The organism is Gardnerella sp. KA00243, assembly GCF_049244105.1.
GTDB lineage: Bacteria > Actinomycetota > Actinomycetes > Actinomycetales > Bifidobacteriaceae > Bifidobacterium > Bifidobacterium leopoldii.
This window is the reverse complement of record NZ_CP058375.1, coordinates 288358-346028: the sequence shown is the minus strand read 5'-3', so window position 1 is coordinate 346028 and position 57671 is coordinate 288358. Positions and strand designations below refer to the sequence as shown.

Here is a 57671-nt window from a genome sequence, read left to right as displayed (position 1 = left end):
GCGCAAATTAAGTAATCTATCACCTATATTGCTTCCAACACTTATGTATGCACTAGAAATCATATTTCCACCCCCCAAAAAAATAATTCAATTTATAGTTAAAAGTATATATCATAAACAATTAGGACTAGCCAACTTTATAAATTCAAATAATAAATAAGCTAATATCAAAAATTTTTATAACAAAAATGTCGCTGTAAATTCAACACTCTTTAGGAGCAATTAAATCTACAACGACATTTTTCAATACGCTTTTGTCTAAAGTCTGTAAAAATATTTTAGATTCAAAAGTAGTATTTTTTAGTTATTTTATTTTTGACTTATCTATTTTGCTTGAGCTTTACTCAAAATTGTATCTGCAGAATGCTGCAACTTTTGCAACTCTTCTTCAGTCAAGTCAAGTTGGCACTGCTTCACAATACCTTCGCGACCAACGATTGCTGGGTAAGAAAGATAAGAATGGTATTCCTCTCGATAGTTCGAAACAGGCATTTGCTCCTTCGAATCCGAAAGAACAGCATGGACCAAACGAACTGCAGCAGCAGCAATACCGTAATTTGTATACTTCTTTCCGTAGAACACAGTGAAGCCGCCTTGACGAGTTTCTTCATCGACAGCATCTAAATCAATGTTCTTTTCTTTTGCAAACTCAACAATCGGCTGTTCAAGAACCTTAACTGTGGACCATGCGACGAACTGTGAATCACCATGCTCACCCAAGCTATAGCCCTTCACGGCTTTTGGATGCACTCCGAAGAATTTACCAACAGCGCGATGAAGACGTGCAGAATCAAGCAATGTTCCAGTGCCAATAACTTTTTCATAAGGGAGACCAGTTGTTTCTTTATAAAGCTGGCAAATAGCGTCGCAAGGATTCGTAATATCAATTAGAACACCATGGAAGCCAGAAGCTTTAATCTTTGCGCCAACTTCTTCAACTTGAACACGATTATGTTTAAGTTCTGCGAAACGATCAGGATTTGGGACGTCTAAAAGCTTAATATTGCCCATAGCGCTTACGATAACTTCAACATCTTTCAAAGCATCGTAATCATTGACAGTAATGTTTACATTAAAAGGCAAATTGTCCATTGAATCCTCAAAATCCAATGCATCAGCCTTAACCTTAGCTTCATTCTTGTCATATAAGTACAGCTCGTCGGCGTAACCACCAACAACAAGCTGATGAGCAACAGCTGCGCCAACATTTCCCATACCAATAACTGCTACTTTTCGCATAATGAAACATCTCCTTCTGTTTCGATTTTCTCACAAAAATATCACCATTATGCGGAGAATGAAAGTAAATTTAAGAAAAATTTTTTGCGTGTTGTGATTTTTTCAAAAATATTTAATAAAAAACGGTCAGCCGTAAACACGACTGACCGTTAAAACTCACAGACTCAAGAAGCCACTAAGTTACTTAAAACTAAAAGTTACTTCATATACTTCTTGCAAGCCTTGAATGCGCTGTAACCAGCATACTGAGCGGTAGAACCAAGCTCTTCCTCAATCTCAAGCAAGCGGTTGTACTTAGCAATACGCTCGCCACGAGCAGGAGCACCAGTCTTGATTTGACCGGTGTTCTTAGCAACAGCAAGATCAGAAATGGTGGTATCTGGGGTTTCACCAGAACGATGGGAAACCATAGAAGTGAAGCCGTTCTTAGTTGCAAGCTCAATAGCGTCGAGGGTTTCGGTAACGGAACCAATCTGGTTCAACTTCACGAGCAAGGAGTTAGCTGCACCAAGCTCAATACCCTTAGCCAAACGCTTTGGATTGGTGACGAGCAAGTCATCGCCAACGAACTGCAAACGATCACCAAGACGCTTGGTGATTTCTGCCCAATCATCCCAGCCTTCTTCCTGGAATGGATCTTCGATGGAAACGATTGGATACTCGTTGATGAGCTTCTCGTAGTAATCGAGCATGTAAGCAGATTCGCGCTCTTCGCCATCGAAACGATACTTACCAGTTTCCTTGTTGTAGAACTCAGAAGAAGCAACGTCAAGAGAAATACCAATCTGCTTGCCTGGCTCATAGCCAGCGGCTTCGATTGCATCCATGATGTACTTCAAGGAATCCTCGTTGGACTTCATCTTTGGAGCGAAGCCACCTTCGTCACCAAGACCAGTAGCCAAGCCTTCCTTCTTCAAAACATTCTTCAAGGTGTGATAAACCTCAACACCAGCGCGCAAAGCATCGCTGTAGGTCGCGAAACCGTAAGGAGAAATCATATACTCCTGAATATCGGTTGCGAAATCAGCGTGAGCACCACCGTTCATGATGTTCATGTTTGGAACTGGAAGAATGTGACCATTGGTGCCGCCAATGTAGCGGTACAACGGAAGCTGAGCAGACTCAGCAGCAGCGTAGAGAGCAGCGAGGGAAACGCCGAGAATTGCGTTAGCACCAAGCTTGCCCTTGTTTGGCGTGCCATCAAGCTCAATCATCGTCTCATCAAGAGCGCGCTGATCGGTGGCATCCATGCCAATAACCTTAGGTGCGATTACCTCGTTGACAGCCTTAACAGCTTCCAACGTGCCCTTGCCTTGATAACGGGACTTGTCGCCATCGCGACGTTCCCAAGCTTCAGCCTCACCAGTAGAAGCACCAGAAGGCACTAAACCAATACCCTGAGCGCCATCTTCGGTCTCCAAATAAACCTGAACAGTAGGATTTCCACGAGAATCCAAAATTTCGCGTGCATATACGCTTTCAATAGCTGCCACAACTACTCCTTTATACCTATGGGTTGTGATGACTCTTCCAAGATTAGTGCGTTTTATGGACGTTATATTGAGTACCAGCGTATTTATGCCGTGAACGTTCACAATATTTTGATTTAATTCGAGTCATATGAGCCAATTGTATATTTTTAAGCAATATCGTTTATAAATATCGATTTCAAATATACATGTCCATACCCTTGGGAGATAATGACCACAGACACGGGGTGCGCAACTACATCGTGCCAAACAACAATACATACAGTGTTGCGCTGAGAATACACTCGTTGAACCTGATATAGCTAAAACTATCGAAGGGATTGTCGCATGACTTACAGTTCGCCTAATAAAGCGAAAAACATATTGAAGATTGCATTTAAAGCGGTATCTTCGTGTAAAGTGTGGATTTCAACCATCCTCATTTTGGTTTTGTGGTTTTTTACAACTCTTTCTCCAATCGAAGACCGTTCTTTGCCATCCCCATATGAAGTAATACAAGCTTTTATTGATTTAAACAACGAAGGCATATTATTAAAATCCTTAGGAATAAGTATTTTACGAGTTCTTTTAGGACTTTTGTTAGGAATTATTTTTGCTGTTCCTGCAGGCATACTTGCGGGAGGCAGTAAGCTTGGCAATATTGTAGTTGATAAACCAAGCCACATGTTGAGGTCAATTCCATTCCCGGCTTTAGCTCCAATATTAATAATTTTCCTCGGAATAGATGAAACGATGAAAATAGCGCTTATAGCTGTTGGCGTTTTTGGACCTATGTACGTTAATATTCGCGACGGAGTGCGTAATATTGATCCGAAACTTCTCGAATTAGCACAGGTTTATCACGTTAAAAAATCTACTATTTTTATATCTATTTTGCTTCGCGGTACACTTCCAAGTTTTATGACAGGTTTGCGATTTGCAATATCTGTAGCATGGGTTGCATTAGTGACTTGCGAAACAGTCAATTCTTCTATTGGAATTGGATACATTCTTTCAAGAGCGCAAGAATTCTTTAGGCCAGATCAAATGATGGCATGCGTTATTATGTACGCAATTGCAGGTCTTGGATCTGAGCTTACTGCAAACATATTAGAGTATCTTCTTATACCCGAACGCAGATTAGATAGAAAATCACGCCAATAATCTAGTAGTATCAACATTTTTCTAAAGTTAACTACTTTTTAAAATGCATTAAATTGCTTTTTAAGAATCAGTCAATATTTAGAATCAACAACCAAATAATAACAACCAAACAAACAACAGATAAACAAAACAACAAACAAAAGGAGCTGTATATCATGGCTAATTTAAAAATGCGATTTTCTAAAAAGAGCATTATTGCATTAATCTGCGCTGCTTGTGCAACTGTATCTCTTGCAGCTTGCGGAAACTCACAAAAATCATCAAGCGCTTCTTCAAAAGAAGACGCTGGAACTATGAGAGTTGCTTATCTTTCTACAGCAAATTATTTAACTACTTTGAAAAATGAGAAATTCCTTCAAGACGAATTTGGCAAATCTAAGGTAGTTTACACTGGTCCTTACACTCCAGTCGATGGTCTTACTGCTGTTATGAGCGGAAATGCAGATGCTACAACTACTGGAACCGGACGCTTCATTGATTTGATTGCTGAAGGACAACCATGGGTAGCTTTTGCGCTCGAATATTACAATGGTGATTCTCAAGGAATCGTTGCATCCGCAAAAAGCGGCGTGAAAACACTAAAAGACTTATACGGAAAGAAAGTTGCTATTATTCACAACGGTGATACTGGCGATTACATGCTTCACCGCGCATTCGATAAAAGTGGTTTAGACGTTTCTAAAGTTAACAAAGTTGAGATGAGCCCTAAGAACTTCCAGGCAGCATTTACTTCTGGACAGATTGATGCAATTTCCTCATTCGATCAGAATCTTGCTGCAGCAATGACAACTCCAGGCGCAAAATTGCTTGTAAATGCTAAAAAGTACGGCAATATGAATGTTACTATTCACATTGTTTCTAAGAGCTTTGCCCAAAAGCATCCGGATCTTGTTAAGAAGATGTACAAGGCTCTTGTTCGCGAAGCAAAAAAGTCTCATAAAGAAAACAATGTTATTGGAAACGCTTACAAGCAGCTCGGAGCAAGCGAAACTATTATTAAGCAAATTAAAAAGTTTGACAATCCAACTATTCGCCCAATCGATGAAAAAGGTTTGAAAATGATGGAAACTCAGGCTAAAGAATACGTGAAATATGGTTTAATTAAGCAAGCTCCAAAGAATTTGAAAGATTCTGTAATGGATTGCACGAAGTAAATTAATCCATATATCTATAAAACACATATCAGTAAAAACAAAAAATTAAATATCAAAAATAAATAATATATAACTGATTAATCAAAATTAAAACAAAGTTATATAACATGCTTGTATAACAAAGTTATATAAATATTATATAAACATGATTTAGAGCAACGCAGTAGGAGTAAATATGAACACTCAAATAGAAGACTATGAGACTAAAGATAACTCTTACTGCGTTACTCTAGAACATATTGGCGTGACTTTTAAAAATAACGCTAAAATATTGCGAGATATAAATCTAAATATTAAAAAAGGTGAATTTGTATCTCTAATCGGACGCTCAGGATGCGGAAAAACCACTCTTCTTAAAGTTATTTCAGGATTAATCAAACCTGATTCTGGAACAATAAACGTCACACAACATCAAGCAATAGGTTTCCAAGATGCAAGATTAATACCATGGATAACAGTAAGTAAGAACGTAGTTTTCGGCATGCAAGGAAACAAATCAGAACTAAAATCTATTGCAGAAAAAGCTCTTAACGATATGCAACTTAATAATTGCGGTTCGAAATGGCCATCAGAACTTTCAGGTGGTCAAGCACAACGAGTCTCATTAGCTAGAGCTTTAGTTCATAATCCTGAATTACTACTTTTAGACGAGCCTTTCGGAGCATTAGACGCTTTAACTCGTTTAGACATGCAAGATTTGCTTGATAATCTAAGACAAAAACATGGCTGGACCACGATAATGGTCACGCATGATATTTCTGAAGCAGTAAGACTTTCTGACAGAATTCTTATGATTAAAGACGGAATCATTGAGAAAAACTGGAATATTGATCGAAGCCAACTTGATGCACAAAAGCGTCCAAATAATCACGTTGAAATAGAAGACGAGCTTAGAGAAGCGTTACAGTAAGAACGAAAAAAAATAATTGATAAAGGCAACTGCAAAATAGCGGCCGCCTTTATTTATAAAATAAACACAAGAAAATTTACCAAGCAACGTCATCAAGAAGCTGACGCACCCAGGAGAGTATTTCATGCTCATGCATTGAACCAGACCCGAGTGAAGATTCAAAAGGAGCTGGAACAATAAGCATATGAGTAAGAGGACGATACTGCAATCCTCTATAAATACGCTTCAAACGCATCATCACAGACTCTTTTGGATCGACGCCAACAACTCGCACTGATTTTCCTTGAGAGCTGATTTGCGTAATACCAATCTCGCGTGCTTTAAAACGCAAACGAGCAACATCACACAAAGACTCAAATTCTTCAGGCGGATTACCAAAGCGATCAAGAAGCTCATCGTGAAGTTCTTGCAAATCACTATTATCCTTAGCAGCAGCAAGCTTCCGGTACGCTTCCAAACGAAGCTTGTCAGAAGCAATATAATCAACTGGAAGAGAAGCTTCAACAGGAAGATCAATAGTTACACAAACAGGCTCAACTCTTTCAGGTTCCTTATATTTTTCAACAGCTTCAGAAACCATACGAACATACAAATCAAATCCAACACCCTCAATGTGGCCACTTTGCTCATCTCCAAGCAAATTTCCAGTTCCGCGCAATTCCAAATCTTTCATCGCAACATCAAAACCAGAACCAAGTGCAGTATGCTGAGCAATTGTTGAGAGTCTATCGTGAGATTGTTGCGTCATAGGCTTTGAAGGATCATACAAGAAGTAAGCGTAAGCACGCTCATGACCTCTACCTACTCGACCACGCAACTGATGCAACTGGCTTAAACCGAATCTATCTGCGTGGTCGACAATAAGTGTATTCGCATTAGAAATATCAAGACCTGTTTCAATAATCGTTGTACAAACAAGCACATCAATATCTCTATGCCAAAAATCACGAATAACAGCATCGAGCTGCTTCTCGCCCATTTTTCCATGAGCAATAGCAACACGGACATCTGGCACAAGCTCCTGAATCTTACTTGCAACAGAACTAATATCTTCAACACGATTATGGACGTAAAAAACTTGACCGCCACGTAACAATTCACGCTTAATGCACGCAGCAACTTGAGAATTATCATACGCACCAACGTATGTAAGCACTGGAAGCCTATCTTCTGGAGGAGTTGCGAGAGTAGACATTTCACGAATACCAGTTACAGCCATTTCAAGAGTTCTAGGAATTGGCGTTGCCGAAAGACTTAATACGTCAACGTTTGTGCGCAAAGCTTTGAGCGTTTCCTTATGTTCCACACCAAAACGCTGCTCTTCGTCAATAATAACCAAACCTAAATCTTTGAACTTTATACTAGGATTCAAAAGCTTATGCGTTCCAATAACAACGTCAATGCTTCCATCTTGCAATCCAGCTAAAGTTTCTTCAATCTCTTTAGAAGTTTGGAATCTACTCATTGCAGCAACTTTTACTGGGAATCCTTCAAATCGATTTGTAAAAGTCTCGTAATGCTGTTGAACAAGCAAGGTTGTTGGAACTAAAACAACAACTTGCTTAGAATCTTGCACTGCTTTGAAAGCTGCACGTAACGCAATTTCAGTTTTACCAAAACCAACATCTCCACAAATTAAGCGATCCATTGGGATTGGCTTTTCCATATCTGCTTTTACTTCGTCAATAGTTGTAAGCTGATCAGCAGTTTCTTGATAAGGAAATGCGTCTTCCAACTCTTTTTGCCAAGGTGTATCTTTACTAAATGCAAATCCGCGAGATTGCTGCCTTGCCGAATAAAGCTTAATAAGATTTTCAGCAATTTCATGAACATGCTTTTTAGCTTTTGCTTTAGTTTGAGCCCAGTCGGAACCTCCAAGTTTGTTAAGCTTTGGTATTTCGGCACCAATATATTTACTCACTAAATCAAGCTGATCTGTTGGAATAAACAGCTTATCGTTAGGAGCATTACGTTTGCTAGGAGCATATTCAATTACTAAATATTCGCGAGTTGCACTACCACCCGAAACAGCAATATTACGTTGTTTCATACCAACAAAACGTCCAATACCATGCTGTTCGTGCACAACGAAATCACCAGGCTTTAGTTCCATTAGGTCGATTGCTTTGCGCCTGCGTTTTGGAGTTTTTAGTTGAGCTGATGCAGAAGATTTACCTGTCAGATCACGCTCTGTAAGAATCGCGATACGCGCAACATTATCAATGAAGCCATCCGAAATACTTGAGCGCACTGTAGTAAATTCATGTACACCAGTCACATATATAGCGCGTCTCAAGCGTGCAAGAGTACCAGAAGCCGCAGCTGTAATAGTTACAGCAAAACCATTGTCAACAAGAGAAGTGATACCACCAGAAACTTTCGATTCATCTCCTCGAAACTCTTGTGGCGCCGATGCTGGCAAAGCAATATTTCCATAAATTTGATTGTCAACACCAAAAGATGTTAATTTCCATACATCATGATTAGACAATTCTAACGATGAAATCGTTTCATCAAAATCCAAGAAATTAGCTTGATCGAATGTTATTGGAGCTCCAGAACCGTGTCCAGAAGCAGCAACATGCCAACTAGCCGCTAAGAATTCGTTAGCTGTAGCAGTTACGTCATCTGCAGCTCTACGGCATTTTTCGGGATCAGATAGAATAATAACAGATTCCTTCGGAAGCATATTTTGCACTGATTCCATGCGATCCACTAGTGCAGGCAACAAAGACTCCATACCTTCTACAGGTATAGAATTTGCGATTGATTCAAGCATATCGTCAGCATTTGGAATTGCGCCAATAAGAGAACGCGCACGCTTGCAAATTTTTTCCGTAATCTGAAGCTCACGACAAGGCGTAGCCCAAATACTTGCAATATTATTGCCATAAGTGCGCTGATCAGAAGCATGAAATTGCTTTATAGTATCAATTTCATCACCAAAAAATTCAATTCTCACAGGATGTGTCATCGTTGGCGCAAAAACGTCAATAATTCCACCGCGAACAGCAAACTCTCCGCGTTCCATCACCAAATCAACACGAGTATATGCGTTTTCTACCAAACGTTTCACAGCATATTCAAGAGTTAATTCTTTTCCGCACTCAAATAACAGAGGATCTATATCACCAATGCCTTCAACTACAGGCTGAATAAGCGATCGCACAGGCATAACCAACACGCGAATCGGACCAAAAAGTGATGTGTTATTTTCAGGATGGCAAAGCCTACGAAACACTGCAATCCTGCTAGCAACAGTATCTGCTCTAGGCGAAAGCCTTTCATGAGGTAACGTTTCCCACGCTTCTAATTTAGCAACGTCTTGAGCATCACCATCGTACCAATCACGTACAGATGCAATAAAATCTTCAGCATCTCTACTCGATGGAACAATAACAACAACCGGCTTTTTCTTAGCTAATGCAGCAACAATAGCAGAACGAATGCCAATAGGAGAAGAAATTGTTAAATCTCCACTTATTGAATCTAAATCTTTACGATTTTTATTTGCACTTTCGCAACAATAATCAGATATCGCATCAAGATTATATTCAGATAAAGCTTTAAAAAGTGAATCCTTAGTTGATAAATCATTAAGAATATCTCTCAAGCTTATTACTGAAATATCATCAGTCTTATCATTCTTGTTGTTTTTGATATTAGACCTGCTATCAGCGGCCATTAAACTTCTCCTGCGTTGCTGCTAATCCATGGAAAATAATACTCTCTGCAGCATCAGCACCATCTGCTAAAAAGTTTGGAAGATCAGATTTTTGAGCTGCAGCAAAACCTCCAAGAACCCAATTGACAGTATTATCGTGCGCGTGAGCACCACGCTGTGCATGACCAACACCCATTCTCACTCGAGAATATTGAGGAGTACCAAGAGAGCGGTCTATAGAACGAATACCGTTATGTCCTCCAGCAGAACCTCCTGCTTTTACTTTAATGCGCCCAAAATCTAAATCCATATCATCGTGAATTATCACAATATGATCCGGTTCTATTTGATAATAGGAGCTTATAGAAGATACTGCAGCACCAGAATCGTTCATAAAAGTCAACGGTTTAGCAAGGAAAAACTTTGCTACGCGACCATCAAGATTCATAACACCTTTGCCAAGTTTAGCTAAACCTTTGTGATCCGAAAGAGATACTGACCAACGTTGTGCCAAAACGTCTGCAACCATAAAACCCATGTTGTGTCGAGTACCCTCATATTTTGTACCAGGATTTCCTAAGCCAGCAATAAGCCAAAAATCCGATGCCATGGCAGACCACTCCCCATTCAAATATTTAGCAAAACAACAAAACGGGCGCATCGATTATAGCTGAACGTAAAATTACAACTATTCGATACGCCCTTATATACTTCAGCCTATTCTATCAAGACTCAAGTCATTATGTTATTTATTTCAAAAATTCGTCAGTAGACAATTCTTTTGCTTGCGGAGTTTTATGAGTTACTTTGCCTTTAGAATCAGTGTAAGCACCTTCCTTACTTAAGAAGTTAAAGTAAGCTTGAGCGCCTTTAACATCAGTGGTTCCGAACACAAATTTTCCGCTCTTAATATCCGCGCGATTGCCCCAATATTGACCGTCAACAATCATCTTCATGCTACGCTTAACAAACTTTATGTCAAGATTAGCATCTTTTGCTTCTTTCACAAGAATTTCAGAAGCCTCATCAGGATGTTCATAAGCATATTCATATCCACGCTTTGCAGCTTTAACAAATGCTCGAACAAGCTTAGGGTCTTTAGCTACAGTACGCTTATTTGCAATTATTCCAATAGTATCTGGCTGACCTGGCACACCGTAGTCGCCCTCCATGAAGCAGCGAAGCTTTGGTCCAAACATTTCAGATTGTACACCTTCCCAAGTGCCGTAGAAGCCACCAAAATCAGCTTTGCCAGATTCAAGAGTTCTAAAAGTTGAAGTTCCAACAGTAACTTTGTCGAACTTACCCTGACCGCCATCGTGTTGAATCATCCTACGAATTACAGCATCACCTTCAGCTGAACCAAAAGTTGCAAAAGTACGACCATCAAAATCTTTTGGAGAATGAATCTTATTGTTCGAAGCAAGTGAACACCAAATAGCACTTGGCTTTTGCTGAACTTGCATAACTTGCTCAAGATTTGCTCCCTTTGTTGAAAAATCAGCAGCATTTGTCAAAGTACTAAGAGCAAAATCAGCAACACCACTATCAACTGCGTGTTCCGAACCAGTCTGAGCAACAGCAAGTATATTGACATCTAATCCGGCATCTTTAAACCATCCTTTATGCTTAGCAACATAAATACCAATATGATTAGTATCCGGTGCCCAAAATAGCATAAACGACACTTTACGAAGATTTGCATTCTTACTACTACTTGCAGATCCACATGCCGAGAAAGAAAATACGCAGCACGCAGAAAGAATAAACGCAAGAGTACGCTTTACAATACGCATATTCATGAGTTCCCTACTTTGTTTCTTGTACCGTTCTTCTGGGAAAGTGACACGAACTCGGCAGAAAACGGTAACAAAGGGCCTAGCCCGCGCCGTTCAATGCCCCTGAGCAGATTCAATCTGCTACAGTTTGCCACACATTGACTCACGAAACATTTAGATTATGCACGATTAAATAGACAAATAAAAAAATAATGTACACTATTAAATTCACAGAAGTTGTGCGCTTCTAATAGAATGTACATGCTATTTGTAGTTTTAAATAATTCGATTGGGGCAGCAATCGAAGTCCTTTAAAGAAAGGAATCGAGTTTTCATGACGCAATCGCGTTTTAAACGTATGCTAATTAAATATCTGCCAACTGTATTTTCTGTAATAGTTTTACTTGTTTTTTGGCAGTATGCATGCGAATATTATAAAATTTCGGAAAATTTGATTCCAACACCATCTTCAATTGTTCAATCAACAGCTGACGCTTTGCCAACTCTATTACCTGCAGCATTAATTACAACACAAGAAACAGTTATCGGTTTTTCTATTGCAATAGTAGTTGGAATTCTTTTAGGTGTTATTTTCCATGTTTGTAAGCTTGTTAAATCTGCTTTATTCCCTCTTTTATGCGCAGCGCAAACTATGCCATTAATTTCTATTGCGCCAATTTTTTTGATTTGGTTTGGTTTTGAAATATCGGGGAAAATTGTAATAGTAATGGTTTTCAGCATGTTCCCTATTGCTGTGCAAACTATACGAGGTCTTGACGCCGTTCCAAGTTTTTATACAGATGTTGCTTTAACTTGTGGAGCAAGTAGAACTTGGACTTTGTGGCATGTTAAATTAAGGGTTGCAGCTCGCCAAATTTTTGGTGGCATACGCATTAGTGCAGCTTATGTTTTTGGAACTGCTTCAACTGCAGAATATTTGGGAGCCAAAGATGGGCTAGGAATTTGGCTTCAATTCGCTTATAACTCATTTAGAACACCACTTATTTTTTCTGCAACAATAGTAATAATAATTCTTACTGCGCTTCTTATGTGCATTGTTAACGTTTGTGAAAGAATTATGATTGGTTCAGCAGACGAAGATGATGATCCAGATAACCAATTGTGAATTGCATTAAAACAGCGCATGTGAGTTACAAAAGTGACGAAAATAACGCAACATTCGCTACTTTTGTAACTCACAAACTGAGATATTAATGAAAACTTACTACTTACCTGATTCTTCTTTCATTGCTTCATTAATAGCATCGCTCAGCTCTTTTTGCGCCTTTCCGTAAGCTTCCCAGTTTCCGGATCGCATAGCAGAATCAGAATCTTTTAACGCTTGAGCTGCACGTTTAAGTGCTTCTTTAGCTTTTTGGCTCATAGAATGAGATTTTTCTGAATTCTTAGACTCACTTTCCTTAGAGCTACCTTCTTTAGAATCAGCATCCTTAGATTCATTACTTTCAGCAGCATTGTTTGAAGAAGAATTATTAGAAGCATCTCCAGCCAAAGCACCCGAGTTTCCGCCAAATACTTGATTAAGTGCTTCATCTAACGTATCTGCAAATCCAACTTGATCTCCAAACGCAACTAACACCTTCTTAAGCAAAGGATAGCTAGTAGAACCGCTAGATTGCACATAAACAGGCTCTACATAAACCAGTCCTCCACCAAGAGGTAATGTAATCAAATTGCCACGCTTAACTTTCGTTGAACCGGATTCAAGCAAATTCAATTCTTTAGAAACATTTGCATTAGCGTTGAAATTATTCTGAGCTTGGCCAGGTCCTGGAACATTAGATATCTTAGGTAATTCTTGCAAACGAATCTTACCATAATTTGAACCGATCTTTCCAGGAGTATCCCCCGCATCTGAATCAACAGACAAGAAACCAGTTAATATTTCACGAGTACTTTTACCTGCTGGAATATAAGTAGAAACAAGCGAAAATACTGGTTTCTTTGCGTCTCCAGTTTGCAAAGTCAAATAGTATGGAGGTTGCAAAATATCTTCTTTTTGTGCTTTTTGAGATTCAGTTGGATCAACAGGAATCTGCCAGAAGTCTTCTCCAGAGAAGAATTGACTTGCTGTATCCACATGGTACTTTGCTAATAAGTGACGTTGAACTTTAAACAAGCTTTCTGGGTAACGCAAATGCTTCATCAAATCACCAGAAATCTTAGAAATATCGTGATAGTGACCTGGGAAAATTGATCTCCAAGCTTTGATTACAGGGTCTTTCGTATCCCACACATACAAATCAACAGAACCATCATAAGCGTCAACTGTAGCTTTCACAGAATTACGGATGTAGTTTGCTCGCTGATTAGTCAATCCTTTAATAGAATGAGAAGTTGTTGTTGTGGAATCTTGAGTTACCTTACCAAAATCAGTCATCTGAGAATAAGGGTAAGAATCAGAAGTAGTATAGCCATCAACAATCCACTTAACGCGACCATCTACTACTGCAGGATAAACTCGACCATCCAAAGTTAAGTAAGGAGCAACCTTAGACACGCGTGTCTTAGGATCACGATCATACAAAATTTGAGATTCAGAAGTCACACGATCAGAGAAAAGAATCTGATCAGACCCAAACCTAATTGCATGCAAAAGTTTAGAGAAGAAATTGCCTAAACTTGGACCACCATTGCCATTAAAAGTAGTTAATGCACCTTGAGAACCAGTCGGATAATCAAACTCCCATGGAGCTGTCCCCTTTGGAGATCCAACGATAGAATACTCAGGAGCATTCGGAGAGAAATAAATACGTGGTTCATACTTTTGTGACTTAGTAAGTTTGCCTTGAGCAGGAATACCGTACTCCATGAATTGCGGCTGACCATCTGTAGTTACTTTATTTCCGTAGGCTGCAACAATTCCGTAGCCATGCGTATAAACTGTATGATCATTAACCCAGTTTCGATTATCGTTTCCAGCTAAATCGAGTTCACGTGCAGCGATAACTGTATCTTGACTTACACCGTCAATATCGTATTTATCAACTGAAAGCGTATCTGCGAAAGTGTAGTATTGCTTCGATTGCTGCAATTGGCGGAAAGTTGGAGACGTAACTTGTGGATCTAACAAACGAATTTGCGCAGTTGACTCTGCTTCTTTTGATAATGCACCTGATTTACCTTTAGAAGTAGCGTTATACGATTCTTTCTTTACATTATTTAGACCGTAAGCAAACTTTGTAGCATCGATATTACGCTGAATATAAGTAGCTTCCAATTCCTGAGCATTAGGAGCAACTTTAAATCGCTGCACAAGTGCCGGCCAGGCAAAAGATATAACAATTGAGCAAACAATCATAAAAGCTAAAGCAATAGTCGGAGTTTTCCAAGCTTTTACAGCAGTTTTAAAACGCACTGAAATTGGTGCTTCTACAGATAAAGCGTGAGATTTCATAAACCAAAATGCAATAACAGAACCAACTAACACTGTAATTACTGCCATAACTATGCTTCCAGGAACTCCAGCATTCATATCCGTGTATGAACCGCCAGTAATACGAGGACCGTCAAGAGTTACAACAGCAAACATGTCTAAAATTTGCTGAGCTGCCCACGTCAAAATCACAAGCATAAACCATACAGAAATTTGTCTACGTGCTCGTTTTGTAATACTTAATATGCCTTTACCGTCGATAGGCATACTAAAACGAATTGCTCCCATAAGAACATGCGTAATAATAGAGAAAACAAGGGATATTACCAATAAGAGCACAAATGCGCTTATAAATAACCTTAATCCTGGTAGTACGAATACATAAAACCCATTGTCAATTCCAAATTGCGGATCCTTAATGCCAAAAGGTTGGGCGTTAAACATTAACAAAATTTGCGCCCAATGATTGTAGAATTTAAATCCAAATACCGCGCCTACAATCAATGAAAAAATTCCTGCAACATGCAAAGCAAGCTTTGAACTAATTCCCTGCTTTAAATCAATAACATTGCCTTTAATTCGAATATAAGTTCCATCTGCATTGCTTGGACGCGCTTTTATTGCCAAAGCTGCAGACAAGTAGCCAAAAGCAGACATTAATATTGCATAAAGCACCCAAACGCCTACTTTTGCTGCAAGTTGAATCCAAATAACGCTTTCAAAGCCTAGCTGTGAATACCACATGCAATCAGTTATGAACCTTGCGAGAGCAAATATTGCAGCTATAGCAAGCACAACGATTAACAATACTATCGCAAGAATCCACCGCCATCTTCTTGAGCCGCCAATAAATTTACCTACATTAAACTCTAATCTCATAGAACGCTTATGCTCCTTATTTTCAGTGCTCTTATAATCGCTTTTATTGATATTATTACTTTCGCTATTTTTTGGAAAATCGCCTTTGTTCTCTAGTTTTTTCTTAGCTTCTAATAAATCACTAAAGAGGTCACCAAGGTCACCATCATCACTATAATAGTCTGCCCAATCTTCTATTTTTTTTGTAAACTTTGAAAAAGTCTTACCTTTGTTTTCACTATTAGAATCGTCTTTAGCATCCTCTTTAGAATCGTCTTTAGCAACAACATCATCACTTTTATTATCTTCATCAATGCTTTCTACAATTACATCTTGCTCAATAGAATCAGTAGAATCGTTATCTTGTTGGCGCTTTTTCTTTCCGTCGCTTGTATAATCGGCACGCTTATGCGTCTTAGTATTTTTAGGTTTTTTAGCCATATACACGCCAAAAGCAGCCCATGCAACGCCAATAATTATTTCTATGATGAGTTTCAACATAAAGTTAATAGTACTATATTAATTATTCCCACTCTACATATTATGTAATCAAAACTAATTACAAAAAGCGCGCCCGCAAATTAATGCAAGCGCGCTTAAAGCGATTAAATTAAATCAAATTGGAGCATTTAAGCTAGGCAACATCAGGATCATCTTTAGCGATCGTACCAGTAAGCTTTCCAATAGCCTTCAATAAGTGATATACAACCAACACCACAACGGTTCCGATTGCAATACCGTTGAACTGAATGCCAGAAATAGCAAACTGGAAGTTAGCAATACCAATAATCATAACGATTGCAGCAATCATAATATTCACTGGCTTATCGAAGTTCACTTTGTTTTCTACCCAGATTCTTACGCCAATCATGCCAATCATGCCGTAAAGCAAAGTGGTCACGCCACCGAGAACACCAGCTGGAATTGAGTTTACAACAGCACCAAACTTTGGGCAAAGGCTCAGGATGAATGCAAAAGCTGCAGCACACCAATAAGCTGCAGTAGAATAGACCTTTGTTGCGGCCATAACACCGATATTTTCGCCGTACGTAGTAGTACCACAGCCACCGAATAAACCAGCAATAGCTGTACCAAAACCATCTGCAAATAATGCAGTTCCAATCTTAGAGTCATAGTCGCGACCAGTCATTTGAGCTACAGACTTTACGTGACCAACATTTTCTGCAATAAGAACAAGTACTACCGGCAAGAACATAAGTAGAACAGAGAAATCAACTTGTGGAGTGTGGAATTTAGGAAAACCAATCCAAGAAGCTTCTTCAATCTTTTTAAAATCGACTTGACCTTGGAAGCATGCATAAGCGTAACCAACGAGAACACCTAAAAGAATATTTAAACGACCAAGAAGACCGCGAAATACTACAGCAATAAGCATTACAGCAACTAATGTCACAAGAGCCGTATCTGGAGCTTTCTGGAAATTAGTCCAAACTGCAGGTCCTAAATTAAAACCAATAATTGCAACGATTGCACCGTTTACAACAGGCGGCATAATAATGTCAATCCACTTAGCTCCTGCAAAATGTACAAGCACACCTATAAGAGCAAGAAGCAAACCTGTGCACATAATGCCAAAGCTTGCAACTGCAATACCTTTATGAGCTGTTGTTACAGCCATAACAGGTGCTATAAGACCAAAAGAGCTTCCCAGATAACTAGGAAGCTTATTTGCGTTAATAAGTAAGAACAGTGCTGTAGAAATAGCAGTGAACATCAATGTTGTTGATGGATCAAAGCCTGTAAGAATAGGCACCAAGAACGTAGCACCAAACATTGCAATAACATGCTGAGCACCAATTCCAGCAGTACGAGTCCAAGTCAAACGCTCGTCTGGCTCTACAACTTCACCAGGCTTTAACGTTTTGCCATTACCGTGAAGCTGCCACGTGAATAATGAATTCATTTCTTCTCCTTGCAAAAACAAGCTATGCAAAATGTTGTGTAAACAAGTGTCGCTAAAAAACAAGCACTCATTGAGCGCTGGGATGGCAGCTTCTGGGAGGTCCATTGCACCACCGACCCATATGCCAAAGGGACATTCTAATGTTGCAAAACGAAAGTGTCGAGCATAAGAAAAAAATTACAGTTTTGTTTTTTATTTTTGTTGGAATATCAAGCAAAGTCGGCGTGTTGAAAAGAATGCAATGAACACCAACTAAAGTTGGTACTTACTAACTTATGTTTATAAAATAATTAAAGTTAGGCAAAGTTAAACAATCGCAAAATTAGTAAACACATATTCAAGCAAGTAATTTTTGTAAATATTCTTGCAAAACTAATGCGTGATTTACTTTTGGATTTTTTGCAGCATACAACAAAGTTATAGTTTGATACTTACTAAACAAATCCATAATCACACCAACAGCTTCATGATTTGAATCAAGTTCTTCAACATAACGATGTGAAAATTCTTCAAAATGCTCCGGATCATGATTAAACCACTTGCGTAACTGCGAAGTAGGAGCAATATCTTTAAGCCATTTATCAATATGAGCATATTCTTTGCTTATACCACGCGGCCAAAGTCTATCAACCAAGACTCTCACACCATCATCTTCACTAACCGTTTCATACACACGCTTAATCTTCACAGTGCACTTGTTCATAAAATCTCCTTTATACGTTTACTATAATCGCAGCTTTATTTATTTTTTCAAGGAATTATTTACTAGCAAAAGATATATGCGATATAAATTGAGTTATTATGTTCGATTATGTGATTTTCTGTCGGCGTGTCGCGTTTATTTGCAGCAAAATTATATAAAATTTGCTTAATTTTTTAATTTATGTTCGTTTTTGTCCGATTATGGGAGAATACTTGGCTAAATGGTTAATTTCTTTGATACATGGAAAAAGAAAATCTGCACCATCGATATGGCTCTTATTGCTGTATTGACACTTCTAGCTTCCTTCATTGGTAGCTGGCTTAAGCAGTACCCAGGTTTCCAATTACTTGGTGCTCTTATTATTGCGTTGCTTGTTGGCATGGCTCTGCAGCTGCCATTGCACGTGTACAAAATGAATAATGATTCAAGGCGAGCAGGCGTTAAAAGCGCTGCTGGTTTGATTGCAAACAAACTTCTTCGCCTAGGTATTATTCTCCTCGGATTTAAGCTGAATTTGCATGATTTGTTTACCAAGGGCATTAAATGCTTGCCTATTGCAGCTGTGTTAGTTGCAATAATGGTTTGCGTAACTTATAACATTGCTAAACTCTTGAAAGTAAATCCTCAGCTTGCAATGCTTACAGCAGGAGGCACAAGTATTTGTGGAGCTGCTGCAGTTATGGGTCTTTCTGGCTCAATGCCAGTTCTTCCAGAAGAGGAAGATGAGAAAGAACAGAACGAAGTTATGGCTGTTGCAACAGTTGCAATTATGGGCACTATTTACGCTCTTGCTGAAATCTTCATCCTGCCTAACTTTGGCATGACTAAGCAGCAGCTTGGCATTACAGCAGGTGCATCACTTCACGAAATCGCACATGCTGTTGCAGCTGGCGGAGCATTCGATAGTATCGATGTTGCAACAATCATGAAGCTTTCACGAGTTCTTATGCTCGTTCCAGCCTCCATCTTTATTGCAATTTGGTGGAATGCTCGTCACAGCAAAGTTGAAAATGGTGGGAAGCATAAGATTAGCTTCCCATGGTTTATGCTTGGCTTTATTGCAGCATCCGTTATTGGAACTTATGTTCCTTTCATAACAGCTCACGCATCAACTCTTGTAGAAGCAGGATACGTTTTCCTTGGCATGGCTATGGCTGCACTTGGAATTAACGTAAACTTCCGAGCTATTTTTAAGCAAGGTCGCGCAGCATTTGCAGCAAGCTTCCTAGCTTCTATTGTTTTAGTTGCTTTGGCTTATGCAGCTGCAGTACTGTTCTTCTAAATAAAACATTACAAAATAGTTTTGCTTAACAAATGAGGGTCTTCGTTTGAAGATCCTCATTTTATATTCTCGATAATTTATTTTCGTGTATTCTTGAAAAATCTATCCAATATGCACAGCCGTTCCATCAGGAATATTTTTATAAAACCATTTGGCATCCGCAACGCTTAAACGCACACAACCATGCGATGCAGGCTTTCCAAGCTTCATGCCTTCTGACGGAATATATTCTCCAAAATTATAATTCGTCGGCACAGAATGGAATAAATATTGCGATCCAATAAAAGCAACCCAGTAATCCGCTCCAACTTTTTCATCTTGATTAAAGAAATGATCACCACGACCATTAATTTGATAATTACCATGAGGAGTCGAGTCTTTTATTCCAGAACTCATAACCATTGAATACACAGTTTTCCCATGAGCAATAATATAAACACGCTGTTTTTTCAAATTTACATTCACATGCAAATCCGAAACCTTTATTCCTGTAAGATTAGGATAGGCTCCACCAGTAGGATATTTCCAAAAATTAGGTTTAAGTAAAGACTTATTTTCTAGATAATTTTTGCAATATTTTTTAATAAAAGATTTATCATTACCGTTCAGTTTGCTTATTTTGCAATCAATTTTTTCACGCTCACTCAAATTAATTTTTTTTAACTGAGCACTATGCCTTAAAGAAGCAGAAACAACATTAGAAGTTTCAAAACCAACAAAGCAGAAGAACGGAATCAATAATGTAGCCAATAAAGCTGATGCAACACAACGAGCAAAATTAGAACTACGCTTCCACCATTTGCAAAATCTTGCAACAATGCGAACACACTTGCGTATATCGCTCACAAAGTTACGAATAAATTGCATAACATCTCCATTGTAAAAGCAAAAACGTCGCTCCCCCTAGTTTAACAGCAAACCGAGGAGAGCAACGCTTAAAAAAAATAAATCTTTTATTTATTATGATATTAAAATCACTCGTAACATAAAAATCATAAATTTTTTGAACGAACATGAAAATAATCATACATTAAATTTGAATTCGACAATATCACCGTCTTGCATCACATAGTCGCGACCTTCAAGACGAAGCTTTCCTTCTTCCTTAATTTTTGCCATAGAACCGTCAGCAGCAACGAAATCATCATAAGATACGATTTCTGCCTTAATAAATCCACGCTCAAAATCAGTGTGAATCACACCAGCAGCTTGTGGAGCAGTCCAACCTTTATGAATCTGCCAAGCGTGAACTTCCTTAACACCAGCAGTCAAATAGGTTTGAAGACCTAAAATATCGAATCCCACACGCGCAAGTTGATCCAAACCAGATTCCTTCAAACCAGCATCTTCAAGCATTTCACGAGCATCAGCTTCGTCAAGTTCAGTAAGCTCGGACTCAAACTGAGCATTAAGGAATATTGCTTTTGCAGGAGCGACAGATGCAGAAAGTTTAGACTTCAAATCTTCATCAGCCAACTCCGAATCATCCACGTTAAACACGTAAATAAATGGCTTAGCAGTGAGCAAGTGTAAATCATACACATCGTTTTTATCAATAAGCTTTTCGTTATGAGCCTGGTCAATAGTCTTTCCAGATTCAAGAATTTCCTTAGCTTTATTTACAGCGTCTACGTATTCCTGCGTAACTTTCTTACCGCGCAAATCCTTTTCCAACTTTGGAAGAGCATTGTCAATAGTTTGCATATCGGCGAGAATTAGCTCAGTATTAATCGTGTCAATATCGTCAGCAGGATCTACTCTGCCGTTAACATGCACAATATCATCATCATTAAATGCGCGCACAACTTCGCAAATAGCGTCTGCTTCGCGAATATTAGCAAGGAACTTATTGCCCAAACCTTCACCCTCGGAAGCACCCTTAACAATGCCTGCAATATCAACGAAAGTAACTGTTGCTGGAACAATCTTTTCAGTATTAACTAATTTAGCTAAAACTGGAAGACGATGATCCGGAAGCGGAACAATACCAGTATTAGGCTCAATAGTTGCAAACGGATAATTCTCCGCCAAAACGTTGTTGCGGGTTAAAGCATTAAACATAGTGGACTTACCAACGTTTGGCAATCCAACGATTCCAATAGTTAAAGACATATTTACCTAGTTTAGACCAGCGCCGGGAAAGCCGACACAACTTGATTTTATTTACTATTTATTTTCAATAGCATCAACTGCAGCAATCACATCTCCCCTAAATCCGCGAGATTCTAGCTCAGCAACGCCACGAATAGTGGTTCCTCCAGGAGAGCACACTGCATCTTTCATAGCACCAGGATGCGTGCGCGAATCCATGTATAACGCACCTACTCCTTCAATCATTTTTGCAGCCAAACGGTAAGCACAATCACGTTGCAAACCATACTTCACACCAGCATCACTCAATGCTTCCATGTACATTGCTGTAAAAGCTGGAGCGCAGCTAGAAATACACATTGCAATATTCATATGATCACTAGTCACTCGCTCTACCAAAGAAATTGGCTCAAATAAAGCATTAAACATTGAAAGTTGACTATCAGTAAGCGTATGAGTAGTTTCAGCTAAAGTCACACCTTGGCCTACAGAAATAGGAGTATTAGGAATAATGCACTGAACATGAGCTTCCTTGCCAAGTAGTTCCATGTAACGCTCAAGCGTCCAACCGGCTGCAACGGAAATAACAGCAATACCTCGTTCATTAATAATTTCACAAATTGGCTTAAGTACTTCAGCAACCTGATATGGCTTTACAGCAATAATAATCGCATCACTTGCTTCACATACTTCTTGAGCAGTGTGCATAGCGCGAGCGCCAATCAGCGAAGTATTACGCTCGAGTTTTTCAAAATTATGCGCGCAAGCAACAATATTTTCACCTTGTAATACGCCAGCATTCAGTGCACCTTTAGCGATTGCTTGTGCCATGTTGCCATAACCTATAAAACCAACAGTTTCAGATACACAAGTACTCATACACGACCCCCTTTAGCGCATTGATAAAACAATAGCGCACTCATTACTAAGCAAACAGATGTATAGCATAGCAAAGAGTGCACTATAATCATTGCGCATATTAAAATTATTACCTTTATATATGGCTTATCTCTTATAAATTCCCTCTAAATCACCACGATTCAGCGTCTCATCAAACAAATGACGGAAAACAATGTCTCCATGCAAACCATCATGCTCAAACTCGTTCGTTGTCCAATAGTGGGAGTTGGCAATACGAGAAAGAGTGTCAAGCTGAAGACCAGAATCGACATACATGTCATCAAAATACACTGCTGATTGCAATGGAACTTCGTTATTAGCAAGTTGATCTTGATCGTAAATTTTGCCAAACTGCTTATCTTTCATCAAGCAGTCAACAGCTGGAAGGAATGGTTGCAAAGCTTTCTCTTGATCGTACATCCAAGGAAACATTGCTTCGCCTGTAAACATAATAGGGCGAGCAGAACCAGAAAACTCTGGCATAGTTTCTCGAACCTGCTGAGCAGCCCACAAAATTGGGTGTTCCAATTCACCATCAGCATAAATAAATTCTTGTAATGGCCAATAAAGTGGACTAGAAGCTGTAGAATCCATGACACCATACACAAAATCGTCACTTAAACTACCTGCAGAAGCTCCTCCGCCGTGCTTAAATGCTTTCAAGGAACCATCACCATCTGCAAACGCAGAGTCAATTAACCAATGCACTCGTTCAAAACTTGGTTTCATTCCAAATGAAGAACCCAACATTTGGAATCGCTCAACCGTAAGTTTTTCACCGTTCGGAAGCACAACATCACCCTGTGCAATACGATCTGCAATAGCTGCAGCACGAGCAACATCTTGCGGATAGCGCTCATAGAATTGCTCAGTTTTACGCGCCATACGAGGAAAAGTATGCTCATAGACTTCACGCGCATTTGCTGGAACGTGAGGAATACCTCCTGTTGTAAAGCTTGCAATTAATCCTTGAGGGAATAGTGATAGATATGTAAGAGTCAAGAAGCCACCATAGCTTTGACCAAGTGAAACCCATGGCTTAGCATCGAATTCAGTAAGTCGCAGATGTTCAAAATCGCGAATAATAGAGTCAGCCAAGAAACGCTTTAAATACCAGGCTTGTCGCTCAACGCTTACACCGTCATCTGCCATGCGCTTCATAGTTGAAGCGTCTACTCTTGAAGAACGCCCAACACCACGCTGATCCGGCAAGACTACGCGAAAATGTTTAATAGCTTCTTGAATCCAGCCATCACTAGAAGGCGAAAGTGGTCGTGGACACTGCCCACCAGGACCTCCTTGCAAAAATACTAATAAAGGCAAATTATCATGTACATGCTCAGGAGCACAAACTACTCTACAGAACAATCGGATTGTTTCGCCTTTAATAGCTCCACCAGGAGTGTTTCCTTCCCAATCAAGCGGCACGTCAATTGCACGTTCTTCGATATGCAATCCCGGAACATAATAGCTTGTAAGTAACGCCATTTCGCACTCCCTTTCTGTACTCTTGCATGCTACATGCAATGTCAATTACACATTCTTATATAAATCATACTCAAGTTCGATTGTTCTATAAAGTGCTATGCACTAGCCTAGTAATTATGAAAGTACCTAATATGTTTCAAAGTGTTATACAGTCCTTACGAAAAGAGCTCACATTAAACGACATATTATGGGGTATTATTCCACTTATTCTTTTTATACTTTCAAACAATAGATATAGTATAAGCTATGTTGACGGTTTACTGACTCAGGGTTCGCTGGTTACAGTAGCGCTTACAAATATCGTTGTTGCACTACTACTTTCAGTAAGAAAGATATGGCCTGAACAGGCGGCTATTATTTTTATTGTTATTTGCATTGTGCAAGTAATATTTGGTCCAGCTCAACTTTTCGCTGATTTCTTTGGTTTCGTGCTGCTTGTTAACGCTATTGCGCGCGGAAACCCAACGCATACGAAAGTTTTTGTTATTACAGCTTACATAACAACCATATTATCTTGCGCATTAATATCGTGGAATGTTGTAATGGGACCAATATATGGCAATAATCATTCGAAATCTAGTTATACCTGCAGTGTACGAAATATAAATAGCAGTAATATAAAAAATTGCGTTTCAAATATACTTAATTTTGCGATTCCTTCCATAATTTTTGCGATTATTATTACCACTATTACGGTTATTATTGGCTACTGGCAGCGCACTCATGTGCATACTATTCAACTTTTGCAAGAACACAATAACGCTATTCGCGCGTACCGCCGAAAAGCTCAACACATTGCTGTTACTGCAGAGCGAGCAAGAATCGCTAGAGATATGCACGATATTGTTGCTCATACGCTTTCTATTATTATTGTGCAAGCAGATGGCGGCCGTTATGCCGCAACACAAAATATTTCGCTCGCTAAAAAAACAATGCATATTATTAAAAATGAAGCTGAGCGCGCCGTTCACGACATGCGTAGGCTGCTAGAAGCTTTAACTGATGCACCTTCTAACGACACAAATTTGAATCACGTGCCATCACTTATTGAGCAAGCGCGAATTGCTTCACCAAATAATATTTTTTGGCATACTGTTGATGGCATAAATTCTTCTCATAAACTCAACAAAGCTGCACAAACTGTAGCATATAGAATTATTCAAGAAGCACTTACTAATATTCGAAAGCATGCAGGCGAATGCGTTAAAGTAAACATTCATGAAGAATGGAACAACCAAGGTTTAAAACTAAAAATTACAAATGAAATACACAAAATCGAAGTTAACCAAACGCAAAATAGCAATGCGCAGCATAAAAACGGTTATGGCTTAATTGGCATGAAAGAACGCATTGAAAATCTTCACGGAACGCTTAATTACGGGAAACTAAACGATGGAACGTTTAGTATTGTTGCTTTTATTCCATATTCTTACAGCACAGACCCGTCAAATACTACTGCTTCTGTATTAAATAGTATTCCTAACGTTACTTATAAGAATGCAAAAATTAATAATCAATCAGTAGCGCAAACAAAACCGGCAAATGCAAATGTTCCAACCTCATCAAAAGTTTTTCCAGAAGTAAATGCTTCACAAAATAAGATTGAGAAAGTATCACAATGGTTTGAACAACATTGGCTTATTGGAGACATTATTTATGCAGCGCCTTGGATTGTTCTGATGCTTTTTGTACCAACTTATGATTTTATTCTTGGAGATGGAATGTCTTCACAATATTTCGACTCACTTTCGTTAGAAATATTTTATAGAGTATTTACTCTTGCAACCATGGTGCCGTTTATGTTCCGTAGAAAATCTCCAACAACATGCGCAATTGTTGCCGCAATATTTTCTGCAATACAGCTAATATTCTTACCTAATATTTTGTTTGCTAACTTATTCATTCCAAGCATTATTTATGCTGCGGTTCTATACGGCAAAAAGCGCGCATGGCAATGGATTAGCGCAATAGTACTTTTAGAATCTGCTATTTTTGCACTAAAAATTGGCATCGCATCAAGAAATATTCCAAAAAATGCAACTCCAATACAATTCTTTACATCGAATATAGACACGACTAATTTTTATATCATTATGCAAATGGCATCCGTAGGATTAGTTTTTGGTTTCGCAGTTGCGTTAATTTGTTTTACAGTTATTGCGTTTGCTTATTACCGAAGAAACGATGACAATAATTTATTGCTTCTAAAAACACGCAGAACAGAACTCGAGCAAGAACAAAAACAGCTAGAAGTACTTGCAGCAAACGCAGAAAGGCAGCGACTTAGCTCAAATATTCAGCAAAAAGTTGCTGTTACACTGCATAAAGTAATCGATGCCGCAAATAACGGAATTGATATGCTAAATAAATACGAAAAAGCAAATAACAATACAGAAAATCGAAAGTCATCAGACCCAGAGCAATCACAGGGACAAAGTGAAGAAATTAGTAAAGCTTTCAAAAATATTGGAGATGAAGGTCGCTCAGCACTAAAATATATGCGAAAATTGCTTGGAATTTTGCGAGAAACAGGATCAAGCGTTAATTCAGCAAATAATGGTGCGAATGTAACTGAAATTGCAGTTCGCCCTGCTCCCTCGCTCGATGAGCAAATTCAACACAGTGCATTAAATAAGCAAGAATAAGTTGATACTATAGAAAATATGGAAAACAATGGAGTAATTCGCGTTACAATAGCAGACGATCAGGAGCTTGTTCGTGCAGGATTTGCTATGGTAATTAACTCGCAGCAAGATATGCAAGTTGTTGCTCAAGCAGCGAATGGAAAACAAATAGTAGAGATTACAGAAAGAGATCATCCAGACATTATTCTTATGGACGTTCGCATGCCTGTAATGGACGGATTGGAAGCAACTCGCAAGATTCTGCAGCAAAAAACTAACGAAAATACTAAAATTATTATTCTGACAACTTTTGATTTAGACGAATATGTTATGGCTGCAATTCATGCTGGCGCTTCCGGGTTCCTTTTGAAAGATACTGAACCTGAAACTTTGCTTAATTCAATACGAACAGTGTATCAAGGAAACGCAATTATTGCTCCGACTGCTACGAAGCGTTTGATTGAAACTATGATTCAGCAAAGCAAAGTAGCAACAAATACTACAGAAAACAGTGCTGCGAATTATACCGCACAAGCAAGTTACGATGTACAAGCAAGTTCGACTGCGCAAACAAATCCGGATGTACAAGAAACACAAAGCTGCACATACGAAAATTCTGCTATTCCAGAACTTACTGATAGAGAACGCGAAGTTCTTGTTGAAATTGCTCACGGACTTTCAAATCAGGAAATTGCTGACAAACTATTTATTAGCTTGCCCACAGTAAAAACGCATGTTGCGCATATTTTAGGAAAAATCGATGCTAGAGACCGCGTTCAAGCTGTAGTTTTCGCTTACGAAAATGGCTTAGTTAAGCCGTAAAAAATATAAAATTGCGGCTGTTTATGCATAGACACAAATAGCCGCAATTTAGATTATCAACGTACCTAGTAGCCTTTTAATTTATGCTCTTGGAAGGCGACGGTGACGCATAACAGTCACGCCGGCAGCAGCAGCTCCAGAAATAGTTAATGCACCCAAAACGCCTAGCATTATAGTGCTAAGCATATTACCAGAAGACTTGTTTTCGCCTGCAACTTTAGCTTGAGCTTGTGGCTTATTGCTTTCAACAGGAGTCTTTTCTTCAACTTCCTCAACATCACCCTTGTTATTTTCAGGCTTCGTAGAGTTTTCTTCTGAAACCTGTGATTCGGTTGACTTGTTTGTTTTTGAAGTATTGTCTGTCGGAGTCACAGGCGAAGAAGAAGTATTAGCAGCAGCTGGAGCATGAGATTCGGCTGCAGAAGAAACCTTTTTAACTATTTCAACAACCGGAACTACTACTTTCTGAGTATTTGCATCAGAAGGCTTGGAGCTTGGCACTGCTGGAACCGCAGAAGCTGCAGGAACAACATGAGTTGAATTATTTTCAACTTGAACTGCTGGAACCGCAGGGGTTGCAGGAGCAGCAGGTGCCGACGGAACAGTAGGAACAGTAGGAACTGGTACTGTTGGAGCCGCAGAAGCTGGCGGCACAACCGGAGAATTAACAGATGGCACTGGAACCTTAGCTTTAGGAACCTCAGAAGCAGCATTTGATTGTGTATCGGATTCGGCAGGAGCAGCTACTTTCGGAGCAGATGCTACTGGAGGTGCAGGGACTGGAGCAGCATGCTCTTGAGATTCATTATCTTTTTTAGAATCAGAAGGTGCTGGAGCAGTAGGACCAGTCTGTTTTCCTGATTCTTTTGCCTCATTATTACCAGCAGAACTGTTACCACTTTGCTGATCTTTTTGATCTTTTTCCTTCTTCAATTGAGCTTTAAGAATAGTAACTTTAGCTTTAGCTTCCTCAAGATTCTTTTCCGCGTCCTTTAAAGAATCCTCAGCTTGCTTCTTTAAATCACTTTTCGCAGTTCTCTCCTGAATCTGATTGTTCTTAAATGTTTTAGCGCCTTCAAAGCCATTTCTTAATGACTTAATTTTTTCATCTAGTTTCTTTTTGTCGTCAACTAACTTATAGTTCTCAATAATATTATTAAGAAGCTTTGTTTCAGACTCTGCTTTCTTTACTTCAGAATCTTTACTGTTGGAAGCTTCAAGCTTACTAGCTACATCTTTTTTAGACTCATCAATTTGATCTTTAATTTTTTGAAGATCTTCACTTACTTTTTCAAATTCTTGCTTTGCATTCTGGAAAAGAACTTCTAATTCTTTCACAGTTTTTTCTTTAGCAGCAACAAGTTTCTTATTTTCTTCAACTTTTTTGCTAAGTGAAGTTTGATCATTAGAGACTTTTCTAAACTGCTCCGCTATAGAATAAATATTATCACCATCGTTTGGATCAACTTTTTCTAATGCGGATTCCAATTCACCGATTTTTGTATCATACTCTTTAATTTGAGCAGAATCACTTGCAATAGATTCATTAAGATTATCTACTTCTTTGTGAAGATCTGAAATCTGTGATTCATATTGTTTTATATTAGCTGCAGCTCTTTCTTTTGTTTGACTTTTTTCTTCTTCGTCACTTTGCAAAGCATCAAGAGCTAATTTTGCATGATCATATTGCTCTTTTAAAAGTTCATATGCGGCTTTTAATCCAATAAGCTCGTTATCCTTTTCTTCTTTGGATTTTTCAAATTCTGCAATTTTTACTTTTGCGGCTTCGGAATCCATTTTCAATGCATTTTCAGCTTCTAAAAGTTCCTTTCCCTTATCTTTCTCAACGTTTTCAAATCCTTTTTCAGTTTCAGAGATTTTACTTAAAAGATCGTCAAATTCTGCAACTTTTTTCTTATACTCTTCAATTTGAGCTTCTAATTGCTGAACCTGCTCTTCAGCTTTTTCAATTGCTTCTTCAGTAGATGCTTTTGCAGTCACCTCTGTTTGAGCTTGCGTATTTTGTACATCCTCAACAGCTTCTTGCGCCCATGCTGGCATTGGGCCTTGCAGGAACAAAACAAATCCTGCGATTGCTGCGGCAGATTTTTTCTTGACCGTTACCATATTTGTTACTCCTTGCTCGTAGCGGCCTTCATGTCTAACTTATGTCAGCAGTCATCCTTGAGCATAACAAAGGAATAAATACATTTTCAACGCTATTTATTCGGAATATTTCCGATAAAACTTGTCATAATGAATAATAATCGTATTATTTTTGAAGACCATTAATAAAAAATGCCAATTATGCACATAATATTATATAATTCGAATAGTTATACACAATAATTTTTAAAAAATAATAACAATATTACAAATTTTTTCAGAGTGTCGAAAAAGCCTAAGAAAAAGATAATGCCGATAAGTAAAATTTACATACCGGCATTATCTCTATTTTTTCTGCAACTTAACTTCTACAGACTATCTTTTCACATATGTTCTTACGAAATTTAGTCCTCCGCGAGCGCAACTACTGGCGAAGACTTTACTGCTCTACGAGCTGGAAGAACGCTGGAAAGAAGCGCTGCAAGCAAAGCGATTAGAGCAAGAACCGCGTAAATAGTCCAATCAATTACAAACGGAACTTTGCCAATTGCGCTAAACACCATGTAGGATCCAATCCACCCAAACGCTGTTCCAACAATCAAGCCAGAAACGGTGCTTGTTAAGGAAATCAACGTTGCTTCCAACGCAAGAGATCTTCTAACCTGTCCTCTTGTCATGCCGATTGCTCGCAAAGTTGCAGATTCTTTGGTTCGCTCAATAACAGACAAGCTTAATGTGTTTGCAACACCTATTAAAGCAATCACAACAGCTACTGCTATTAAGCCAACAAGCAACATCATCATTACGTCGATAGCACTTTCCCACTGCGCTCGCTGGAACACGCTTCCACCAGCCATAACCTCCGCATAGCTAGATGTAATATTTCTAATATTCTTAACAATATCTACAAGATTAGCTTTGCTAGAGTCTACCGAAATAAGCAGAATATGCGTTGTAGGCTTAAGGTAGTTATTGAAGTAAGATTTGCTCACAAAAGCAGTATTCCTTGAATATATATTGACATTCCTATACTTCTTAAACTGAACTTGCTTTACAGTAATGCTCTTATCGTTATTACTCGGGTCTGTATTCATTCCGGTAAATGGCGTAATATCATCACTGTCTGTTTCACCAGAACTGTACTTTTCTACATAAGCTTGTAGATTAAGGTTTCCTTTTTTAAGTTCAAAGGGTTCTCCCCCTTCTTCGTTAAACTTAGGCAAAAGCACAGAATCTTTGTTTATATTAACGCCATCAAGATCAGTGTGCATTACATTTTTAAGTTGATTTACATTATCAACTCCAGCTGCCATAGCATACTCAGTTTTGCCCTTAGCGTTCTTAAAAGTCATAGGAACTGCAGGAAGCAACTCAGTATGCTTTATTCCACTAATCTTTGAAATGTCGGCAGCTAAAGATTCATCAACATTCTTGCCTTGAATAATAATGTCAACACTGTAATGGTCATCAACAACACCTTTAAGAGTTGCTTTACCACAAATTGCGCCCGTTACTACTGTAGAAACAAGCGTTACTCCAATAAGCAAAGCTGTTCCAGTTGCTGCAACTCTTCTAGGATTTCTTTGCACGTTTGCATTAGCAACTTTAGACGCGGGCCCACAAAGCGCCATAATTGCTCCAGTTGCCTTCATAGCAAACGGCATCCAGAATGTTGCTGTAATAATAATGCCAATAAAAACAAGCGCACAACCAAACATTGCTCCAAGCAAAGTCATCCAAGAGTCAGAACCAGCAGTAGGCGACTTACCCGCAATCATGCTTGCCAAAGAAGTAGCACTTAAAGCCGTAGCTAAAATACCTACAACAATAAACAGAACGCCAAAAACAGCGCGAATAATGCTTGCACGCTTATCTTTAATCAAATCCATTGGTCGCAGCGCTTCCATAGGCGTTACTTTTGTAGCAGATCGAGCAGCACTCATAGATGCAAGAACTGTTACAATCGTGCCAATTGCTATTGGCCACACAATTGCCGGAAGTGAAACAATCAAAGGAATCTTAGATAACGGTCCAGAATTAATATTCACATTACTAATTGCGCCCATAAATCCGATTGCGCAAAGCACACCAACACCTGCAGAAATAACTCCAAGTATTGCAGCTTCAAGCAAAACTGCCGCATAAAGCTGGTGTGACTGTGCGCCGATTACGCGCAAAAGCGCAAGAGTTCGTCTACGCTGTGCAACTAATACTTGGAATGTGTTTGCTATAACAAGCGAAGAAATAAGCAACGCTAGGATACCAAAAGATAGCAAGAACATGGTTACAAAATTAGTGCCGTTAGACACATTTCGAACAGCTCTTACGCCAACTTCATGCCTAGACATAAGAGAGAATCTCGAAGGAAGCAAAGAGTTAATCTTAGGAGATAAATCGTTTATTTTAGATTCATCAATACTCATGTACACTTTGCTTTGCACAACTTCATTGTCAAAATTCTTAAGATTGTTGAGTTTTGCACAAAAATCATTCGTTACTCCACCAAGATACGTGCCGCGATTTGAAACTGGTATTTGAGAATGTTCTCCATCGTCTACAAGACCAACCACACGAACATCGTACGATTTTTCTTTATCTCCGCCAGTGTCATCTACTTTAACCAAAGTTATAGTATCGCCAATGTTTGCATGTATTGATTTTGCAATACTTTTAATAAGCGTAATTTCGCCTATTTTTTGCGGATCTCTACCTTCTGTTGATTTATAAACAGGAAGATTTCCATACAAACCACTAGACCAAGCAATACTTGTAACTGATTTATCACCTTTTTCCACTCTTACAAGCGCAGTCGCATCGTCACTACGAATACCGTTGATACCAGGCATCTTCGATATTTTGTCTAAATGAAGGTCTTTGTAATGAATTTCACTACTCGGAGAGCTGTTAGGATTTTTAAATGAGATTGCATAATTTGCGCTACCGAATTCATTTGTTGCGTTACGAACCATCAAGTCATCAACGCTGTTTGCAAAAAGCAAAGTAGCGCTCATAAACATGCTGCCTATAAGAATTGCAATTCCAGAGGCGATTAGCATGCGCACGCTTTTACGCATAAGTTTTAGTGCGATTTTCCACATTCTAACTTCACCACCTTTTATTGCAATTGAGCAGGCTGATTATTAACGCCAGCCTCGCTGCGTTCCATAAGCATCTTGCTCATTCCTTCTGCAGTAGGATTTTGCACGTCTTCAACGATTTGACCATCTGCAAACACGATTGCTCGATCCGCATAAGACGCTGCAACAGCGTCGTGAGTAACCATAATCACAGTTTGACCAAGTTCCGTTACAGACTTCTTCAAAAAATGCAAAACTTCTGAGCTGGAAGCAGAGTCAAGATTACCGGTAGGCTCATCCGCAAAAACTACGGAAGGCTTAGAGATTAAAGCTCGAGCAATTGCAACGCGTTGTCGCTGACCGCCAGAAAGCTCAGCAGGCCTATGCTTTAAGCGATCTTGCAAGCCAAGAGTTAAAACCAAAGTATTAAACCATTGCTTATCTGGCTTTTTGCCTGCCAAAGTAAGAGGCATAAGAATATTTTGCTCAGCACTAAACATTGGAAGAAGATTAAAACTTTGGAAAATGAACCCAACCATTTCGCGTCGCATAAGCGTAAGCTGTTTATCGCTCATTCCTGTAATATCTAGGCCATCTACCAAAACTTTTCCAGAATTAACGCTGTCAAGACCAGCCAAAGAATGCATTAAAGTTGACTTTCCAGAGCCAGACGGGCCCATAATCGCAGTGAACTTGCCGCGCTCAAAGCTAACACTAACGTCTCGCAAAGCGTGAACAATGCCTGCACCCTTGCCAAAATCTTTAACAACATGCAAAGCTGCAACTGCCGTCTCACCAATCAAGTTTTGGTTAAAATCTGCTCTAAAATCTAAAGCATTTTCTTGCTCGTATGAGCTTGTTTCGTACGGACTGTTCATAAATGCTCCTTTTCTTAAAAAGTAGTAATCGCATAGTTATCTACTGCTAATACTTAAATTTACGTGAAAAGACTGCTGGTTACTATCGTGCGTAAGGCGGAAATTATTGAGAAAAAATTAGCATCTCATCCTAAAGTATGATGCGTAAATTTACATAATGTATAAAAAATCGGAGCACATACAAATACGAATGCGCTCCGAATAAAATGGTAATGGATCTTCAGGAATATTTTTAATTAATAATTTTTTACTTTGCTTTCTCTTTTCTATTTAAGCAAGTCCTGCTTTACGAACAGCGTCAAATCCGCGCTGCAAATCGGCAAGAATATCGTCAATATGTTCAGTTCCAATAGACAAACGAATAGTGCCTTCATGAATGCCTTGATCTTCCAATTCTTCAGGAGTTTCCTGAGAGTGCGTAGTAGATGCAGGGTGAATAACCAATGACTTTACGTCAGCAACGTTTGCAAGAAGCGAGAAAAGCTGTAAATTGTCAATAAATACGCGAGCTGCATCCCTTCCACCTTTAATATCAAACGTAAAAATAGAGCCTCCACCATTCGGGAAGTAGCGCTTATAAAGCTCGTGATCAGAACGACCTTCAATAGAAGGATGACTTACAGATTCAACTTCTGGCACAGTTTGCAAATATTTCACAACTTTCAACGCATTCTCAACGTGACGCTCAACACGCAAACTCAAAGTTTCCGTGCCTTGCAAAAGCAAGAATGCAGCAAACGGGCTAATGCAAGCGCCAGTATCGCGCAAAATAATCGCACGAATACGAGTCACAAAAGCCACAGATCCTAAAGCATCATAGAAGTTCAAACCATGATAGCTAGGGTCAGCTTCAGTAAGAGTTGGGAATTTTCCAGGGACTTTAGCCCAATCAAAATTGCCGCCTTCAACAATAATGCCACCAAGAGTTGTGCCATGGCCGCCAATAAACTTCGTAGCAGACTCAACTACAATATCTGCACCATGCTCAAGCGGACGGAACAAGTATGCAGTTGCAAAAGTGTTGTCAACAAAAACAGGAAGATTGTGGCGATGCGCAATCTCGGAAATAGCCTCAAAATCAGGCAAATCAGCATTAGGATTACCAAAAGTTTCAAAGTACACGAGCTTCGTATTCGGCTGAATTGCATCCTCGAAGTTCTGAGGATTCTTAGGATCCACAAAAGTAGTTGTTACACCATCTCGAGGAAGAGTATGACGAAGAAGGTTATAAGTTCCACCATACACATTCTTTGAAGACACAATGTGATCGCCCTGCTGAGTGATGTTACGAATAGCATAGTCTACAGCTGCCGCACCAGAAGCAACAGCCAAAGCTGCAGTTCCACCTTCAAGAGCTGCAATTCTACGCTCAAAAACATCTTGAGTAGAATTCGTCAAACGGCCATAAATATTTCCAGCGTCACGCAAATCAAAACGAGCAGCGGCATGATCAAAATCGTGGAACACGTAGCTCGTCGTTTGATAAATAGGAACTGCACGAGAATCAGTTGCCGGATCCGCCTGCTCTTGACCAACATGCAACTGCAAGGTTTCAAAATGATACTTTCCTTGCGTTTCTTCAATATCGCTCATAATACCCCTCCAGTTTTGCGACTTTTTCAAACAGTAGATTAGTTTGCTTCAGCTCACTTTGCGCATCCACTTACTTTTCCGTTTTCTGTTTACATATTTATTTAAGTGATAACGACAATATGCCACTATGGTTCATTCGTACATACCTGCGGTTATCAAAATTAGCTATAACGAATTAACAGTTTGCAAAAAATAGCGAAATCTGTTTTAGAAAAATACAGAAAATATACTGAATTTCTAATACAACACGCCGTATGCAGCTTTTATCCACAATGCTTAAAAAATCTGGATTACTGCTCAATAAGCACAGAAAATAGCAGCATGATTACACAAAAACACATTATTGACGATGAAATTATCTCGCTTGACGAGATTGACGACGCTGAGACTGCTCAAGTATTTTTGCAAGAAAAACTTGAACAAGTGTCCAACGAGCTTCAAGATGATTCTCTTGAAAGTAAAGAGTTGGGAAAACTGGGAGAAACATACGCAGCTTTGCGACTCATACAAAAAGGGTGGCACATTATTGACCGAAACTGGCATTGCCGTAATGGAGAGCTAGATTTGGTGATGATTACTCCAGAACAAAAATTGGTATTCGTTGAAGTAAAAACTCGAAGAAGCGTACGTTGTGGCACTCCACTTGAAGCAATTACTCAAGAAAAATGTAGCAAATTACGTACAACTGGTATGAAATGGCTGGAAGAATTCGGAAGCGACATACCTCATTACCGTATTCGATTTGACGCTGTATCAATTCTTATTATTAACAAATACACTTATCCAGATTCTGCATATGAATTGCAATCTTTGGAAGAAATTGAAGATAATTCATCAATCCAATTCAAGCATGTTCAAGGAGCATTCTAATGCATATTGGAAACGCAACATCAATAGGACTTATTGGTCTTAAAGCTTTTACTATTCATCTGCAAGCTTTTATATCTGGAAATATGCCAAACTTTTCTATTATCGGCTTACCTGACACTTCATTAAGCGAAGCAAGAGAGCGCGTTAAATCAGCTCATTTTGCGTTGCATTGTAAATGGCCTGAAGGAAGGGTAACAGTAAACTTATCACCTGCTTCAATGCCAAAAAGCGGAGCATCATACGATTTAGCTATCGCGGCAAGCATACTAAGCGCAGAAAAGTATATTCCACTTACAGAATTAGAAAATACAGTTATTTTAGGAGAACTAAATCTTGACGGGACAGTATTACCTATTCAAGGCATTCTTCCTATTGCACTTTACGCAAAAAAGATGCATTTTAAACGAATGCTTATTCCGCAAGAAAATCTTGCCGAAGCGCAACTTGTAGATGGAATTGAATCTATTGGAATACACCATATTTTAGATTTAGTGACGCAATTGCATGGCAGTTTGAGCGAAGAATCACTCAAGCTTATTGAAGAAGACCCTGCGTATAAACATATGCAAGTCCTTGAACGAAATGGAAATTATAACAATGGAGAAGAAGATTATAATTCGTCAATTCACGAAGAAAGCACTTCTCCACTACAAATTGAACCAAAATATGAAATTGGAGATATGTCTGAAGTAATAGGACAAGAACATACAAAATGGGCTCTACAAGTTGCTGCAGCTGGAGGGCATCACGTAATGATGATTGGGCCTCCAGGATCTGGGAAAACCATGCTAGCTTCACGAATACCAAGCATTATGTGTCCACTTAACGAACAAGAACAGCTTGAGGTTGCTTCAATTCGTTCACTTTGTGGAACACTACCCTATTACGGAATTAGCAATATTCCACCATTTGAAGCACCTCACCATACTGCTTCAGCAGCTTCTCTTATCGGAGGAGGAACAGGAGTTGCAAAACCTGGGATTATTACTAGAGCACATTGCGGAGTGCTGTTTATGGATGAAGCTCCAGAGTTTTCTCCTAGAGTATTGCAAACCCTAAGAGAACCATTGGAATCAGGGCATATTGCTATTTCTCGTTCAAAAGGGACAACTCTTTATCCAGCTAAATTCCAGCTTGTTATTGCTGCAAATCCTTGTCCTTGCGGATACGCATACGGAAATGGAGAACGATGTACTTGCAAAGAGCGCGAAAGAGCACGATATTTTTCACGCCTTTCAGGTCCAATTCTTGACCGTATTGATATTCAAATGGATGTGCCTCCGGTAGAACGAATTATTATTTCAAACCATCATCAAAACAATGTACAAAACACAGTTAAAAACACGTATCTAAATAGCAAAACAATGCGAGATAACGTAATAGAAGCTCGTAAAATTGCTCGAGACCGTTTTATAAAACAAGGTTGGGATTGCAACGCACAAGCATCTGGAACGTGGCTTAGAAAATACACTTCACAGCAAGCTGTAGGACTTATCAACCGTGCATTAGAAAAGCATCAACTGAGTTTGCGCGGAGCAGATAGAGCATTGCGACTCGCGTGGACGCTTACTGATCTTTCTGGACACACTTCACCAGACATGACAGACATTGCACAAGCTATCAGTTTAAGGACACGAATATGAATACTAAGAACATAAACAACACGGATAACACTGAAGAAACCATTAGTGTACCTAGCGATTTTTCTTCACCAGACGAAGAAACAATATCTCGTGCAATACTTACATTCTGCCTTGAAGGAGCGGATGCAATTATGTACACGCTACTATTGGGATCTAAAAGCGCTAAAGAAATTGTTTCAATATTAAAAACAATTGTGAAAAATTATACGAAACAACAATCAACAGGCTCAGCTCAACAAATGCAACTTCCAATTATTAGTGAAGTAGCAGATCAAGAAAACGATGCCAATTCTAAAACTTTTAGTTCAAGAAAACGTAACAAAAATCAAGAATTAGTATCTACAATGTTAAGTTTCATAAAAAACCATAAAGAACTTACACTCTTAGAAAATTATTTCAAGAAGGGCTTAACAGCGTGGGGTTATCACAACAATAATGCGCCTAAGTCTTTAGAAGTGTTACACAATTCTATTTCAAAATGGTGCGTTCGATTATTGCATTTACCAACATGGAATAATGAATCACTATGTCAATGGTTCACTTCTGGCGGAAAGCAATGGATTATTGCACCACACAGCAAATATTGGCCGAAACAATTACAAGATTTGGCTTTTCAGAGTCATTTCTCACCACCTTTATGCTTGTGGGGTGTAGGGAATCCACAAGCATTAACACAATGTCATAATCCACTTGCTATTGTTGGCTCACGCTCTTGCACAGACTACGGAAGAGAACTTGCATATCAATTTGCTTATGATTGCGCTTCGAAAGGTCATACTGTTATTTCTGGTGGAGCGTACGGAATTGATGCAGCAGCACATTGGGGCGCATTAGATGCACAAGATGTAGATGAAAATAAGCCTACAGGAAAAACCATTGCTGTATTTGCTGGAGGATTAAATCATATGGGACCCAGATGCAATTATCAGCTTTTTGAACAAATTATTGCAAAAGGCGGAGCGTGTATTAGCGAACTATGCCCAGATACAACACCTGTAGGCCACAGATTTTTATTACGAAATAGAATTATTGCAGCTCTAGCATCAAAAATTATAGTTGCTCAAGCAAGATTACAATCCGGAGCGCTAAATACTGCAACATGGGCAACTGATTTAAATCGCGAACTATACGCTATACCAGGAGATATCAATCAGCCTAATAACGCAGGATGCAACAAGCTAATACACGATTCACAAGCTATAATATTGTGTTCAACTCAAGATATAGATATTCTGTTTCCTCAATCTCATCATTACTTTGCTTATTCTCAACCTAAACCAGAAAAATTAAGTATAGACTATAAAAATTATGACAATACGCAAAAACTAATTATCGACGCAATTACAACATGCAAACGCAAACGCGAACTTGCAAATGTTGACAGAATATACGAAATAATAAAAGCTTCTTACAAAGAAAAACAATTAGATTACATACCATCTATTGCTGAAATTTCTGGGAAAATTGCATTGCTAGAATTGGAAGGAATTATTGTACAAAATAAAGAAAATTTAACATTATCACAGCAAAAAGTAGCGTAAAATAACGCGCCCAATACAAGATATGTGAGAAAATAAAAGTATGCAATCAAGCGAATACTACGATGTTATTATTGTTGGCGCTGGAGCTGCAGGATTATCTGCAGCACTAGGATTAATTAAATCCGAAGAATACACATGCATGAAAAAAGAAGGAAAAACACCATCAATTTTAGTGATTTCTAAAGTGCCAGCATTGCGTTCACACACTGGTTCTGCTGAAGGAGGTATAGCAGCAAGCCTTGGAAATGTTGAACAAGACAAATGGCAATGGCATTATTATGACACAGTTCATGGCGGAGATTGGCTAAGCGATCAAGATGCAGCAAAGCTACTTGCAAAAGAAGCGCCGAAAACAGTTATTCAACTTGAACATGATGGCGTAGCATTTTCTCGAACGCAAAATGGATATATTAATCAACGCCGTTTTGGTGGACATACTGCTAATTTTGGCAAGAATCCAATTGAACGTGCGGCTTTTGCTGCAGATCGTATTGGCCACCAAATTTTGCATAGCTTATGGCAACAATGTGTTTCCGAGAATATTGTATTTGCTGAAGATTGTTACGTAACAGATGTTGCTATAAACGATCAAACTATGAGCGTTGAAGGAATTGTTGCATTTGATTTATCTGCAGGAAACTTGCGAGCAATAAGGTCTAGATTCTTACTTTTAGCTACAGGCGGATCGGGAAGATTATTTGCAACAACATCCAATTCGTGGGATTTAACAGGCGATGGCATGGCTTTAGCTCTAAAAGCAGGATTACAACTTGAAGACTGCGAGTTCATTCAATTCCACCCTACTGGACTAGCTCATACTGGTATTCTGCTTTCAGAAGCAGCAAGAGCTGAAGGCGGCGTGCTTAGGAACTCAAATGGCGAAGCTTTTATGAAAAAATACGATGAAGTACATGCAGATTTAGCTCCAAGAGATGTTGTTTCTCGTGCAATTGCCAAAGAAATTCGCGAAGGCAGAGGTGTAAACGATTCAACAACTACGCAACAAAGTAATTCGCATAACGATTGTGTTTGGCTAGATATGACACATATCAGCCGAGAAAATATGTTAGGATACTTGCCACAAGTTACAGAAACTATTGAAAAATATGCTCATCTTGACCCAACTTGCGATTTAGTCCCAATTCGCCCTACAGCTCACTACACAATGGGCGGAATACCGATAACTTTGAATGGAAAAGTATATAGATGGCAAAATAACAACCAAAATATTGTTTATGGTTTATACGCTGCCGGAGAATGCTCATGCGTAGGAGTGCACGGAGCTAATCGATTAGGAGGAAACTCCTTGCTTGACGCATGCCTTTTTGGAAATCGTGCGGGAGCAACAATAGCAAAGGAATTGAAAAACTTAAACAAGGATGATGAAACTAACAGTAACGAAATCAATGAAACGAACGAAACGAACGAAACCAATAAAACTATCTCAAGTAATGTTGCACTACAAGTCTTATATAAACAAAGAAATAATGAACTTAATCAGCTTATGGAAACGAGTGCGAAGCAAGTTACAGATTTTACAGACAACAGTTATAACGACGAATCTTCACAAATAGAAGAAGATAATCCTTATAAATTATTTGCAGATTTAGGAAAAATCATGGAAAACGCTGTTGCAATATCATGCGACGAACAATCAATTAAGAAAGCACTCAATGACATACAAGAATTTATAGATCCTAAAATTCAGTCATTACACATTCATAGCGATAATTTAGTTTTTAACCAAGAAATTACTGCAATATGGGAAATAAAGAACATGTCACTACTTGCAAAAGCAGTATTACAATCTTCACTTGCTAGACATGAATCTAGAGGTGCTTTCTTTAGAAGAGACTATCCAAAACATGATATTTCTTCATTGCCACAACACTCGTTCATTGACTTTGATGGAAACTTGGCAAAAAAGCCAGTGAATGTTATTGATTTTAAACAAGATAGTAAAGGAGATTTTTATACTGAAAATAGCATAATTTAAAACTATTATTACTATTTTCATATATAAATATTTTGAAAATTCGTAATTTTTTCAACACGCCGAAGCGAAGAAGAAAAAAAGATGTTATAGTCTTATCTGTTGTCTAAAACACCTGTCCGGGTGGCGGAATGGTAGACGCGCTAGCTTGAGGTGCTAGTGCCTATTTGTTACAGGCGTGCGGGTTCAACTCCCGCTCCGGACACGAAAAAACCTTGCTGGAAAGCCAGCAAGGTTTTATTGTTTTCTAACGCAAAAAAGGTGTTAGCTAAGAAGATCATCTTAGCTAGCCCTAAAAAATTTAATTAAGCAGCATTTGAATGCAAATGGAAACGAATCTCGCCAGAATTTGGCGTATAAACAGCTGCACCAAAAGCAATAATCGTGCCAAACTTATCTTTTACAGTAGAATAAGCTGCAATTACAGAAGTTCCAACTTCAACATTCAGTACTGCCGCAAGCCGGTCACACAGCTCTTCTACATGCACAGACACCTCATTTTCTACAAGCTGAACAGCGTACGCTTTGAACAAAAAATCAGCTAACGAATCATCTGAAAAATCATGCGTCAAAATTTTAGGAAAACGCGAAGCAGACAAATAAATCACACTATAACGCGATAAAACATCGTCAACATAGCGCAAGCGTTTCAAACATATCAACTCATCTTCTGGATCAAGACCTAAACGAGCAGCAGCATCTTCATCGTGAATAACATCTTTTTCAATAACTTTTATTCTAACTTTTGCATCATTAGAATAAGCCTGCTCATAAAATCCTTGCGCGCGATCAGAAATCACTTCCTGATTATAAGTATGAATAATTGAAGAAGCTCGAAATGTTCCCCTACCCTGCTCACGAACAAGTAATCCTTCAGTAATAAGATTATCAACTGCATGCCTCAAAGTGATACGACTCACATTGTACTGTTTGCACAATTCAATTTCAGGAGGTAATTGTTCGTTAGCTTCCATAGAATCAATATGAGCGCGTAGATTATCTCGCACAGCAATATATTTAGGCACACCGTCGACCATTATCACTCTCCCCTAACTAAGCGCTAGCATGAAAAAGCCGCTGATACTAGTTTGTGTAAAACACAGCATAGTAACAACGGCTCATGCAAAACTAATAACTCTGTTATCCTATCAGCCCTAACATAAAATGTACAAACAAATAGGAAAATGAGTAAAAAGAATTTAATCTATGTCTACACAATTATTTAATTGTATTTTTATTTTCTTTACTTATTTTATTTCTTCAACTTTTTCAAAATTATTAGAATCGCGTTTATTCATCAATATCGAAACAGAATAGAACAATATTAGTGCAATAAGTATTACAGAAATTAGAACAGTACGACCACCGACAATATTTACGTGACCAAGTATTACACCAAATACGCCATAATCTGCATCAGAATATGTAGAATTTGCACTTCCTAAATTGCCAAGCACTGGCAAAAGGAACAACGGAAGGAAAGTAATGAAAAGGCCATTAATAAATGATGCAGTCAAGCAACCACGTATTCCACCTTGACCATTACCAAATACTCCTGCAGCACCACCAGCCATAAAATGCGCAACAATTCCAGGAATAATAATTGTCGTTCCCAAAATCGCCATAAACGTCATTCCAAGCAAGCCGCCAAAGAAACTAGCCAAGAAGCCAATAAGAACAGCATTAGGAGCAAAGCCAAAAGTCATTGGTGCATCTAAAGCAGGACGAGCATTTTTAACAAGCTTTTCCGATATTCCCTTAAAAGCTGGAACAATTTCGTCAAGAACAATCTGCACGCCTGCAAGAATAATATAAACACCTGCAGCAAAAGTTGCAGCCTTCAACATAACGAAAACAATGGAGTTTTGACCATTAGATAAATGTGTTTCAACATACGAAGATCCAGCAAAAAGAGCCACTACGATATAAATAACAGCCATAGAAAGCGTGATAAGAACTGTTGTATCACGCAAGAATCCCAATGCTGCTGGGAATTTAATATCCTCAGTTGACTTAGAAGGACGCTTTTTTGAAGCAGTAATCTTTGCAATTAACGCACCTAAAGCAACACCAGTACCAGCAGGATGTCCTAAAGCAACATCATCTTTGCCTGAAGCTTTTTTCATAAACGGCTGCACCAGTGCTGGAGAAATTGTCGTAAACAATCCTTGAGCAATTGAACCCCATAAAAGGACTTCCCACATGCTAAAACCAGCAACATTAAATATAACAGCAAGCATACTTGCCATATAGAAAGCTACGTGACCCGTTAAATAGATAAATTTAAAACGAGAAGTAATAGAAAGAATAATATTAACAATCATTCCAAAGAAGAAAATAAGCGCAGATTCAGAGCCATACTTCAATAAAACAGTTCCAATAATTGCTTCATTATTCGGCACTACGCCTTGCACATGAAATGCGTATTGAAACATTTTGCCAAATGGATTCAACGCTTCAGTAATAACTCCAGAACCAGCTGCTAAAACAAGAAAACCAACAAGAGTACGAATTGATCCTTGCAAAATATCCGAGAATTTCTTTCTTTGCACTGCAAGCCCAATAAAGGAAATAAGCGCAACTATAACAGATGGCTGTCTGAAAATATCGAGCAGTACTGACAAAATGCCGTCCACGTAACTCTCCTTACCATATTAATCGATATAGTTTGAGCGGCTTACGCAATTATTGGCGGCAAAAAAATATCTTACAAACTTCGCAAACGATACCGTAGGCGAAACTATTCGAAATACACGATTAGTTTCGTAGCACAGTAAAACTACACATACAAAATTCACGGTTCCGCAATGAAGCAAAGTAGTAAGAGCTACTACGAGCAGCAGTTTTTACACCCAGCCAACAACTACTGTTACAGCTCATACTGTTGTTTCATGTAAAATTCATTATATCGTTTAAACATTATAAACAATTAAAAACAACTGTATTTACTACTAAAATATTCATTAAATATCGATAAAATTCGAAAATTTACCTGTTTTTAGAAAATTCGACACACCAATATACAGAAAAAAGCACTCCATTTTCGCGAAGTGCTTTATAAAAATCAGTAATTATTACAGTTTTTAATGAAAATAAACATATGTTTTACTGTATAAACATATGTTTATATTTCAGTCAATAATTCTCATCAAAAACTGTCACTCCCACTCAATCGTGGCAGGCGGCTTAGACGTTACATCAAGCACTACACGATTAATTTGACGGCATTCATTCGTGATTCGAGTAGAAATATTTGCCAACACATCGTAAGGCACACGAGACCAATCAGCTGTCATAGCATCTTCAGAGCTCACAGGACGCAAAACAATTGGAGAACCATATGTACGCTCATCACCCTGAACACCAACAGAATGAACATCAGCAAGCAAAACGACTGGGCATTGCCAAATGTCGCGATCCAATCCAGCTTTAGAAAGCTCTTCGCGCGCAATAGCATCTGCTTCACGAAGAACAGCTAAGCGTTCGCGTGTAATCTCGCCCACGATACGAATACCTAAACCAGGTCCTGGGAATGGCTGACGCCAAACAATTTCATCTGGAAGTCCAAGCTCAGTTCCAATAGCACGAACTTCATCCTTAAACAAAGTACGCAAAGGTTCAATAAGCTTAAACTTCAAATCTTTTGGCAAACCTCCAACATTGTGATGAGATTTGATGTTTGCAGCACCATCACCGCCACCGGATTCAACTACATCCGGGTAAAGCGTGCCTTGCACAAGGAACTTAACTTCTGCTCCAGATTTTCCAGCTTCTTCGATAACTTGACGCTGAGCTTTTTCAAAAGTGCGTATAAACTTCTCGCCAATAATCTTACGCTTGCACTCCGGCTCACTCACGCCTTTAAGTGCGTCCAAAAAGTCATCTTCTGCATCAACTGCAATAAGTTTAATGCCTGTTGCTTCAACAAAATCATGCTTAACCTGCTCAACTTCGCCTTTACGAAGCAAACCGTGGTCAACAAAAACGCAAGTAAGCTGATTGCCAATTGCTTTATGTACCAATGCTGCAGCAACAGCAGAATCTACGCCGCCAGAAAGACCACAAATAACTTGCGCGTCGCCAACTTCTTCACGAATCTTAGCAACTTGATCCTCAATAATATTAGAAGGATTCCAATTATTATCCAGTCCTGCACACTTATGTAAGAATGTAGATATAAGTTCCTGACCCAATGGAGTGTGTTTAACTTCTGGATGCCATTGCACACCGTAGAGTTTGCGACTTTCGTCTTGCATTGCTGCAACTGGAGCACCTTCTGTGTGAGCCAAAACCGTAAAACCTTCTGGAGCACGCTTAACAGCAACACCGTGACTCATCCAAGTATTCTGCGCAGATGGGGATCCGGAAAGTAAACCTTCAGAATCATCAATAGTTGCAGCAGTCTTGCCGTACTCACCAAGTGCAGCTTTATCGACATCGCCACCAAGCTCATGAGCCATTACCTGGAAGCCATAGCAAATACCAAGAACCGGTACACCTGCTTCAAAAATCTTTGGATCAATGTCAGGAGCACCTGGTTCATAAACAGAAGCAGGACCGCCTGAAAGAATAATAGCTTGAGGATCCTTAGCAAGCATTTCGTCAACTGGCATAGAGTGAGGAACAAGTTCTGAATACACATTTGCTTCGCGCACTCGACGAGCAATAAGCTGAGCATATTGAGCGCCAAAATCAACGACAAGCACTGGTCCTTTTGCCATGATTCTCCTTATATATAAGTTCTAACACGATTCAACTTATAATAGTGAAACTTTGCGACGTTACGTAATTACAAAACGCCGAAAATTAAACACAAAAGTTACACGTACAGTCTAACACTGCAAATAACGTTGGTAGATTTTTGTGCGAAACGCTTAACTATAAAGTATAAAATGAACATTAAATATAACATAATCTATACAAATGGCTCATTTTTTACGCACATAATCACACATTTTTTCAACACAAATGCACGAAGAAGTAACCAAACGAACAAAAGTCAGACGCTGGCACTATACTGAAACGGATGGAAAAAGAGCTGTAATACATTTGTTTTCCAGTCTCTATAACCAAATGGTAATGATCAAATTGCACTGAAAAGTGCTTGAGTACAGGAGTACACATGACGAGTCCTGTTATTGGCACACCTTGGAAGAAGCTAAACGCTCCAGTTTCCGAGGCAGCTATCGAAGGCGTAGACAAGTACTGGCGCGTTGCCAACTATCTTGCAATCGGCCAAATTTATCTTCGCAGCAACCCTCTAATGAAGGAGCCGTTCACTCGCGAAGACGTTAAGCATCGTCTGGTGGGCCACTGGGGCACCACTCCAGGTCTTAACTTCCTTATCGGCCACATTAATCGTTTTATCGCTGATCACCAGCAGAACACCGTGATTATCATGGGTCCAGGCCACGGCGGCCCAGCTGGTACTGCTCAGTCTTACCTCGACGGTACTTACACTGAGTACTATCCAAAGATTACTAAGGACGAAGCTGGTTTGCAGAAGTTCTTCCGTCAGTTCTCTTACCCAGGCGGTATTCCTTCTCACTTCGCTCCTGAAACCCCAGGTTCCATCCACGAAGGTGGCGAGCTTGGTTACGCACTTTCTCACGCTTACGGCGCTGTTATGAACAACCCAAGCTTGTTCGTTCCAGCAATCGTTGGCGATGGTGAAGCTGAGACCGGTCCTTTGGCTACCGGTTGGCAGTCCAATAAGCTTGTGAACCCACGTACCGATGGTATCGTGCTTCCAATCTTGCACTTGAACGGCTATAAGATTGCTAACCCAACAATTCTTTCCCGTATTTCCGATGAGGAGCTTCATGAGTTCTTCCACGGCATGGGTTATGAACCATACGAGTTCGTTGCCGGCTTCGACGATGAGGATCATATGTCCATCCACCGTCGCTTTGCCGATATGTTCGAAACTATCTTCGATGAAATTTGCGATATTAAGGCTGAGGCTCAGACTAACGATGTAACTCGTCCTTACTACCCAATGATTATCTTCCGCACTCCAAAGGGTTGGACCTGCCCGAAGTTCATCGATGGCAAGAAGACCGAAGGTTCTTGGCGTGCACACCAGGTGCCACTGGCATCTGCTCGCGATACCGAAGCTCACTTCGAGGTTTTGAAGAACTGGATGAAGTCCTACAAGCCTGAAGAGCTCTTCGATGAAAAGGGCGCTGTGAAGGAAGACGTTCTTTCCTTCATGCCAAAGGGCGAACTCCGCATTGGTGAAAATCCAAACGCCAACGGTGGTCGCATTCGTGAAGACTTGAAGCTTCCAAAGCTTGAAGATTACGAAGTCAAGGAAGTTAAGGAATTCGGTCACGGCTGGGGCCAGCTCGAAGCTACCCGTCGTCTTGGTGTTTACACTCGTGACATCATCAAGAACAACCCAGATTCCTTCCGTATCTTCGGACCAGATGAGACTGCTTCCAACCGTTTGCAGGCTGCTTACGAAGTAACCAACAAGCAGTGGGATGCTGGCTATCTCTCCGGCTTAGTCGATGAGCACATGGCTGTTACCGGTCAGGTCACCGAGCAGCTTTCCGAGCATCAGATGGAAGGCTTCCTCGAAGGTTACTTGCTCACCGGTCGTCACGGCATCTGGAGCTCCTACGAGTCCTTCGTACACGTTATCGACTCCATGTTGAACCAGCACGCAAAGTGGCTTGAGGCTACCGTTCGTGAGATCCCATGGCGTAAGCCAATCTCCTCTGTGAACTTGTTGGTATCCTCTCACGTATGGCGTCAGGATCACAACGGCTTCTCGCACCAGGATCCAGGCGTAACCTCCGTGCTCTTGAACAAGACCTTCAACAACGATCACGTAATCGGCATTTACTTCCCAGTAGATTCCAACATGTTGCTTGCTGTTGCTGAAAAGGCTTACAAGTCCACCAACATGATTAACGCTATCTTCGCTGGTAAGCAGCCAGCTGCTACTTGGTTGACTCTCGACGAAGCTCGCGAAGAGCTCGAGAAGGGTGCTGCTGAGTGGAAGTGGGCTTCCAACGCTAAGAACAATGACGAAGTTCAGGTTGTTCTCGCTGGTGTTGGCGATGTTCCACAGCAGGAATTGATGGCAGCTGCCGACAAGTTGAACAAGCTTGGCGTTAAGTTCAAGGTTGTTAACGTTGTTGACTTGCTCAAGTTGCAGTCCGCTAAGGAAAACAACGAAGCTTTGGCTGACGAAGAGTTCACTGAGCTCTTCACTGCTGACAAGCCAGTCCTCTTCGCTTATCACTCCTACGCACATGACGTTCGCGGCTTGATTTACGATCGTCCAAACCACGATAACTTCAACGTTCATGGCTACAAGGAGCAGGGCTCCACCACAACGCCATACGATATGGTTCGTGTGAACGACATGGATCGTTACGAGCTTACCGCTGAAGCATTGCGCATGGTTGACGCCGCTAAGTATGCCGACGAAATCAAGAAGCTCGAGGACTTCCGCCTCGAAGCCTTCCAGTATGCAGTCGACAAGGGTCTTGATCACCCAGACTACACCGATTGGGTATGGCCAGGCGTTAAGACCGATAAGCCAGGCGCTGTCACCGCTACCGCTGCAACCGCAGGCGATAACGAGTAGTTTTAAGCTGATAAAGCTAAAACTGGTTAGCTAAAATATTTCGGGAGTCAATCGAAAGATTGGCTCCCGTTTTGTATATTAAAACAAAAAACTCCATGTTATTAAAACAAACAATGCAATAAAACTAGTTATATACAAAATAAATTACATTTATAATTACTATTTTGTGCGTGTACAACGTAGATAAGCCGTACAATGGAAAAAGTTTGTTTATATTGCAAAAATGCAAAACTTACATTAACAATATAAACCTAGCAGTAACACGAAGTATCAAAGGAGAACGCATCGTGTCGCATATTAATGTAACAATTATCGGCAACGAAGATATGTACGGCAGAAATGCTGTTGCATTCGGAATAACACATATTCTGTCTAATAACTACAGCACTACTGTTTTTCGTCCATGCGCTCAACCAAATGACACTTTTACTAAACAACTTTTGGGTATCGCAAATACTTCAACGAAATTAGAACAAGTTATTGCAACAACTCCAGAAATAGTTAGAACAAATAAAGACACAGTGCGAGGAGATATCGTTGCGCGCTATAACGAATTGTTGCAATCCACCTCTGCTCAAGCTTCTATTATTGTTTCTAGTGACGCAAACCCAGCATATGATCCAGAACTGTTTTCTTTCGACGCAACTGTTGCAGCTGACTTGGAATCGCCTGTTTTTCTCACAGTTTCAGCTCAAGGCAGAAACTCGCAACAAATTTTACAAACTATAGATTCTGCAAATGCTTGCGTTCTTAAATCATGCACACAAGTTTTAGGAGTATTTGTTACAAACTGCGATCCAGAACTTGGAGCTGAGTTAATGCGTGACTATAGCTCTAGGAATTATGCAAACTCGAACGACGAAGCATCCCGAGTAAGCCAAACTCCATTATGGGTTTTGCCACCAATAGATGAAGAAACTAAAAATTCTTCATTAGAAACATTCGTAAATTGCGTTCGAGAAAATGATGTTCTTAATGCTCTCCACCAACCATTTAAAGATCCAACCACACCTTATGCTTTCCAATACAGTTTATTAGGGAAAGCAAAAGAAAATAAGAAAACTATAGTTCTTCCGGAAGGAGAAGAAGATCGTATTCTTAAAGCAGCAAACTATTTGCTAGAACGTGATATTGTAAATCTAATTATCATTGGAGAACGCGAATCTATTCTTGCTCGAGCAGAAGAACTAAATCTCAATTCTCTTTGCAAAGCTAGTTTCCAATCTATGCACGATGAAGCAATGCTAAGCCATATGATTACAAAACTTTGCGAATTAAGAGCAAAGAAAGGAATGACAGAAAAGCAAGCGCGTGAACAATTAACAGACGCAAGCTACTTCGGCACCATGCTAGTAGTACTAGGTCAAGCAGACGGTCTTGTTTCTGGTTCAGTTAATTCAACTGCAAATACTGTACGACCTGCTCTTCAAGTTATCAAAACTAAGCCTGGTTCTAAGCTGGTTTCTGGAGCATTCCTTATGTGCTTCAAAGATCACGTATCTGTATTTGCAGATTGTGCAATCAACCCAAATCCTAGTGCAGAGCAGCTTGCTGATATTGCTATTCAGTCTGCACACACTGCTGAGACTTTCGGACTCAACCCTAAAGTTGGAATGCTATCCTATTCAACGCTTGGTTCAGGAAAAGGGCCAGATGTTGATACTGTAGAAGAAGCAACACGCATTGCGAAAGAAAAAGCACCTGATTTAGCAATTGTTGGATCTATACAGTTTGATGCAGCATGGTCTCCTACAGTTGCTGCAGCAAAAGCAAAAAATAATAGTATTGCTGGTCATGTGAATGTATTTGTATTCCCTGATTTATGCGCAGGAAATATCGCTTATAAAGCCGTGCAACGCTCCAGCGGAGCACTGGCTGTTGGTCCAATTTTGCAAGGATTAAATAAGCCTGTAAATGATTTGTCTAGAGGAGCTTTAGTACAAGATATTATTAATACTGTTGCTTTAACCGCATTAGAAGCACAATCAGAATAAACATAATAAAGCTCCTAAAACAGCACCACAGTGCACACATAATCTTTAGGTATTGCATTGCACTCAATATCTTTAAGTTTGTAGGAACTTAACGCTAAACTAGAGCGTGGCAATTTATAAGCCTTATCAATACTTATGGAGGATGCCCACATGGCAAAAACCGTTCTTGTTATCAATTCTGGTTCCAGTTCGATTAAGTATCAACTCGTTGACTTGGAAAGCGGTGAAGGCATCGCTTCCGGCATCGTTGAGAAGATTGGCGAGCCAGTTGACGGCCACTACAAGCACGTATTCAATGGCGAAAAGCATGAGTTCGATGAGCCAGTTCACGATCACGAGCAGGGCTTGAAACGCGTACTTGGATTCTTCGAAGAATATGGTCCAAAGCTTTCAGAGTCTGGCATTGTTGCTGTCGGTCACCGCGTTGTTCAGGGTGGCTTAACATTCCCTAAGCCTGCATTAGTCAATGAAAAGACAATCAATAAGGTTAAGGATTTGGCAGTTTTGGCTCCACTTCACAACGGTCCAGAAGCTGTTGGCGCTGAAGTCATGACTGAACTTTTGCCAGATGTTCCACAAATTATGGTATTCGATTCTTCATTCTTCCATGCTTTGCCACAGGTTGCAGCAACTTATGCTTTGAACAAGGAAATCGCAGATCGCTATCATATTCGTCGTTATGGTGCTCACGGCACTTCTCACGAATACATTGGCTCTGTTGTTCCAAGCGTTGTCGGTAAGCCTGCAGAAGGTTTGAAGCAGATTGTTTTGCACATTGGTAACGGTGCTTCTGCTTCTGCTCAGATTTCTGGAAAACCAGTCGAAACTTCTATGGGCTTAACCCCACTCGAAGGCTTGATGATGGGCGGTCGCACTGGCGATATTGACCCAGCTGTAGTGTTCCACCTTATTCGCAACGCTCACATGAACGTGGACGAACTTGACACTCTCTTCAACAAGCGTTCAGGCATGATGGGTATGACTGGTCATGGCGATTTGCGTGATATTCACAAGCTCATCGCAGAAGGCGATGAAAACGCTAAGCTCGCTCTCGGCGTATACGTGCACCGCATTGTTGGTTATATTGGCAACTATACTGCTCAAATGGGCGGCGTTGATGTCATTACCTTCACAGCTGGTGTCGGCGAAAACGACGAAATTGTACGCGCTCGCGTATGCGAAAAGCTTGAGCCATTCGGCGTTAAGCTCGATAAGGAAAAGAATTTGGTTCGTTCTAAGGAGCCACGCGTTATTTCCACTCCAGACAGCTCTGTGATTATTGCTGTGATTCCAACGAACGAAGAGTTGGCTATTGCGCGCAAGGCTGCAACCATTGCTGAAGCTGGTGAAGATAGCTACGGCAACAAGTTTGAGCACTAAATTGTTTGCGCTTAACGGCGTAGAACAAAATAAATAAATATGAATAATCCCGGGTCAAAAAGGCTCGGGATTATTTATTATTCAAGCATTCTATGCCACATTCCTGGAAAATCAGGAATCGTTTTGCGAGTAGTAGAAATATTTTTGATTCTTATATTTTCTATGCGTAATCCAAGCATTGCAGCAAAAGTTGCCATTCTGTGATCCGCATAAGTTTCCATTACTTCCCCATGCATATGATTACTTGGCTCAATACGAATGCCATCTTCGAGCTCTTTAGCACCAATCCCAACTCGATTCAATTCATTAACTAAAGCTTGCAAACGATTCGTTTCATGCCCTCTCAAATGCGCGATACCATGAAGTTCACTTGGACCGTCCGCAAAAGCAAGAATAGCTGCAATACTAGGAGCAATCTCCCCTGCTGCACTCAAATCAAGATACGGAATTGCTTTAATCGAACCATCGCTTTCCACATGCATTATTCCAGCGTCATCGCTTGTTTTTTCAAAACTAACTTTTGCGCACATTTTCTCTAATATTCCAGGAAGCAATCCTCCAGGTTGAGTTGAAGAAAACGGCCAATTAGGTATACTGACACTTCCTCCAGCAATCAATGATGCTCCTAAAAATGGCGCAGCATTAGAAAGATCAGGCTCTATAGTAACAGTATCAGATAAAGCTATTTTGCTCTCTTTAACATGCCACATTGCGTTGCTAGTCATATTTACAACCCCACCCGCTTTGCAAATATCGTCCATAGTCATGCGAATATGCGGCATACTTGGTAATGTATCACCAATATGTTTAAGCTCTAATCCACCAGGAATACGTGAACCAATTAGAAGCATCGCAGAAATAAATTGTGATGATGAAGAAGAATCAATTTGCACGATTTTTTCAGAAAAATTATTTATTTTAAATTCGACTGAAGGTGGCGTAATAGTAAAAGGTAAGAAACCCTCTTCTCCTTGATATTCTACGCGAGCACCAAGCTGCTCTAAACCGTCAAGAACTGGCTTCATAGGACGAGCATAAGCTTGCTTATCGCCATCAAATCGCACAGCTTTATTTGCAAATAAAGCTAAAGCTGCAACGAAACGCATTACAGTTCCAGCTAAACCACAATACACTTCAGCATTATCTGGAATCCTAAAAACTCCGTCTTCTGGAGGAATTACACGAAGCTTAGTTCCATCTTCATTTAATAACTCACATCTAACGCCAAATGTAGATAAAGCGCTAATCATAAGCTCCGTGTCGCGCGAGCGCAATAATCCTTGTAAAACTACTGGTTTTGTGCTCAAAGCTGCCAAAATTAAATAACGATTCGACAAAGATTTACTTCCAGGAACCTCAATATAAGCTTTTAATTGATGATTAGCATACGGCGCTTTCCAAAAAGTAGTGCAATCTGCAATATCGTTAATACCACTCATACTATGAATACTATCGATTGACATGTACTGTTAAATAAGAATAAAAAGCAAAAATACGCATATTTCATTAGATATAAAAAGTCGGGGTGACAGGATTCGAACCTGCGACATCCTGCTCCCAAAGCAGGCGCGCTACCAAACTGCGCTACACCCCGAGGCTTTTGAACTGATTACCAGTTCCAAGCACAATCAATTACAATAGCGCACTTTGCAGACAAATGCAAATTACGACACACGTATTATGAAAATTTTTTCTTCATTACAAAATTCGACTAACAAAACTCATTACTAGCCACCAAACGATACAATAGAATTAGTTTAAAGAAAAAGGGGCTAAGTATGGGACGCTTCCAGCGAACAGAGGCAATGGGGTTAATATCATTCATAGTTTGCGCAGCTTGTGGAATGATTATTATGAGAATGTATATGGCAACAATGCCAGCATTTTGGCAAATTAGCCAGCGATTATTCCTTACAGCTTCAACTATTGTGTCTTTGTGCAGCGTAGGCGCTTTTATTGTTGGATACTTGCGTACAAATAAAAAAGTTATCAGCCATCACTTAATTCGAGTAGCTAAGCACGCGTTTGAAATAACAGCGCTTTCTACGATTTACGGCGCAACGATGTTTCTTATGTCTTTTGCTTTGCTATCTATTATTAATAGCATTATTGGCAGAGCGGCAATGAACAGCTATTTACCAGTATTATGCTCAGCTTTATCTGGAATAGTTGGATACGCAACTCTTATTCAAGCTGAACTTCTTGAAGCTAAAACTGTGGCTTCCCTCCTGCCATTATTCGTTATTTCTGGAGCTGCAACTGCAGGTCTTACGACAGATGATCCGTACTGGTATAACAATAATTTCTCTCAACTTGGAGACCGCACAACATTTGCAGCTAGTATGTTTAATGCAACACTTGTTTTGTCAGGAATTTGCATTATCATAACGAGCTACTTTGCTATTACTGAATTCGTTGCAACACAGCACGAAATGCTACAACACAATAACCAAAAACTGATTAAACACTTCAAGATGCGCACAACTGTTATGGCAGCTTTGCTGATTCTTGGAGGAATATCGTTTATTGGAATAGGAACTTTTAGATACACGCCACATCCTTTCTTACATGATTTATGTGCTCGAGGAGTGACAGGATTAATTTGCACAATGCTTGTTTGCCTTCCATGGCTTGCTCCTAGGCTTTCTCGCACATTCTATATTGCTTCCGATTTAGCGGTTATTCTTACTGCGTGGGCAGGAAATCAGTGGGTACATGGAAATAATACTCTTACAAATGTTGAAGCATTATCATGTCTGCTATTTCTTGGATGGATTATTGTATTTTCACGACAAGTTGCGGCTATGCAAAGCGATCGTCTTCAATCAAAAATAAATCAAGCTTTAATATTAAATAGAAGCTCAAAAGCACAAATAGAATAAGAACAAAAGATAAATTAAACTAACAAAAGCAGCGTAGAAACTTAAATTTCTGCGCTGCTTTTAGTTTTTACAAGTCACGAACTTCTTTACGAATAAAGCATAATACTCAACATTCTGGCTTATGCTCGCTCATAAGAAGCAAGAAACTACGAGATTGTGCGACAATATTAAATCCTGCTTCATATAACAATTCCGGACCCTTTGGATTATATGTGTCCACAATCAACTTCCACTTCTCACCATAACGTTTATCTGGCAAAGTAAAAGTAATAGGTTCATAATGCGCATTAAAAATAAGAATAAAGTCATTATCAACCATTCTCGTTCCATACCAGTCAGTTTCTGGAATATCCGAACCATTCAAATAAATCATCACAGATAAAGCATGAGTATTTGACCAGTCCTCCATATCCATAACAGTACCGTTATGGTCAAGCCATTCAACTTGTGGAATATCGCTTACATCATCTCCAGCAGAACGACCCGTAAAGAAACGACGACGATGCAACACAGGGTGCTTCAAACGCAGGTGAATAAGCTTAGAAACGAAATCGAACATATCTCGCTGAGTTTCGTTATAATCCCAGCTTATCCACGAAATAGCATTATCTTGGCAATAAGCATTGTTATTACCATTCTGCGTGCGCATGACTTCATCACCAGCGCATATCATAGGAATGCCCTGGCTCATCAAAAGAGTTGAGAACAAATTACGTATTTGACGTTCACGCAATTCGTTAACATCGTGAATATTAGTAGGTCCTTCAACACCGCAATTCCACGAACGATTGTCGTTCGCACCATCGCAATTGCCTTCTTTATTAGCTTCATTATGCTTTTCGTTATAGCTAACTAAATCGTTCATAGTGAAGCCATCGTGAGCTGTAATAAAGTTCACGGAAGCTACAGGCTTTCGTCCATTTTGCTCATACAAATCTGAGCTACCCATAAGCCTGCTAGCAAATTCAGGTAATGTAGATGGTTGTGAGCGCCAAAAGTCGCGAACACAATCGCGATATCTTCCATTCCACTCAGACCAACTTGGAGGGAATCCACCAACCTGATATCCACCAACACCAATATCCCAAGGTTCAGCAATAAGCTTCACACTTGAAATAATGGGATCCTGCTCAATAATGTCAAAGAATGCAGAAAGTTTATCTACTTCTTGGAACTGACGAGCAAGAGTTGCTGCTAAATCGAAACGGAAGCCATCGACATGCATTTCAGTTACCCAATAACGCAAACTATCTGTGATTAACCGCAACGCTTTTGGAGAACGCATAAGTAAGGAATTACCAGTACCAGTAGTGTCAAAATAATGACGCTGATCATTATCTACAAGACGATAATATGCACGATTATCAATACCACGGAAACTCAAAGTAGGACCACGGTCATTGCCCTCAGCAGTGTGATTGTAGACAACGTCTAGAATCACTTCCATGCCTGCAGCATGATACGCCTTAACCATTGACTTAAATTCGTTAACTTGCTCTCCGCGCTGACCAGAGCTGGAATAAGAATTTTGAGGAGCGAAGAAACCAATAGTGTTGTATCCCCAGTAGTTACTTAATCCTTTATTTTGCAAGAAAGAATCGTTTACAAACTGATGGATAGGCATCAATTCTATTGCAGTAACACCAAGCTTCCTTAAATAAGAAATAACGCTTGGATGTGCAAGTCCAGCATAAGTGCCTCTAATATCTGGAGGAACACGTTTATCAAGATTAGTCATTCCACGAACATGAGCTTCGTAAATAACAGAATCATGATACGGAATCATAGGGTGCTGATCATTACCCCAATCAAAATACGGGTTAATAACTGCAGCCTTCATCGTATGATCCGCAGAATCCAAAGTATTCATTGCTGAAATATCATCTGGATTATCAAACCAATACGAGAAAAGACTCTCATCACCGTCTATATTTCCTTCAATCGCCTTGGCATATGGGTCAAGCAACAACTTATGAGGATTGCACCATAAACCATGAGAAGGATCATAGGGTCCGTGAACACGATAACCATAACGCTGACCAGGCTGTATGCCTGAAACATAGTTATGCCACACGTATGAGTTCTGCTCAGTCATATCAATACGTGTTTCATTATCATGCTCATCAAATAAACATAATTCAACGCGCTTTGCAACTTCGGAAAACAGCGCAAAATTCACGCCAGCGCCATCATAGTTTGCGCCAAGCGGATACATGGAACCTGGTCGTATATGCATAATATAAGTATCTCATATATTCGAGTAGTTTTCACGTCATGTTGACGTTATTTAAAAAAGCTTGAATTTTAAATGAAAGCCTCAATTAATAACGTAATTCCATGGATCGCAAGCTTCACCTAACCAAGCAACTTCTGGACGCTCTCCATACATTTCTTCTATGCAGTCAGCAATATCATTAATCGCATAAGTAAACCACAATGATTCAATAGCACTATGAGAAGTGTTAATAATCATAGGATATGTGTGTTGAATGTAATCTTCACCAGAAGAAAGACGCAGTTTCGATTCATATTTAGCTCGCTCAATTGCGTCAAGTGCAGGATGATGACGCAAATCGCTTGTAACATATACGTCAACTTTTTCCTTGCGAACTTCATCTAACAAGCTTTCCCCAGAACCAGGCAAAAC

General features: G+C 39.6%; 38 protein-coding genes, 2 tRNA genes and 1 riboswitch (2 of these 41 only partly in view). Of the genes, 16 read left to right on the top strand and 24 right to left on the bottom strand.

The window, feature by feature from the left end:
- The 3 genes from folK to eno form a co-directional block, all read right to left on the bottom strand.
- Positions 1-63, bottom strand: the 5' portion of a protein-coding gene (gene folK, locus HXT50_RS01355; RefSeq protein ID WP_116442690.1) for a 2-amino-4-hydroxy-6-hydroxymethyldihydropteridine diphosphokinase. It extends 438 nt beyond the left edge of the window; the window shows 63 of its 501 coding nt (coding positions 1-63); its start codon is at positions 61-63; the stop codon falls past the left edge of the window.
- Positions 64-324: 261 nt separating this feature from the next.
- Entirely contained in the window at positions 325-1239 is a 915-nt protein-coding gene (locus HXT50_RS01350) for an L-lactate dehydrogenase (protein WP_004106846.1), read from the bottom strand.
- Between the two features lie 197 nt (positions 1240-1436).
- The gene (gene eno / locus HXT50_RS01345) at positions 1437-2732 is read right to left on the bottom strand and encodes a phosphopyruvate hydratase (RefSeq protein ID WP_004106847.1); all 1296 of its coding nucleotides are present in this window, start codon (positions 2730-2732) and stop codon (positions 1437-1439) included.
- Between the two features lie 210 nt (positions 2733-2942).
- Positions 2943-3067: riboswitch (TPP riboswitch) on the top strand.
- Between eno and HXT50_RS01340 the strand changes: the two genes are divergently transcribed.
- The 3 genes from HXT50_RS01340 (at position 3057) to HXT50_RS01330 (ending at position 5936) form a co-directional block, all read left to right on the top strand.
- A complete protein-coding gene (locus HXT50_RS01340; protein WP_004119379.1) occupies positions 3057-3872 on the top strand; it encodes an ABC transporter permease in 816 nt (271 codons plus the stop codon). It overlaps the preceding riboswitch by 11 nt.
- A gap of 155 nt (positions 3873-4027) precedes the next feature.
- Positions 4028-5026, top strand: a complete 999-nt coding sequence (locus HXT50_RS01335) for an ABC transporter substrate-binding protein (protein ID WP_112928609.1) — start codon at positions 4028-4030, stop codon at positions 5024-5026.
- A gap of 175 nt (positions 5027-5201) precedes the next feature.
- Positions 5202-5936: an ABC transporter ATP-binding protein gene (locus tag HXT50_RS01330; RefSeq protein WP_004106856.1), complete on the top strand. Its 735-nt coding sequence runs from the start codon at positions 5202-5204 to the stop codon at positions 5934-5936.
- A gap of 76 nt (positions 5937-6012) precedes the next feature.
- Here the strand turns inward: HXT50_RS01330 and mfd are convergent, their stop codons facing one another.
- The 3 genes from mfd to HXT50_RS01315 form a co-directional block, all read right to left on the bottom strand.
- Positions 6013-9621 carry a transcription-repair coupling factor gene (gene mfd / locus HXT50_RS01325; RefSeq protein WP_421776925.1) on the bottom strand — a complete coding sequence of 1203 codons (3609 nt, stop codon included), beginning with the start codon at positions 9619-9621 and terminating at the stop codon, positions 6013-6015.
- Entirely contained in the window at positions 9611-10210 is a 600-nt protein-coding gene (gene pth / locus HXT50_RS01320; RefSeq protein ID WP_004111397.1) for an aminoacyl-tRNA hydrolase, read from the bottom strand. Before pth ends, mfd begins: the two co-directional genes overlap by 11 nt.
- Positions 10211-10349: 139 nt before the next feature.
- The gene (locus tag HXT50_RS01315) at positions 10350-11402 is read right to left on the bottom strand and encodes an ABC transporter substrate-binding protein (protein WP_004106862.1); all 1053 of its coding nucleotides are present in this window, start codon (positions 11400-11402) and stop codon (positions 10350-10352) included.
- A gap of 310 nt (positions 11403-11712) precedes the next feature.
- Here HXT50_RS01315 and HXT50_RS01310 point away from each other — a divergent pair, with 310 nt between their 5' ends.
- Entirely contained in the window at positions 11713-12504 is a 792-nt protein-coding gene (locus tag HXT50_RS01310; RefSeq protein ID WP_410294528.1) for an ABC transporter permease, read from the top strand.
- A gap of 99 nt (positions 12505-12603) precedes the next feature.
- On the opposite strand, the gene HXT50_RS01305 is transcribed toward HXT50_RS01310, so the two are convergent.
- From HXT50_RS01305 to HXT50_RS01295, 3 genes are all read right to left on the bottom strand, one after another.
- Positions 12604-16134, bottom strand: a complete 3531-nt coding sequence (locus HXT50_RS01305) for a UPF0182 family protein (RefSeq protein ID WP_410297096.1) — start codon at positions 16132-16134, stop codon at positions 12604-12606.
- Between the two features lie 133 nt (positions 16135-16267).
- A complete protein-coding gene (locus tag HXT50_RS01300; protein WP_004119362.1) occupies positions 16268-17557 on the bottom strand; it encodes a uracil-xanthine permease family protein in 1290 nt (429 codons plus the stop codon).
- Between the two features lie 337 nt (positions 17558-17894).
- On the bottom strand, positions 17895-18260 hold the full coding sequence (locus HXT50_RS01295; RefSeq protein WP_004106880.1) for a DUF488 domain-containing protein: 366 nt from the start codon (positions 18258-18260) through the stop codon (positions 17895-17897).
- Positions 18261-18480: 220 nt separating this feature from the next.
- Here HXT50_RS01295 and HXT50_RS01290 point away from each other — a divergent pair, with 220 nt between their 5' ends.
- On the top strand, positions 18481-19542 hold the full coding sequence (locus tag HXT50_RS01290; RefSeq protein ID WP_032842515.1) for a YeiH family protein: 1062 nt from the start codon (positions 18481-18483) through the stop codon (positions 19540-19542).
- Positions 19543-19644: 102 nt separating this feature from the next.
- Here HXT50_RS01290 and HXT50_RS01285 read toward each other — a convergent pair whose 3' ends face one another.
- From HXT50_RS01285 to HXT50_RS01270, 4 genes are all read right to left on the bottom strand, one after another.
- Complete coding sequence (locus HXT50_RS01285; RefSeq protein WP_004106885.1) at positions 19645-20409, bottom strand: L,D-transpeptidase; 765 nt, start codon at positions 20407-20409, stop codon at positions 19645-19647.
- Positions 20410-20565: 156 nt separating this feature from the next.
- On the bottom strand, positions 20566-21654 hold the full coding sequence (ychF, locus tag HXT50_RS01280; RefSeq protein WP_004106888.1) for a redox-regulated ATPase YchF: 1089 nt from the start codon (positions 21652-21654) through the stop codon (positions 20566-20568).
- 54 nt (positions 21655-21708) lie between these two features.
- On the bottom strand, positions 21709-22512 hold the full coding sequence (proC, locus tag HXT50_RS01275; RefSeq protein WP_004106891.1) for a pyrroline-5-carboxylate reductase: 804 nt from the start codon (positions 22510-22512) through the stop codon (positions 21709-21711).
- A gap of 126 nt (positions 22513-22638) precedes the next feature.
- Positions 22639-24021, bottom strand: coding sequence for an alpha/beta fold hydrolase (locus tag HXT50_RS01270; protein ID WP_421776924.1), 1383 nt, complete (start codon positions 24019-24021; stop codon positions 22639-22641).
- A gap of 116 nt (positions 24022-24137) precedes the next feature.
- Between HXT50_RS01270 and HXT50_RS01265 the strand changes: the two genes are divergently transcribed.
- Both HXT50_RS01265 and HXT50_RS01260 read left to right on the top strand, forming a co-directional pair.
- Positions 24138-26666, top strand: coding sequence for a sensor histidine kinase (locus HXT50_RS01265; protein ID WP_032842516.1), 2529 nt, complete (start codon positions 24138-24140; stop codon positions 26664-26666).
- Positions 26667-26684: 18 nt separating this feature from the next.
- On the top strand, positions 26685-27467 hold the full coding sequence (locus tag HXT50_RS01260; protein ID WP_004106900.1) for a response regulator: 783 nt from the start codon (positions 26685-26687) through the stop codon (positions 27465-27467).
- Between the two features lie 81 nt (positions 27468-27548).
- Here the strand turns inward: HXT50_RS01260 and HXT50_RS01255 are convergent, their stop codons facing one another.
- From HXT50_RS01255 to HXT50_RS01240, 4 genes are all read right to left on the bottom strand, one after another.
- Complete coding sequence (locus tag HXT50_RS01255; RefSeq protein ID WP_421776923.1) at positions 27549-29594, bottom strand: chromosome partitioning protein ParA; 2046 nt, start codon at positions 29592-29594, stop codon at positions 27549-27551.
- Between the two features lie 383 nt (positions 29595-29977).
- Entirely contained in the window at positions 29978-32671 is a 2694-nt protein-coding gene (locus HXT50_RS01250) for an FtsX-like permease family protein (protein ID WP_116442686.1), read from the bottom strand.
- Between the two features lie 17 nt (positions 32672-32688).
- Positions 32689-33528, bottom strand: coding sequence for an ABC transporter ATP-binding protein (locus tag HXT50_RS01245; RefSeq protein ID WP_004106907.1), 840 nt, complete (start codon positions 33526-33528; stop codon positions 32689-32691).
- A 270-nt stretch (positions 33529-33798) separates the two neighbouring features.
- A complete protein-coding gene (locus HXT50_RS01240; protein WP_004119343.1) occupies positions 33799-35121 on the bottom strand; it encodes an O-acetylhomoserine aminocarboxypropyltransferase/cysteine synthase family protein in 1323 nt (440 codons plus the stop codon).
- 321 nt (positions 35122-35442) lie between these two features.
- Here HXT50_RS01240 and HXT50_RS01235 point away from each other — a divergent pair, with 321 nt between their 5' ends.
- The 5 genes from HXT50_RS01235 (at position 35443) to HXT50_RS01215 (ending at position 41373) form a co-directional block, all read left to right on the top strand.
- Positions 35443-35991, top strand: coding sequence for a YraN family protein (locus tag HXT50_RS01235; protein ID WP_004119341.1), 549 nt, complete (start codon positions 35443-35445; stop codon positions 35989-35991).
- The gene (locus HXT50_RS01230; protein WP_004119339.1) at positions 35991-37634 is read left to right on the top strand and encodes a YifB family Mg chelatase-like AAA ATPase; all 1644 of its coding nucleotides are present in this window, start codon (positions 35991-35993) and stop codon (positions 37632-37634) included. Before HXT50_RS01235 ends, HXT50_RS01230 begins: the two co-directional genes overlap by 1 nt.
- Positions 37631-39175 (top strand): DNA-processing protein DprA, encoded by a 1545-nt coding sequence (dprA, locus tag HXT50_RS01225; RefSeq protein ID WP_004119336.1) that lies wholly within the window; start codon positions 37631-37633, stop codon positions 39173-39175. The genes HXT50_RS01230 and dprA overlap by 4 nt, the downstream gene beginning before the upstream one ends.
- Before the next feature lie 40 nt (positions 39176-39215).
- Entirely contained in the window at positions 39216-41171 is a 1956-nt protein-coding gene (locus tag HXT50_RS01220) for an FAD-binding protein (protein ID WP_421776922.1), read from the top strand.
- A 114-nt stretch (positions 41172-41285) separates the two neighbouring features.
- Positions 41286-41373 (top strand) — tRNA-Leu (locus tag HXT50_RS01215).
- Between the two features lie 100 nt (positions 41374-41473).
- Here the strand turns inward: HXT50_RS01215 and HXT50_RS01210 are convergent.
- The 3 genes from HXT50_RS01210 to guaA all read right to left on the bottom strand — a co-directional run bounded on the left by HXT50_RS01210 (position 41474) and on the right by guaA (position 45889).
- Positions 41474-42205 carry a GntR family transcriptional regulator gene (locus HXT50_RS01210; RefSeq protein WP_421776921.1) on the bottom strand — a complete coding sequence of 244 codons (732 nt, stop codon included), beginning with the start codon at positions 42203-42205 and terminating at the stop codon, positions 41474-41476.
- A gap of 210 nt (positions 42206-42415) precedes the next feature.
- The gene (locus HXT50_RS01205; protein WP_004106942.1) at positions 42416-43804 is read right to left on the bottom strand and encodes a PTS ascorbate transporter subunit IIC; all 1389 of its coding nucleotides are present in this window, start codon (positions 43802-43804) and stop codon (positions 42416-42418) included.
- A 522-nt stretch (positions 43805-44326) separates the two neighbouring features.
- Positions 44327-45889, bottom strand: coding sequence for a glutamine-hydrolyzing GMP synthase (guaA, locus tag HXT50_RS01200; protein ID WP_410297358.1), 1563 nt, complete (start codon positions 45887-45889; stop codon positions 44327-44329).
- A 401-nt stretch (positions 45890-46290) separates the two neighbouring features.
- On the opposite strand from guaA, the gene HXT50_RS01195 reads away from it, so the two are divergent.
- The 3 genes from HXT50_RS01195 (at position 46291) to HXT50_RS01185 (ending at position 52142) form a co-directional block, all read left to right on the top strand.
- On the top strand, positions 46291-48768 hold the full coding sequence (locus HXT50_RS01195) for a phosphoketolase (protein WP_421776920.1): 2478 nt from the start codon (positions 46291-46293) through the stop codon (positions 48766-48768).
- Between the two features lie 287 nt (positions 48769-49055).
- On the top strand, positions 49056-50762 hold the full coding sequence (gene pta, locus HXT50_RS01190) for a phosphate acetyltransferase (protein ID WP_421776919.1): 1707 nt from the start codon (positions 49056-49058) through the stop codon (positions 50760-50762).
- A gap of 150 nt (positions 50763-50912) precedes the next feature.
- Complete coding sequence (locus HXT50_RS01185; protein WP_410297360.1) at positions 50913-52142, top strand: acetate/propionate family kinase; 1230 nt, start codon at positions 50913-50915, stop codon at positions 52140-52142.
- Between the two features lie 77 nt (positions 52143-52219).
- Here the strand turns inward: HXT50_RS01185 and aroA are convergent, their stop codons facing one another.
- The gene (gene aroA / locus HXT50_RS01180) at positions 52220-53581 is read right to left on the bottom strand and encodes a 3-phosphoshikimate 1-carboxyvinyltransferase (RefSeq protein WP_116442682.1); all 1362 of its coding nucleotides are present in this window, start codon (positions 53579-53581) and stop codon (positions 52220-52222) included.
- Between the two features lie 81 nt (positions 53582-53662).
- Positions 53663-53736 (bottom strand) — tRNA-Pro (locus HXT50_RS01175).
- Between the two features lie 184 nt (positions 53737-53920).
- Between HXT50_RS01175 and HXT50_RS01170 the strand changes: the two genes are divergently transcribed.
- Positions 53921-55024, top strand: a complete 1104-nt coding sequence (locus HXT50_RS01170) for a hypothetical protein (RefSeq protein WP_004119320.1) — start codon at positions 53921-53923, stop codon at positions 55022-55024.
- 106 nt (positions 55025-55130) lie between these two features.
- Here HXT50_RS01170 and glgX read toward each other — a convergent pair whose 3' ends face one another.
- Together glgX and HXT50_RS01160 are read right to left on the bottom strand one after the other, a co-directional pair.
- Positions 55131-57260 carry a glycogen debranching protein GlgX gene (glgX, locus tag HXT50_RS01165; RefSeq protein WP_032835386.1) on the bottom strand — a complete coding sequence of 710 codons (2130 nt, stop codon included), beginning with the start codon at positions 57258-57260 and terminating at the stop codon, positions 55131-55133.
- An 81-nt stretch (positions 57261-57341) separates the two neighbouring features.
- Positions 57342-57671, bottom strand: partial view of a Nif3-like dinuclear metal center hexameric protein gene (locus tag HXT50_RS01160; RefSeq protein ID WP_004106979.1) — the end only. Its footprint extends 555 nt past the window's final position; 330 of the gene's 885 nt are visible here — the last part of the coding sequence; the start codon falls outside the window, past its right edge — the gene reads right to left on this strand; its stop codon occupies positions 57342-57344.

Coding starts and splice junctions, on each gene's coding strand:
- HXT50_RS01300 (WP_004119362.1), bottom strand. CDS start 17,557: ATGAATTCATTATTCACGTGGCAGCTTCACGGTAATGGCAAAACGTTA.
- HXT50_RS01290 (WP_032842515.1), top strand. CDS start 18,481: ATGGTTAATTTCTTTGATACATGGAAAAAGAAAATCTGCACCATCGAT.
- HXT50_RS01350 (WP_004106846.1), bottom strand. CDS start 1,239: ATGCGAAAAGTAGCAGTTATTGGTATGGGAAATGTTGGCGCAGCTGTT.
- HXT50_RS01340 (WP_004119379.1), top strand. CDS start 3,057: ATGACTTACAGTTCGCCTAATAAAGCGAAAAACATATTGAAGATTGCA.
- aroA (WP_116442682.1), bottom strand. CDS start 53,581: ATGAGTGGTATTAACGATATTGCAGATTGCACTACTTTTTGGAAAGCG.
- proC (WP_004106891.1), bottom strand. CDS start 22,512: ATGAGTACTTGTGTATCTGAAACTGTTGGTTTTATAGGTTATGGCAAC.
- HXT50_RS01285 (WP_004106885.1), bottom strand. CDS start 20,409: ATGCAATTTATTCGTAACTTTGTGAGCGATATACGCAAGTGTGTTCGC.
- HXT50_RS01255 (WP_421776923.1), bottom strand. CDS start 29,594: ATGGTAACGGTCAAGAAAAAATCTGCCGCAGCAATCGCAGGATTTGTT.
- HXT50_RS01260 (WP_004106900.1), top strand. CDS start 26,685: ATGGAAAACAATGGAGTAATTCGCGTTACAATAGCAGACGATCAGGAG.
- HXT50_RS01170 (WP_004119320.1), top strand. CDS start 53,921: ATGGGACGCTTCCAGCGAACAGAGGCAATGGGGTTAATATCATTCATA.
- HXT50_RS01235 (WP_004119341.1), top strand. CDS start 35,443: ATGATTACACAAAAACACATTATTGACGATGAAATTATCTCGCTTGAC.
- HXT50_RS01220 (WP_421776922.1), top strand. CDS start 39,216: ATGCAATCAAGCGAATACTACGATGTTATTATTGTTGGCGCTGGAGCT.
- ychF (WP_004106888.1), bottom strand. CDS start 21,654: ATGTCTTTAACTATTGGAATCGTTGGATTGCCAAACGTTGGTAAGTCC.
- HXT50_RS01330 (WP_004106856.1), top strand. CDS start 5,202: ATGAACACTCAAATAGAAGACTATGAGACTAAAGATAACTCTTACTGC.
- HXT50_RS01270 (WP_421776924.1), bottom strand. CDS start 24,021: ATGGCGTTACTTACAAGCTATTATGTTCCGGGATTGCATATCGAAGAA.
- HXT50_RS01295 (WP_004106880.1), bottom strand. CDS start 18,260: ATGAACAAGTGCACTGTGAAGATTAAGCGTGTGTATGAAACGGTTAGT.
- HXT50_RS01250 (WP_116442686.1), bottom strand. CDS start 32,671: ATGTGGAAAATCGCACTAAAACTTATGCGTAAAAGCGTGCGCATGCTA.
- HXT50_RS01315 (WP_004106862.1), bottom strand. CDS start 11,402: ATGAATATGCGTATTGTAAAGCGTACTCTTGCGTTTATTCTTTCTGCG.
- HXT50_RS01195 (WP_421776920.1), top strand. CDS start 46,291: ATGACGAGTCCTGTTATTGGCACACCTTGGAAGAAGCTAAACGCTCCA.
- mfd (WP_421776925.1), bottom strand. CDS start 9,621: ATGGCCGCTGATAGCAGGTCTAATATCAAAAACAACAAGAATGATAAG.
- glgX (WP_032835386.1), bottom strand. CDS start 57,260: ATGCATATACGACCAGGTTCCATGTATCCGCTTGGCGCAAACTATGAT.
- HXT50_RS01305 (WP_410297096.1), bottom strand. CDS start 16,134: ATGTTGAAACTCATCATAGAAATAATTATTGGCGTTGCATGGGCTGCT.
- HXT50_RS01240 (WP_004119343.1), bottom strand. CDS start 35,121: ATGAGCGATATTGAAGAAACGCAAGGAAAGTATCATTTTGAAACCTTG.
- HXT50_RS01245 (WP_004106907.1), bottom strand. CDS start 33,528: ATGAACAGTCCGTACGAAACAAGCTCATACGAGCAAGAAAATGCTTTA.
- HXT50_RS01335 (WP_112928609.1), top strand. CDS start 4,028: ATGGCTAATTTAAAAATGCGATTTTCTAAAAAGAGCATTATTGCATTA.
- HXT50_RS01265 (WP_032842516.1), top strand. CDS start 24,138: ATGAAAGTACCTAATATGTTTCAAAGTGTTATACAGTCCTTACGAAAA.
- dprA (WP_004119336.1), top strand. CDS start 37,631: ATGAATACTAAGAACATAAACAACACGGATAACACTGAAGAAACCATT.
- HXT50_RS01185 (WP_410297360.1), top strand. CDS start 50,913: ATGGCAAAAACCGTTCTTGTTATCAATTCTGGTTCCAGTTCGATTAAG.
- HXT50_RS01210 (WP_421776921.1), bottom strand. CDS start 42,205: ATGGTCGACGGTGTGCCTAAATATATTGCTGTGCGAGATAATCTACGC.
- guaA (WP_410297358.1), bottom strand. CDS start 45,889: ATGGCAAAAGGACCAGTGCTTGTCGTTGATTTTGGCGCTCAATATGCT.
- pth (WP_004111397.1), bottom strand. CDS start 10,210: ATGGCATCGGATTTTTGGCTTATTGCTGGCTTAGGAAATCCTGGTACA.
- HXT50_RS01310 (WP_410294528.1), top strand. CDS start 11,713: ATGACGCAATCGCGTTTTAAACGTATGCTAATTAAATATCTGCCAACT.
- HXT50_RS01230 (WP_004119339.1), top strand. CDS start 35,991: ATGCATATTGGAAACGCAACATCAATAGGACTTATTGGTCTTAAAGCT.